A 56559-nucleotide genomic window follows, 5' to 3' on the forward strand; every position below is an offset into this window, starting at 1 on the left:
TTGCGGCTGTGGCGGTATCTCGGGATAGGCCCCGGCCGGAGCCTGTCTTCGGGCGAGAAGCGACCCGGAGGCCGGGGTGACACCGTGGGTGGGGTGGGATTGTGCCAAGCGCCCTGCCCTCACACCACCGGACTGATCAGGGGTTTGCCGGCGAAGTGGGCGTCGAGGTTGGCGACCAAGGTGGCGCCCATGGCGTCGCGGGTCTGGTGGGTGGCGCTGCCCTGGTGGGGCGAGAGCACGACAGTGTCGAGCGCGAAGAGGGCGGCGGGGACCTGGGGTTCGTTTTCGAAGACGTCGAGGGCAGCGCCGCCCAGGCCGCCGTTCAGCAGGAGATCGACCATGGCGGGCTCGTCGACCAGGGTGCCGCGGCCGACATTGACCAGCATGCCCTTGGGACCCAGCGCTTCGAGCACGGCGCGCGAGACGATGCGGTCCGTGCCCTGGCCACCGGGCGCGATCAGGACCAGCCAGTCGCAGTCGCGGGCCATGGCCAGCAGGGTGTCGTAGTAGCTATAGGGTACGTTGTCCTGGCGCTTGCGGCCGTGATAGACGACGCGCATCTTCATGGCCTGGGCGCGAGTGGCGATCTCCTTGCCGATGCGGCCGAGGCCGAGAATACCGACGGTCTTGCCGGTGAGTTCGGAAAACAGGCCCAAGCCGGCGCCGGGCCATTTGCCATCGCGCACGAAACGGTCGCCCTGGGGAATGCGGCGGGCGAGCGCGATCATCATGCCGATGGTGAGTTCGGCGACGGCATCGTTGAGGACATCGGGCGTGTTGGTGACACGCACATTGGCCGCCTTGGCGGCGCCGATGTCGATATTGTCGGTGCCGACGCCAAAGCCGGCGATGATTTCGAGCTTGGGGAGCTTGCCGATCAGATCGGCCTGGACGCCACTGCCGGCATGGGCGCGGATGCGGGAAGCGATCTCGGCGAGGAACGCGTCCTTGTCGGTGGCTTCATGCAGCTTGTGGACGGTGTAGCGTTCGGCAAGGGTAGCCTCGCACGAGGCGTGGAGTTTTCCGGTCTGCAGGATATCAATGGGCATGGAATTTCCTTTTTGGCGGCAGCTTAGCGGCACAAGCCGACACCGCAACCCCTCATCCGCCCTTCGGGCGCCTTCTCAGCTCAAACCGCTCCACTGGAGCGATTTGCCGGCTGCGCCGTCGCTTCGAAGTCCCTCAAGGGGAGAAGGGGACTCAGTGCATGGCCATCTCTGGGCATTTTGGGGACAGGCGCAGCCGGATGTGGCTGGACGCCGCCCCACAAATGTGTAGCAATGGCAAGGCGATGGGATGAGCCGCATATTTTCGGAGCAGAATGGGCGAGATAGTGCCGTTTGACGAAATGCACAATGCGGATGGCACGGTCCGCGAACCTTATAGGGCGCTGGCGCAGTGGCTGGACGAGCAGCCCGACAAGGCGCTGAGCTTGATGCAATCGGATGCGGAAGCGATTTTTCGCAAGCTGGGTATCACGTTCGCCGTATATGGCTCCGAAGAAGGCACCGAAAAGGTCATTCCGTTCGACGTGATCCCGCGCATCATTTCGGCGATGGAATGGCGCAAGCTGTCCAAAGGGATCGAGCAGCGGGTGCGGGCGCTGAACGCGTTCCTCTATGACATCTATCATCGCCAGGAGATCTTGAAGGCGGGGCGGATTCCGGAAAAGCTGATCCTGCAGAACTCGGCATTTTGCCCCGAAATGATGGGGCTGGAGCCCGCGCGCGGGGTTTATGCCCATATCATCGGGGTCGATATCGTGCGGGTGGGGCCGGACGAATTCTATGTTCTGGAAGACAATCTGCGCACGCCATCGGGCGTTTCCTACATGCTGGAAGACCGCGAAGCGATGATGCAGCTGGCGCCGGACCTGTTCCAGCGCATCAAGGTGGCGCCGGTCGAGACGTATCCCGAAAACCTGCGGCGCACGCTGGAAAGCGTCGCGCCAGCGGGCGCCGGTTCATCGCCCAATATCGCGGTGCTGACGCCGGGCATCTACAATTCGGCCTATTTCGAGCACTCGTTCCTGGCCGACCAGATGGGCGCGACGCTGTGCGAAGGACACGATCTGTTCGTGGATGGCGGCAAGGTCTACATGCGCACCACGACCGGGCCGGAGCGGATCGACGTGATTTATCGGCGGATCGACGACGACTATGTCGACCCGCTGACGTTTCGCCCCGATTCGATGCTGGGCGTGCCGGGCCTGTTCAACGCCTATCGGGCAGGCCATGTGACGCTGGTCAATGCGCCGGGCACAGGGATTGCCGATGACAAGGCGGTTTATACCTATGTGCCCGAGATCATCGAATTCTATCTCGGGGAAAAGGCGATCCTCAATAATGTGCCGACCTATAATTGCGTGGATGCCGAGGAACGCAACTGGGTACTGGCCAATATCGGGGACCTGGTGGTCAAGGAAGTGCACGGCTCGGGCGGCTATGGCATGATGGTGGGGCCGACCTCGAGCAAGGCGCAGCATGCCGAGTTTCGCCGCAGGATCGAAGCCCGGCCGGACAATTACATCGTGCAGCCGACGCTGGCGCTCTCCACCTGCCCCACTTACGTCAATGCGGGGATCGCGCCGCGACATGTGGATTTGCGGCCCTATGTGCTGATGGGGGAGGATGTGCGGATCACGCCGGGGGGATTGACGCGGGTGGCGCTGAAGAAGGGCTCGCTGGTGGTCAATTCGAGCCAGGGCGGAGGCACCAAGGATACGTGGGTGCTGGAAGATTGATGATGGATCGTTCGCCCGCATCTTCCACACGTGCCACGCCCTCGTGGTTCGAGGCTCGCGAAGGGCTCGCACCTCACCATGAGAACGACTGGAGCGCCGCACCGAGAGTAGCCCTCATGGTGAGGTGCGCTTGTTCAGCGCCTCGAACCACGAGGGCGTGGCACGCAGCCGCCTGCCGTCGGACAGCATCTGGCAAGATACAACCATGAGCATGCTCGGACGGACGGCGCAGAACCTGTTCTGGCTCTCGCGTTACGTCGAGCGGGCGGAGAATATGGCGCGCCTGCTGGAGGTGGGGTATCGGATGAGCCTGACGTCGCGGCGCGAGGGGGGCGCGAGCGAGCACCTGATATCGATGATGCGGGCAGCCGAGGTGGACGAGGCGTTCGGGGCGACCGGGCGGCAGGCGGACCTCGATACGGTGGCCCATTACATGATGTTCGACGCCGGCAATCCATCGTCGGTCTATTCGTGCCTCATGGCGGCGCGGACCAATGCGCGCTCGGTGCGCACGGCAATCACCATCGACATGTGGGAAAGCCTCAATGCCGGGTGGCTGGAATTTTCCCAGATCAAGCCGCGCGACGTCAGGGGGGCGAAGCTGTTGGGCCTGTTGAGCTGGGTCAAGCAATTGAGTCACGAATTTCGCGGGGCGCTGCTGGGGACGATCCTGCGCGATGACGGGTTTGCGTTTTCGCAGGCAGGCAACTTCGTCGAGCGGGCGGACAATACGGCGCGCATCCTCGACGTCAAATATTACGTGCTGCTGCCGCGGGCCAAGATGGTGGGCGGGGACCTGGATATCCAGCAATGGACGCTGATCCTGCGCGCGGCATCGGCGCATCGCAGCTATCTGCATGTCTATCACGACCGCTACAAGGCGCATAATATCGCAGATTTCTTGATGTTGCGGCCGGAAATGCCGCGGTCGCTGATCTTTTGCGCGCGCTATATCGAGGACACGCTGGACAGCCTGGCCGGCATTTACGGCAAGCGGCAGGAATGCCAGGAGGCGGCGGCGCAATTGTGCGCGATGGTCTCCAATACCAATATGGAAACCATTTTCGCGCATGGCCTGCACGAGTTCCTGACCGAGTTCATTGCGCGCAACAACCGGGTGTCCGAAACGCTGTCGGCCAGCTATAATTTTTATTGAGAGCCATGCGCATCACCATTCGCCACCAGTTGAGCACGACGCCGCCCGAGGGCAGCCCCAATGCCGTACTGCAATTGCTGCTGACGCCCCAGAACGGGCCGACGCAGAGCGTGGAGCGCTGGAGCGTCGACATGGCGGGCATCGAGACCGCCGGAAGGTTTACCGATGCCTTCGGCAATATCGCGCATCTGGTCAACCAGGCGCGGCCCGAGGGCGCGCTGGTGGTGAGCGTCGAGGGCGTGGTGAACACGCTGGACCGGCACGGCGTGTTCGGGCGGGGCGGACCGGGGCCGGTGCCGGCACTGTTCAAGCGGGTGACGCCGCTGACACGGGCGCCGGTGGCGCTGTATGGCCGGTTTCGCGGCAGCAAGGATAGCCGGCTCGATGTGTTGCATGCGCTGATGGCGCGGGTGGGCGAGGTTTTGGGATCACCCGACAAGGTGCAGAGCCAATCGCAATCGCAGGGCGGGCAATCGCAAAGCCAGAGCCAAAGCCAGGGCGGGCCAACAGCGGCGGAGGGGGCACAACTGGCGCCCGAACTGCCCAGGCCCCCGGCAACGGATTATGCGCAGGCCTTTATCGGGGCGGCGCGGGCGCTGAATATTCCGGCGCGCTACATCACCGGGTATCTGGTGGGCGACGAGGACGAGCCGGCGGCATTCCACGCGTGGGCCGAGGGCTATGACGAGGCGTTGGGCTGGGTGGGGTTCGATGCGATGCTGGGGCTGTGCCCGACCGACCGGCATGTGCGGCTGGCGGTGGGGCTGGACGGGCATTCGGCGCAACCGTTGCGGGCGGTGCCGGCGGGGGATGGGCCGGTAGAGATCGGGGTGAGCGTTGAGGCGGTGGCTTAGTTTTCGCGGCGTTTGCGTCGTGGAACGGGCTCGTCAGGTGCGCCGTCCGACCAGGGCTTGCGGCCGGAAGGACCCGCCGCTCAATGCCCCGATGATCCGTGACTCCCAGCCGCCGGTATAGGTCCGAACGTCAGCCACGCCCCTGGCCGTGAGTTGCTGCTGATACTCCGCCTGGTGCGCGATATCTGCCAGCACGATCACACCGCCGGGCTTTAGCACCCGCAACATTTCATCAACAGCGCGGGACCGATCCGCTGCCTCGGCTATGTTGTGAACGACCCAATGGGAGAGCACCACGTCAAAGCTGGCATCGCCAAACGGAAGAACCCGAGCATCGCCGGTTTCCACGCTTACCCGGTCTTGCACTCCCTCGCGGCGGGCGTTTTCAAGGGCGGCATCAGGCGAGTTGTCGGCTTGATCCTCGGCATGCCAAAGATCAACGCCGACGGCCTTGCCGGTTGTTAGACGCCGTGCCGCGCCCACCATCATGAGGCCACGGCCACAACCAACATCAAGGACATTTTCGTCGCCCGTCCAAGGCGCAATTTGGTTCGCGAGATCGAGTAACCGTTCGCGGGTGCGCTGTTTTCCGACGCGGCTGCCATAGGTCATGTAGGCTGCCATGCCGAACCCATACGCACCTGCGACACCGGCAAGCATCGCAATCACCGTCAAACCGGTCGACAACGCTCCAGAAGTATTGCCGGCGGTTGTCAGAGCCACGATCAATATGGCGGCTCCCACAATGCCTGCGCTAAACATGCCGCGGCGAACGCCGGGCGCATCGATACCGTAATCGGGCTTCATCACTTCCCCATCGAGCAAATCGCTTATCTTACGCGGCCTGGCTGAATTCGGACCACTGCCGGACATTGTCACGAACCCAGGATCAGCAGCCATCCCGATATCGTCACGGCCGAGGCTATCGTGGCGATGAGGATGGTGTTGGCGGCGACGCTTTCGCCGCGTTTGTAGTAGGTGGCAAAGACATAGACGTTGACGCCGGCGGGCATGGCGGAGAGCAGGATGCCGTAGCGGGCGATCTCCATGGGCACGCGCAGCACCCAGATCATCAGAATATAGGCCAGAATCGGGTGCAGGATCAGCTTGATCAGCGAGGCGACGAGGGCCTGTTTCCAATTGTCGGAGAGCTTGTATTCGTTGAGCGCGCCGCCGATGCCGAAGAGGGCGGCGGGCACGACGGCCTGGCTCATCATGACGAGGAAGGCTTCGGCGGGCTCGATCAGGGTCACCCCGAGCAGGGCGGCGATGAAGCCGCCGCCGATGCCCCAGATCAGCGGATTGGAAAGGACGCGGCGGGCGGCGACGAGCAGCGTCTTGCCGAGCGGCTGGCCATCGCGGCGGACCAGTTCCATGGTGACCATGCCGACCGTCAACAGGATTGCCCCGTGCAGGCCGATGATGGAGAGGGTGACCGGCAGGGATTCAAGCCCGTAGGCGCGCTGCATGATCGGCAGGCCGACCAGGACCGTATTGGTAAAGGTGCCGGAAAACCCGACCGACACGCCCTCGCCGGGGGTGTTGCCGAACCCCTTGATGGCAATGACGATGCCGATGGCAAAGCAGATCACGGCGCCCAGGTAGAACGGGCCGATGATCGACAGGTTGAAGGCCGAGCGGAAATCGCTGGTCAGGATGGAGTGGAACAGCAGGCAGGGTGTCGCGAAATTGTTAACGAAGGCAATCAGGCTGCGGATGCCATCGGCGGGAAACAGTTTGAAGCGGACGGCACCGAAGCCAAACGCCATCAGCGCGAAAATCGGTGCAATGACGGCAAGGATGGTGAGCATGGGCAGGACCTAACAGACCCCCTGCCCTAGCCCCCGTCTCCGGCGGGGTCAATGGCGCCGGCACGATTAGCGCGGCGCCTGTAGGACAGGCGCGACAAAGCGAAACGGAAATCTTTTGGTTTGGGCGCCATTCGCGTATGAAGCCAAGGCCAGTGGCAAAAAGCGGGAACACGAGCGGATGGCTGACGACAATTTCGTGGACGTTTTCGTCGTCGGTGGCGGCGTCAATGGCGCCAGCGTGGCGCGCGACGCAGTGGGGCGCGGCTATTCGGTGATGCTGGCGGAAATGAACGACCTAGCCTCGGGCACGTCGTCGGCCGCGACCAAGCTGGTGCATGGCGGATTGCGCTATCTGGAGCATTACGAATTCCGGCTGGTGCATGAGGCGCTGGCGGAACGCGAAGTGCTGTGGGCCAATGCGCCCCATATCATCTGGCCGCTGCGGTTCGTGTTGCCGCACCACAAGGGCCTGCGGCCGGCGGCGATCCTGCGGGCCGGGCTGGCAATGTATGATTATATGGGCGGGCGACGCCTGTTGCCGCCGACCAAGACGCTGAACCTGCGCACCCATGAAACCGGCAAGCCGCTCAAGGGCGACTATCGCACGGGGTTCGAATATTCGGACTGCTGGGTGGACGATGCGCGGTTCGTGGTGCTGAACGCGCGCGACGCGGCCAACCGGGGCGCCGACGTGCGCGTGCGCACCAAGGTCACGAGCGTAAGGCGGGATGGCGGGCAATGGGCCATCGAGATGCGTGACGCGGAGGGCGCGGTGAGCCAGGTGCGGGCGGGGCTGATCGTCAACGCGGCGGGACCGTGGGTGGATAGCGTCATCAACGGGGTGATGGGCAAGAACGGCCGGCCCAATGTGCGGCTGGTCAAGGGCAGCCATATCGTGGTGCACAAGCTTTACGAGCACGACCGCTGCTATATCTTCCAGAACGCGGACGGGCGGATCATCTTCGCCATTCCCTATGAGCAGGACTTCACGCTGATCGGGACCACGGACCTGGATTATCACGACGATCCCAAGGACGTGAAAATCAGCGACGCGGAGACGGATTATCTGTGTTCGGCGGCCAGCGAATATTTCGCCAGGCCGGTGACGCGCGAACAGATCGCCTGGACCTATTCGGGCGTGCGGCCGCTGTTCGACGATGGCGCCAGCGCGGCGCAGGAAGCCACGCGCGACTATGTGCTCAAGCTCGATGGCAGCGCGGCGGAAGGCGCCGCGATCAATGTGTTCGGCGGCAAGCTGACGACGTCGCGGCGGCTGGCCGAGGCGGTGGTGGAAAAGATCGAGGACGTGCTGGGCAAGAAGGGCCCGGCCTGGACCAAGATCGCCAAGCTGCCGGGCGGCGAGTTCGAGCCGCTGGCCTTTGCGGCGGAGGTGCGCCGGCTGGCGATGGATTATGGCTGGTTGCCGCAGAAATTCGCGCACCGACTGATGCGATTGTATGGCACGCGGGCCCGGGCGATCCTGGGTCAGGCTGGGTCGCTGCAGGATTTGGGGACCCATTTCGGGGCGGACCTTTATGCCGCCGAGGTGGATTACCTGGTGGCCAATGAATGGGCGCGCACGGCGCAGGATGTGCTGTGGCGGCGCACGAAGCTGGGGCTGCGGGTGGGGCCGGCGGAGGTGGAGCGGCTGGAGGGGTATTTGGCGGAGGTTCGGTTTGCTTAGATCGAGGCCAGACCATCACCCCCTCCTACCTCCCCCATCAAGGGGGAGGTTTCTCTCCGCTCTTGAAGCTCAATTCAGTTCAAGCCACCGGCAGACACCTCCCCCTTGATGGGGGAGGATGGGAGGGGGTGCTTTCGACAGCGTCACGCATAAGATGGCAGGACCCCTCACGCTGCAAATCTGCTGGACGCAGAATTGCTGTCCTTGTTCGGCTCAAGACGTTCCACTGGAACGGCTTGTGGCGTTGCCAAAGCCTTCAAGTCCCGCAAGGGGCGAGGGCAAGAAAGAAGAGGAGAAACAATGACCAACTATATCCTGGCGATCGACCAGGGGACGACGTCGAGCCGGGCAATGGTGTTTGGACCCGATCGCGGGATTGCCGGGGTGGGGCAGAAGGAATTTACCCAGTATTTTCCCCAGGACGGGTGGGTGGAGCACGATCCCGAGGAAATCTGGGAGAGCGTGGTCTGGGCGGTGAAGACGGCGCTGACGCAGGCCAAGCTCGAGGCCAAGGATATTGCGGCAATCGGCATCACCAACCAGCGCGAGACGACGCTGATCTGGGACCGTCAGACCGGCAAGGCCATTCACAATGCCATCGTGTGGCAGGACCGGCGGACCGCCGGCCTGTGCGCCAAACTGCGCAAGGCGGGGCATGAAAAGGCCATAACCAGAAAAACCGGGCTGCTGCTGGACCCGTATTTTTCGGGCACCAAGGTCAAGTGGCTGCTGGACACCGTAACGGGTGCGCGCAAGCGGGCCGAAAAGGGCGAACTGGCGTTTGGGACGATCGACAGCTTTTTGATCTGGCGGCTGACCGGCGGCAAGGTGCACGCGACCGACGCGACCAATGCCAGCCGGACGCTGCTGTTCAATATCGAAAGCCATCGGTGGGACAAGGACCTGCTCAAGCTGCTGGAGGTGCCGGCCGCACTGCTGCCCGAGGTCAAGGACTGCGCCGATGATTTCGGGGTGACGGAGGCGTCGATCTTTGGCGCGGCGATCCCGATTGCCGGGGTGGCGGGCGACCAGCATGCCGCCACGATCGGGCAGGCCTGCTTTGCACCGGGCATGATGAAATCGACCTATGGCACGGGGTGTTTCGCGGTGCTGAATACTGGCGCCGACATGGTGCGCAGCAAGAACCGGCTGCTGACCACGATTGCCTATCGGCTGGACGGCAAGACCACTTACGCGCTGGAGGGCTCGATTTTCGTGGCCGGAGCGGCCGTGCAGTGGATTCGCGACGGGCTGAAGCTCGTCCAGCATGCGCGCGAGACCGGGCCGCTGGCGCTGAGCGCGGACCCGAGCCAGCATGTCTATATGGTCCCCGCATTCGTGGGACTGGGGGCGCCCTGGTGGGATGCCGAGGCGCGGGGGGCGATCTATGGATTGACGCGCAATTCCGGGCCGGCCGAAATCGCCAAGGCGGCGCTGGAGGCGGTATGCTACCAGACGCGCGACCTGCTGGAGGCCATGCGCAAGGACTGGAAGGCCGGCGGAGACACGGTGCTGCGCGTGGATGGCGGCATGGTGGCATCGGACTGGACCATGCAGTGCCTGGCCGACATGCTGGACGCACCGGTCGACCGGCCGGTGATTCTGGAAACCACGGCGCTGGGGGCGGCTTGGCTGGCCGGCTACAAAGCCGGCGTATGGCCGGACCAGGCCGAATTTGCAGCCAGCTGGGAATGCGACAAGCGGTTCGAGCCGGTGATGGCGGCGGGCGAGCGCAAGCGGAAATTGAAGGGCTGGGATTTGGCGGTGCGGCGGACGCTGCTGCGGTAGGTGGGATCGGGGCTCCCGGACCCCCACCCGGCCTCCCCCTGCAAGGGGGAGGAGGGGCTCCACTGGTGGGGCGGAAGCCAGTTTGGTTAGAAGAATGGGTTCCCGCATACGCGGGAATGACGCCGAGTTTTGGAACGGCGCCAGCCCGGCTCTACCGATACACCCGCCAGGCGTCGAAGCTGCCGCCGGCGATCATGGCCCAGTAGGTCTTGCCCTTGGCGGTGCGGGCGGTGGCGAGGCCGAATTCGGTGAATTTGTGCGACAGCAAGGTCGAGCGGTGGCCGGGGGAATTCATCCAGCCCTGGATGGCGCTGTCGAGCGTCTTGTGGCCACCGGCGAGATTTTCGCCCACCGCGCCGGCATAGCCGGCCTTGGTGACACGCTCGCGCAGGGTGACGCCGAGATTGTGGCTAAGCACATTTCGTGCCGCGCACAGGCCGGCCTGCGAGCGGGCCGCGGCTTCGAGCTGGGGGCTGTAGCTCCAGGGTGGTGCGCCATTGGCGGCACGCACCGCGTTGATGGCGGCGATGATCTGCTCGCGACTGAGGCTTTCAGGCGCTGCGCTGGACGATGCCGGCAGCAGGGGCATTGTGGTGGCGCAGGCGCTGAGTGCGGTGGCGGCACCAAGGACGAGAAAGCTGCGGCGAGTCAGATCAAGCATGAAGGCATTCCGATTGCGACGATCCGGAATGCCGGGCGATCTGGTGACAAATCAAGCCGGGGCCGAACATTAGCGAGCCTAGCCGATCCATTGGCGCATTTGAAATCGCAATTGAGTGTGTGATGAATGGCAACACAGCGGCTTCAGGCCTGATCATATGCGCTCAGCAGCAACGGCAGCACGGCCAGATCGGCGATGATGGGATTGCCGGCGGCCAGATCCCAGCAGGCGCTGAGGGCACAATGGGCGGCAGCCCAGCCCAGGACGCGCTTGCGGTTGAAGCCCAGGCGGGCGGCGAAGGCATCGGCCAGGGCCTGGATGCGGCGTGGATCGGAGACCAGGTTTGGCGCGCCATGGGGATTGCGGAAGACATTGGCGACATCGTAGAGCGGATCGCCGAGCAGGCCCTTGGGATCGATGGCCAGCCAGCCGCGATCGGAGGACATGATGTTGTCGTGGTGCAGGTCACCATGCAGCGGGATGCTGGCGGCGGGTTTATCGAACAGGGTCAGGGCGACGCCGGTGGCGCGGGCGTAAAGATCGCGCGCGGTATAGGGCCATTGGCGCACATCGGTATCGAACAGCGCCTGGAAGCGCTGGCGCAGCGGCAGAAGGCCCTCAGGGGCGCCGTCGCGCGCACGGTGCAGACTGGCGGTGAGCGTGCACAGCGCGATGGTGGCATCATCGTCGTGGCCGGCGCGGACGGCGTCGCCCAGGGTGCCGCCATCGAGCCATTCCATGAAGATGGTATCGCCATGCATGTCGAAGATGGTGGCCGCGCCCTCCCCGCCATACCAGTTCATCAACGCAGCGCCGCGTCGTTCCTCCACGGCTGCGACGGGCTTGAGGATCTTGAGCACGGCAAAGTTGCGGCCATTTTGTTCGACGCGAAAAATGGCGCTGGTCGCGGTCTGGGCGATCGGCGTGGACTTGGTCAGCGACCAGCGGATCATGGCGCGATTGAGGGCGGTTTCGGTGGGCGACTGATTCATGATGGCGCCATTACAGCACAATGGCGGCTGCCGTCGACCATTGCGCGGCGTTTGGTGCAAAACTTGATCGGGTGCGGCGCGTTTGCACTTCGGTAAGGTTGATAAGCGGAATGCTGAAAAGGCTTAATGCCGATTAACCTGGCGGGCGCAGTCTCGGGCTTGGCGCGACACAGCCCCGGGGAGGCCAGGTCATGACGCATCAATCGGCGGATGAGCCCGACCGGGAGCGGCCCTACCGCGATATCGTAGCGGCGGACGAGACGGAGATTTCGGCGGTTCGGCATGTGCTAAGCGGGGTTGGCGGATTGCTGGCGCTGTTGGGGCTGGGGCTGGTGGTGCTGCTCATGGTGTTGTGGAAGGCGCCTTAGAACCCCTCACCCATCTCGGCCTGCGGCCGATCCACCCTCTCCCACGAGGGGCGAGGGTTGGCTGCGAGTTCAGCAATGCACGATGCCCCTTTTCCCATCGTGGGAGAAGGTGCCCGAAGGTCGGATGAGGGGACTAGCTGATGCGGTAGGCGTCCTTGGCGGCCTGGTAGCTGAGGTGTTTGGCGAGGTCTTCGGCGGCGGAGCGGGAGAGACGGTGGTCGGCGACCCAGTTGGCGAGGAAGCCACAGATTTCGCGGCGCCAGACGTCGTGGCGAGCCGGAATCGACAGCAAAGCGCGCGTGTCGTCGTTAAAGCCGGCCAGGTTGTAGAAGCCGGCGGTTTCCACCACCTGGTCGAGATAGCGGCGGATGCCCTGAGGGCTATCGTGGAACCACCAGGGCGGGCCGATCATCAGGGAGGGCCAGTAGCCGGCCATGGGGGCGAGTTCGCGCGCATAGGTGGTTTCGTCGAGCACGAACATGATGAGGCGCAGATTGGGCTCGTTGCCGGCGCGGCCGAGCAGCGGGCGCAGGCCATTGACGTAATCGGTGGTGCCGGGGATATCGGCGCCCAGATCGGGGCCGCGCTCGGCCAGCAGGAGCGGATCGGTATTGCGGCGGGAGCCGGCGTGGATCTGCATGACCATGCCGTCCTCGACCGAGAGCAGGGCCATTTCGGTGAGCATCTGGGCGCGAAACAGTTCGGCATCGGCGGCGTCATGCCTGCCGGACAGAATCTTGTCGAGCAGGGCCTGCTTTTCCACCAGCGGCAGATCGGCGGTGGCGGCACTGGGCACGCCATGGTCGGTGGCAACGGCGCCGAAGCGGCGGAAATACTCGCGCCGATTGCGGTGGGCATTGATGAGGCCGGCCCAGGTGGCGATGTTTTCGCCGGTAAGCTCGCCGAAGCGCTGCAGGTTTTGCACGATGGCGGGCCGGGCGGGATCGGTCACGTCATCGGGGCGATAAGTGGTGCGGACGCGGCCGATATAGCCATCGGCCAGCATGGACTGGTGGTGGGTGAGCGGATCGAGCGCAAATTCGGTGGTGGCGATGACCTCGACATTGGCGCGGTCGAGAATGGCGCGCGGCAGCAAGTCGGGCTTGTCCAGGCCGGCGGCGATGGTGTCGTAGATGGCGTCGGCGGTAGCGGGGGTCAGTTCGGTCTCGATGCCGAAAGCGAACTGCAAAGCGTGATCGATCCACAGCTTGGACGGGGTGGCGGCGAAAAGGTGATAATTGGCGGCAAAGAGGCGCCAGGCGCTGCGGCCATCGGCGACCGGCTTGCCGTCCTTGCGGGGCACGCCCAGATCGTCATAGCTGAGGCCCCGGCTGCGCAGCAGGCGCAATACATAATGATCGGGGGTCAGGAACAGGGTCGCTGGATCGGAAAACCGCTGGTTGCGCGCGAACCAGGCGGGGTCGGTGTGACCATGGGGGCTGACCAGCGGCAGGTCCTTGACTGCGGGATAGAGCGCGCGGGCAATGGAGCGGGCGGGCTCGGCGGGCGGAAAGAGGCGATCGGGATGCAGATGGGCTGGAAAGGTCATAGCCCGAGTCTTGCCATGTTATGGCAGCCATATCAACATCTACCATACAAGATTTAGGCCTGTGGTATTTTATGTAAATTAACTGCATTTGCCAAAGCTTGTCCCCGCCCCACCGATGCCGGATTAGCTTGGCCGAACGGGTGAGAAACAGCTTTCAAGGCGGCTGCCCATTGGCGCAATCGGCATCGTGCCGGCGACGGGGGACAGAGCATGGCTCATATCGGGGCAGACGACATGGGCGGCATAAAGGCCGTGCGCGGCAAGGCGCGGTCGATAAACCATCTGCGACATGCGCAGATGATGCTGGTGGTGGCGGGGCTGACCGCCTTCGGCATCGTCGCTGTCGCCGCCGCAGTGATGATCCGGCTGGTTTAGGACCTACGCCACCAGCGGAACGCTACCAGGAGTGGAGCGCCAGCGAATAGGTGAAGCGGCGGTCTTCGGCGCCATCTTCGGGCTGCTTGCCGTTTAGGATCAAGGCATCCAGTTCGGCGGGGGACAGGGCAGCATCGCGGCCGGCAATGGGGTCGGCGGGGGTGAAAAAGCTGGTTTTGTTGGGAGCCTCAGCGGCAGAAACATGCCGGCGGGCGCCAGGCTCGAGAATACCGAAGAAGTGAATCACTGTCCGTTCCTCCACGTTGATCGCTTGAGCCGGACGGCGGACCGTCCCGCAGCTTTAACTTTCCGTTACTATACCAATTTAGTCGAGTTATATTTGTGCATAATCGCCCGACGTATTGGAAGGACATTCCAAAAGGTAGGGGAATTGAGAGCGCGGTGCGAGAACCTGCCCTCACTATTAGCCGAGGGCGGGCCTATAGCTCATGGCCTGGCGCGATACGGCCAAGGTCAAAGGGTGGCTCGTCCACTTGATAGAGTGAGGCTGGGTGGGGTGCGGGACCCGGTTTCGGGGCTAGTAAAACCCCCACCTTGATCCTCCCCCTGGTAGAGGGAGGTGTCGACTGGGGCATTTTGCCAGCAGCCTTGGTGATATGCCATAGCCTGCCCCGACCGGATCGCGGTGGGGGCGTCGTCGGACGGGCCGAGTGGCTATTCGGCCGGCGCAGGGTCGGGCGTGTCCAGTTGGTTGGCGGCGTCGAGTTCGCGGGAAATACGTTGTTGTTCTTCGATGTGGGCCTTGGAAAAGCGGGCCATCAGGAGATAGGCGACGGGCGTAAGATAGAGGGTCGAGATGGCGGCGATGGACAGGCCGCCGACGATGACCCAGCCAAGTGCCTGGCGGGCCTCGGCCCCTGCCCCGCTGGCCAGGACCAGGGGAACGCCGCCCAGGATGGTGGCGATCATGGTCATCAGCACCGGGCGCAGGCGGATATTGGCGGCTTCCTCGATGGCCTCGCGCACGCCAAGGCCGCGGTCGCGGAGCTGATTGGCGAATTCGACGATCAGGATGCCGTTTTTCGCCATGATGCCGACAACCAGCACCAGGCCGATCTCGCTGTAGATGTTGAGACTGCCAGCGGTGAGGAACAGCGCATAGATGGATGCGGCGATGCCAAACGGCACGGTGATCATGACGATGATGCCGCTCCAGACGCTTTCGAACTGGGCAGCCAGCACGAGGAAGATGATCACGATGGCAAAGCCGAAGGTGACCAGAAGGCCATTGTTGGCTTCGCCGATGGTCTTGGCCTCGGCCAAGGGAATGATCGCCATGCCCTCGGGCAGCAAGGGCTGGGCGATCTGGACCGCCTGACTGTAGGCGTCGCCCAGGGCCAGGCCGTCGAGACTGGCGGTAACGGTCACGGCGCGGCGCTGTTCTTCGCGACCCAGATTGGGCGAAATGGGCGCTTCGACGATGCTGGCAATGGTGGACATCGGCACATAGCGCCCATCGGCGGTCTTGATGAAGATGCCTTCGAGATCGTGCGGGTCGTTGATGGGTGACTTGGTCGACACCATACGCACTTCATAGCTGGTGTCGTTGATGAAGACATTGCCGACATCGGCGCCATCGATCATCGCCTGCAGCGTGGTGGCGAGGCCGTCGATATCGATGCCGAGGGCCGCGGCCCGCTCGCGATCGATGGTCAGGGTCAGTTGTGGTTGGGTCGTGTCGTAGTTGACGCTCACATCGCCAAAGGCCGGATTTTGTTCCAGCGTATCGGAGATCGTCTGAGCTGCGGCAGCCAGATCGGTGTAATTGTCGCCAACGACGGCAAATTGCAGGCCATTACCGCCGCCGCGAATGCCAAGGCTGTTGCCCTGCGACAGCGACGCGCGCACGCCAGGCACCAAGGGCAGGAGCCGGTTGATGTCGGCGACGATTTCGGCCTGGCTGCGCTCGCGCTGATCCCATGGGGCCAGGCGCAGGCTGAGGAAGCCGCCATTGCCAAAGCCCGACAGCACGAAGATGGAGCTGATCTCGCCGTTCTTGACGAAGGGCTGCAGCAGATCCTCGAGCCGCTGCATCTGCGAGCGGGTGAAATCCAGGCTGACCGTGGTTGGCGCGGAGACCCGCAGGTTGATCTGCGCGCGATCCTCGGCCGGGGTGATTTCCTGCCGCAACTGGGTGAACACCGCGTAGGAGGCGGCCGCGAAGATCAGCGCGATAAGCAGGATGACCATGGGATTGTTGAGCGCATGATGCAAAGTCATGCGGTACAGGCCGCCGAGCTTGCGGCCGAGCCAGCCGAGCGGGCCACCGGTATGGTGCTTGGTTTCGACGCCGGACTTGAGCAGGCGCGACGCCAGCATCGGCCCCAGCGTCAGCGCGACCACGGCCGAAGCCATGACGGCGATGGCCAGGGTGAAGCCGAATTCACGGAACAGCCGGCCGGTCTGGCCCTGGAGGAACGACAAAGGCACGAAGACGGCGACCAGGGTCAGCGTGGTGGCAATGACGGCAAAGAACACTTCCTGAGTGCCGAGCACGGCGGCGGCGCGGTTGCCGGCCCCCATGGAGCGTCGTCGCACGATGTTTTCGAGCACGACGATGGCGTCATCGACCACGAGGCCGGTCGCCAGGACCAGCGCCAGCAGGGTCAGGATATTGAGCGAAAAGCCGGCCAGGTAGATGCCGGCGACCGCCCCCAGCAGGGCGATCGGCATGGAGAGCGCAGGGATCAGCGTGGCGCGCCAATCGAGCAGGAACAGGAAGATGATCGCCGTCACCACGACCAGGGCTACGCCGAGCGCCACTTCGACCTCGTGCAGGGCGCCTTCGATGAACACGGATTCATCGCTGGAAATCTTGATGTCGACGCCTTCGGGCAGAATTTCGTTGAGGGTGTCGACGGCGGCCTTGACGCCCTCGGAAATCTCGATGGTGTTGGATTGCGCCTGGCGCACGATGCCCAGCCCGATGCCGGGCTTGCCATCGCTGCGCAGGCCCGAGGTGCTGGCCGCGGCATCGAACACCACGCTGGCGACATCCCCCAGGCGGGTGTTGCCGCTGATGATCAGGTTTTCGAACTCGGCGGGCGTGTTGACGTCGGCGACGGCACGCACGGAAATGTTCTGGTTGGCGCCGTTGATCGAGCCGGCCGGAGAGTCAAAGGCGATGGTCGATAGCGCATTGCGAATGTCGGCGACGGTGAGGCCCAGGCTAGCGAGCTTGGCCTGATCCACATCGATCTCGAAGGCGGTGTCGCGCGTCCCGTTGACCTGGACTTCGGCGACGCCGGGGACGGCCGCGAGGCGCTCGGAAATGTCGTTTTCGACCAGTTCGCTCAGGTCGGCTATGCTCATGGTGTCGGAGGTCACGGCAAGCTGGATGGCGGCCTGGGCGTTGCTGTCCGCCTTGGAAATCGTGGGATCCTCGACATCGTCGGGCAGATCGCGGCCGATGCGGCTCAAGGCGTCGCGCACGTCGGAGGTGGCGGTATCCAGATTGGTGCCGTCGTTGAATGCCAGGGTGACGCGGCTTTGGCCGGTGGAGGAGCTGGAGGAAATCGAGGCCACGCCCTGCACGCGGGCGACCGCGCCCTCGACCACCGCGGTGATCTCGCGGTCCACGGTTTCGGCGGCAGCGCCGGTGAAGCTGGTACTGATGGAGAGCACCGGCTGTTCGACGCTGGGCAACTCGCGAATTTCGACCCCGAGCAAGGCCGCAAGGCCACCCACCATGATCAGGGCATTGATCACCAGGGCCAGGACGGGCCGGCGCACGAACAAGGTTGCCAGCATGCCGCCGCGTTCGTTCTGCTGTTGCTGCAACGACATGGCCCGCTCCTAGCTGTTCGGCGCGGCGGGGGCCGCGGCCGACTCGACCGGAGCATCGCCACCCGGACCATCGAGCAGCGTGACCGCAGTGCCTTCGCTCAATTGCAGCACGCCTTCGGAGATGATGGCATCCCCCGGCTTGAGATCGCCGCGCACCAGCACGCCATCGCTGTTGCGCTGCACGATTTCGGCCATGACCTTGTGGGCCTTGCCATCGACATAGGCCCAGACATAGGAGCCTTCGGCCGACCATTGAATGGACAGCGGGCTGACGGCGGGGAACTGTTCGCCGACAAATTGGAGCGCGACGGAGAACGACATGCCGGGACGCACGGCATTGTCGTCGTTGGGAATGCGCGCCTGAATCTGCAGGGTGCGGCTTTCGGGATCGATGCGGTTATCGACGGCGCTGACCAGGCCATCGAAGCTGCGGCCCGGCAAGGCGGTGGCGGTGGCGGTGACCGGCATGCCCACATCGATCGCGGCGGCATAACGCTCGGGCACCCAGAAATCGACCAGCACCGAGGAGGCATCTTCGATGGTGGTGACGACGGTCTGGGCGGACAGGTAATTGCCCGGCGTGACCTGCATCAGCCCAACCGTGCCGGCAATGGGACTGGTAATGGTGCGGCGGCGCAGCGCGACCTCCGCATTGCGCAGCTCGAGCCGGGCATTGTCGGCGGCCAATTGCACGGTGGCAAGGGCGGAGCTGGCGACCAGATTGGAGCGGGCCAGGTCCTGATTGCGGGTCAGCGTGGCATCGGCATCGGCGACCGCTAGCTTGGCGATATCGAAATCGATCTGTTCGGTATCGGCGTCGAGCCGGCCGATGATCTGGCCGGCCGTGACCTTGTCGCCGGGCGCAACCAGCAGGTCTTGGAGCGTTCCACCCGAAAGCGCGCCGACCGTGACGGAGCGAACGGCATTGCCCTGCCCGATGGCGGCCAGACTATCGTTGATGGTGGCCATGGTGACGGCGCTGGTGACGACCGAGGACATGCGGCCACGACCGCCGCCGAACCCGCCTGCCCCACCGGGCCGACCGCCACCTGGAGCGGCGCCCGGACGCTGACCGGCGGGGGCCTGGGGGTCAATGCTGGCCACCTGCTGGCCGGCCGGCCGGCCCGCCACGGCCGGCAAGGTAATGCCGAAGCCGGCAAGGGTCTGCTCGGCGCCGGGAACGAACAGCATCCAGCCCGCGCCGGCGAGCACCAGAATAACCAGACAAATCAGCAATTGCCGTATCAATGCGGGAATACCCCTGTGCGGTTGCGCATGCGGGATGGGGCCCCGCTCATGTCCGCAATGATGCCTGAAACGGGGCGGATTGGATATTAATTTGCTGTAACGTTATGGTGCAACGACCAATTATCTGATTTTCACGCCAGGATATGGGCGGTGCCGACAATCTGAATCTGGACCGTCGCGCCGATCTCGAGCGGGGTGAGGCTGGGCGTTTCGAGCGTAAAAATGCTCGAGGTTTCGAGCGCCAGGCTGGGAAAGCGCAGGCCGACGCTGCTGGCCGGCAGGTGCTCGATCAGCAGGCGCCAGGTGGAGCCGCGAAAACTGCGCCCGACGATGCGGCCAAGACTGGTGGTGGCGGACGGGCCAGGCGCGACCGGCACCAGTTCAAGCTGTTCGGGGCGCAGCATGATGGTAGCATTGCCGCGCCGGGCCACGGCGTCGGCGGGGACGCTGCCCAGGATGGTATGGGCAAAGCCATCCTCCAGGCTGGCCTGAAGGATAATGGCATCCCCCAGGAAACGGGCGGTCTGTGCGTCGGTGGGGCGCAAATAGAGGTCCTGCGGCGGGCCGGCCTGGACCACGACGCCATCGCGCAGCACGGCCAGGTGGTCGGCAAAGGACAGCGCTTCGGCCTGGTCGTGGGTGACGAGAATGGTGGTGATGCCGGCAGTGCTCAGCACATCGCCCACCATGTCGCGCATGGCTTCGCGCAGGCCCGCATCGAGCGCGGAAAACGGCTCGTCGAGCAGCATCAGCCGGGGCTGGCGGGCCATGGCGCGGGCCAGGGCAACGCGCTGCTGCTGGCCGCCGGACAGCTGGTGAGGGCGGCGGTCACGCATGGCGGGGGCAAGGCCCACCTGCTGCATCAGCTCGAGGATGCGGGCCTGGCGATTGGGGCTGTTGCGATCGATGCCGAAGCCGATATTGGCGGCCAGGGTAAGATGGGGAAACAATGCCCCCTCCTGGGCGACATAGCCGATGCCGCGACGATGGGCGGGAACAGCGGTGACACCGTCGGCGAGCACCTTGTCGCCCAGCGCGATGCGGCCCTGGTCGGGGGCTTCAAAGCCGGCGATGAGGCGCAGCAGCGTGGTTTTGCCGGAGCCGGAGGGGCCGACAATGGCGGTGCGGCTGCCGGCGGGCACGGCCAGGTTCAGGCCGGTGAGCGCGGCAGACCTGCCGTAGCGCTTGGTTATATTGTCCAGTTTGAGGAGGCTCATCACTTGGATTCTCGATCGGCTTCCAGCCTGAGCAACAGGACCAGCGGCAGGGATAGAACGACCATCAGCAGCGCGTAGGGCGCGGCGGCGGCGAAGTTCAGCTCGCTGGTATAGGACCAGAAGCGCATCGCCAAGGTTCTCGTGCCATTGGGCGCGAGCATCAGCGTGCCGGTCAGCTCGTTGGCAATGCCCAGGGCAACCAGGGCCGCACTGGCGGCGGCGCCAGGCGCGGCCAGGCGCATGGTGGTGGTCCAGACGGCCACCAGCGGCCGCTTGCCCAGGCTCGAGGCTGCGCGCTCGAGCTCGATGGGCGCCTGGGCGATGCTGGCGCGCAGGCCAACCAGTGCGCGCGGCAAAAACATCAGAAGGTAGGCCAAAAGGAGCGTGGCCATGGTCTGGTAGAGCGGCAGGGCAACGCGGACGGTGATGGTCACCAGCGCCAGGGCGACGATGACCCCAGGAAGCGCGCCGACATAATAGTGGCAGGCTTCAAGCAGGCGCTGCAGGCGGCTGGGGGCACGGATGCTGAGCCAGGCGATGGGCAAGGCCGCAAGGGTGGTGAGACCGGCGCCGCCAAGCGCCAGCAGTGCGGTTTGCCAGAGCGCTGGCAGAATGCCGTCCGCGCGCCAGACCGCCGCGCCGCCGCTGACCAGCCAGCGGGTCAGCGTCAGGATGGGAACGCCGACGGCGAGCACGGTCACCAGCAGCGGCAGCAGCATGGCGATCCACCCGAAGGGCCCGAGACGCCATTTGGGTGCGCGGCGCGCAGCGCCGGAGCCGACACGGGCATAGCGCTCATCGCCGCGGGCGAACACTTCGAGGCGCAAGAGCCCGAGGCACAGCAGCACCAGAACGCCGCCCAGGAGATTGGCGGCGGGGCCGTTATAGACCGATTGGAACTGATCAACGATGGCGGTGGCGAAGGTATCAAAGCGCATCAGCACGAACAGCCCGTATTCGGCCAGCAGATGCAAGCCGATCAGTAAGGCGCCGCCGCAGATGGCCAGCCGGAGCTGGGGCAAGACCACAATGATGAAGATGGTGGCGGGGGCGTGGCCGAGAGAGGCGGCGGTTTCCTCCAGGGTCGGATCGAGGCGGCGCAATTGGGCGGCGACGGGCAGGTAGAGAAAGGGAAAATAGGCCAGGACCGAGACCAGGACCGCGCCGGCAAGGCCATGCAGGCTGGGCATGACGCTGGCCCAGGCATAGCTGTGCACAAAGGCGGGTATGGCAAGGGGGGCCACCAGGAGCCAGGACCAGAGCCGGGCGCCGGGAATTTCGGCGCGCTCGATCAGCCAGGCCAGGCTCACGGTCAGCACGATGGCGATGGGCAGACTGAGGGCGATCAGGATGAGGGTGTTGAACAGCAGTTCGCCCACTTTGGGCCGCAATACCAGCGCCTGGACGGTATCCCAGCCGCTGGTGACGGCAATCGCGACAATGAAGCCGAGCGGGATCAAGCTGAACAGCGCGACGAGGACGGCGGGCACGATCACGGGCAGGCGCAGCCAGTTACCCGGCTGGCGGGCCGATGACAGCTGCGATGACACTGCTAGGCTCAATGCGGCCCGCCTTCCAAAGACAGTGCCGCCGGGGCCAAAGCCACCGGCGGCGATTCAATGCACATTTCCCGCCCCGCTTACAGCAAGCCGGCCGCCGTCATCAACTCGGAGGCCTTGACGTTGTCAAGCTGGGTGGGATCGATGGCGGGCGCATCCAGATCGGCCAGCGGGGTCAGGGCCGCATTGGCCGCCTGATCGACACCGATGGCGTATTCGAACGAGGTACCTTCGCGCAAGACGGCCTGGCCTTCGGGACCGGTGACGAATTTGAGGAACTGCAGGGCCTCGGCCTTGTGCGGGCTGGAGGCCAGGACGCCACCGCCGGAAATCGAGACGAACGCGCCGGGATCCTGGTTCTTGAAATAATGCAGCGCGACATTGGCGCTGTTTTCCTTGGTGCCGGCCTGATCGCCGAACCAGTAATAGTGGTAGATCAGCGCGCCTTCCACTTCGCCATTGTTGGCGGCCGCCATGGCGGCGCGGTTGCCGCGCACGATCACTGCGTTCTGCTTCATGCCGTCGAGCCAGGCGGTGGTGGCCGCTTCGCCCTTGAGCGACAGATAGGCGGCGACGATGGCCTGGAAATCGGCGCCCGAAGGGGAGCCGGCCCAGCGGCCCTTCCAGGCGGGGTCGGCCAGCTCGTCCATGGTCTTGGGCAGGGTGTCCGCCGTCAACTTGCGCGTGTCGTAGGCAAAGACGGTGGAGCGGGCGGCGATGCCGGTCCAATGGGCATTTGGGGGACGGTACTGGGCGGGTATCTGGTCGGTGATATCGGCCGGCAGCGGCTCGAACAGGCCGGCATTGTCGACCAGCACCATGGCCGGCGAATTTTCGGTCAGGAACACGTCGGCGGGCGAATTGGCGCCTTCCTGGATCAGCTGGTTGCCAACCTCGAGGTCGCTGCCCTGGCGGATGGTGACGGGGATGCCGGTTTGCCTGGTGAACGCATCGGCCCATCCCTGGGTCAGCGATTCGTGCTGGGCATTGTAGATGGTGATGCCGGTATCCTGCGCCATTGCCGAGCCGGACAGCGCCGCAAAAGCAACGGCAATGGCGAGCGTGCTGACGATAGGTGAGAAATTGAGCTGCAAAATTGCCTCCTTCTGTCCCGACGCAGGACGTGGGGGCAGGTAAGAAATTATGATCGATGCTGTCAACTTATATCAGCCCATGCGACTGCGGCACTTTGTGCGGATTGGCGGGAACAACGTTCACGTGCCCACATTAAAGGATCATGGCTGCGCATCGGCGTCGGCGCCAAATGTCCATCGAGCACAAAACCCTGACAGGCCAACAGCATGAAAACCTTTGCACTGCCCGGAACCGGGCGCGATGTCTCCAGCGTCATCCTGGGCCTGATGCGGATCGCCGCGATGAGCGACGCCGAAATCCAGCGCCTGGTTGGCGCCGCTCGCGATGCCGGCATCGACGTGTTCGACCATGCCGATATCTACGGCGGCGAGCGTCATCGCTGCGAGTCCCGCTTCGGCGAAGCGGTGCGCCTGACGGCAAAGGACCGCGAGCAGATCGTTATTCAAAGCAAGGTGGGCATTCGCCAGGGCTTTTTCGATTTTTCCGCCGAGCACATCCTGCGTTCGGTCGATGAATCGCTTGCGGCCCTGCGCACCGATTATCTCGATGTCCTGCTGCTGCACCGGCCCGATACGCTGGTCGAGCCCGAGGATGTCGCCAAGGCGTTCGAGACGCTCGAAAAATCCGGCAAGGTGCGCCATTTCGGGGTGTCCAACCAGACGCCCGGCCAGATCGAGCTGCTCAAAACCGCGGTCAAGCAGCCCTTGATCGTCAACCAGGTGCAATTGAGCATTACTCATGCACCGCTGATCGCTGCCGGTGTCGCGGTCAACATGGCGGGCCTGGACCAATCGGTCAGCCGCGACAATGGCCTTCTGGAATATTCGCGCATCAACGACATGATGCTGCAGGCCTGGTCGCCCTTCCAGAAGGGGTTCTTCGATGGCGTGTTTCTGGGCGATAACGAGAATTTTGCCGAACTGAATACCGCGATCGACGCGCTGGCGGACCAGTATGGCGTCACGCCCACCGGCATTGCCGTGGCCTGGATCACCCGCCACCCGGCCAATATCCAGGTGGTGCTGGGCACGACCAAACCGGAGCGCGTCACGGAAGCTGCTGCCGGCTCGGCCGTGCCGCTGACGCGGCAGGAATGGTACAGGCTGTTCACTGCCGCCGGGCATATACTGCCCTGAGGCGATAGGGGTTTCCGCAAGATCGACCGGGAAGAAGCAAGGCCGCAGGAACTTTCGAGTCCGCAGGTCGTTGCCGTTGCGAATGGCGACCAGGAGGTCACGATGCCACGGTTTTTCTTCAATCTACGCAGCCCGCAAGGGCACCAGATGGACATTGACGGGCTCAAGCTGGGGTCGCTGAACGAGGCATTGGACGAAGCCAGTTTCGCGGCTCAGGCCGCCGTTGCCATGGCCGACGCGGATGGTGTTCAGGGCGTGTTCGAGATCGAGGACGAGGGACGGATGCTGCTCGCTCGCGTGCCCTACTCCGCCGAGGCGCGTCCGAAGCAGACCGCGACCGAAAGCGACATCAGCGTTGCTGCAGCGGCCTCCGGACCCAGCAAGCTTTAACGCAGGTTGACTGCTCGCAACCGCGGGCGGACTGACGAATTCCTCAAGGCCATCCGTATGCGAGGTATAACTATGTCCAAGGAAGTCATGCGTGACCAGTTCGAGGTGACCGGGGAAAATTCCATTACCCACAATCCTTCGGGCATGAGGCTCACCAAGTTGCCGGGCACCGATCTCGGCCAGTTGCACGTGGAATACCTTGGGGGCGCCGGGGACACCGTGCGGTCCAATGGGGACGAGTATGACGGCGACACGGTCAAGGCACTAGCAGAACAAATCCTGCGCGAGGCGAAAACGGTCAAACACTAGCCATTCGCAGCCATGAACGCGGATTGCGCCGTCACAGCGCAATCCGGATCGAAGCAGTCGACGCGCGCGCTAAGCGGCGATCACGTCGGTGACCGGGCACCGGGCAATACCGAAGCGCCAGCGATGGTTGGTGGTCTCGATGCGGCTTTGGTAAAACAGGAGCAGTTCCTGGCCGGCGATCATCACGGTGGAGTGCCCGTTCTCGCCGGGACGCATCGGATCAAGAACCGGACCGAGCGAACGATAGGGTCCACTTACATTACCGGCAACGGCAAAGAACACGCGTTGCCGCGTGCCGCGTTTGCCCGTGGGAAGAAAGCAGGTCGCGTTCATCAAAACGCGGCCGTCCGGCAATTCTACCAGTTGCGCCCCCTCGATGCCCCATTCGTAATCGGGATCGTCGCGATGGTTGTGGTGGGGAACGTCGGCATGATCGAGAATTTTGCCCACGCGTTCCCAAGGCCCGAACCAGGTGCCCGACGTGCTGCGCGCCAGATAGACGTCGGGCTGCGGCACCCGGGTGAAGCTCGGCATTGCCGAATAGACCAGATACTTGATGCCGCCGATCACCGCCGGGTGTGGATCGTATACGCCGTGCTCGGACGTTTCCGAAATCGCCATGATGGCGGGCGGCAGCACGACCCAGTTGAAGCCGTCATTGGATACCGCGTGCTCGACCCTGCCCCCGGACTTCATGAATTCGGTCTGGACGAACATATGGAAGATGCCATCATCGAAGATCACGCCCGGCGCCGCAATGCCTGAGCCGCTGATCGGCAGCGTCACGGGCGGATGCTCGACCCATGGTCCTTCGATGCTGGCCGAGGTGGCGTGAAAAAGAATCCAGGTCTCGGTCGTCACTGTTCCGCCGGAGCCGAACATGTGCCAGAGGTGCCCATCGAATACCGGGCATGGGTCCTTGACGTCATCCAGATTGGTCGGATGAAACAGAGGAAACACGTTTTGGGTAAAATTGAGCGTCATATTCGTTCTCAAGATGAGGGCGGTCTTGCCACTGCCCTGCAGTTGTGTGGATTAAAACCGAGAATCATTAACGGGTACTAACCATGTCCGGTGCGTACGCTAGCGCACAAATATCGTGTGCAACCGGCGGTACAAGGGGGATATCGGCCACGATTTGGTGTAGCGCGAGCAGCTTGTGCTATCCTGGGAACGGCTTTGCGGTTCTGCAGGTTGAGCAGTCATGCTGCCCCGCGAGGTCCCGATGTTCGGCGCGCCGACACTTTTCAACTCCAAGTCTTGGCTTTCTCTTGGTTTTTCCAGTCCTGGAAAGACCGTTGTCCATCACCGACCGCAACATCTCATAAGGCACAGCGCCTCTGATGGCAGGATTGTCGATGGCAGGCCGGCAGAAATCGGGGCGGATCAGCAAGCCGTGATCGGACCTGCCCAGGCGTCACACCGGGTCTCCTCCCTGTCGGAGGCGGCCCAGACCAATGCCTAAGTCGAACGAAGGCTTTCCGCAGCCGGCATCGGCGCGCCTTCAGGTTTGGGGCGGGGTTGAATGCAGCATCGTGCGGATCAATGACGGGGTGCGCGATCAGGTCCGCGAAACCGGGCACTACGAGCGCCACTCCGATCTCGACCTTCTGGCCCAGCTTGGCATCCAGACCGTCCGCTACCCAGTCCTGTGGGAGGCCATCGCGCCCGATGCACCAGACCGTCAGGATTGGGCATGGCACGACAAGCGTCTCAACCGGCTGCGCGCGCTCGGCATAAGGCCGATTCTGGGGCTGATGCATCATGGCAGCGGTCCGCATTATGCCAATTTCCACGACGGCGGCTTCGCCTTGGGGCTGGCGCGAATGGCAGAAGCGGTGGCGCGCCGTTACCCCTGGGCCGACATGTTTACGCCGGTCAACGAACCGCTGACCACGGCACGCTTTTCCGGCATGTACGGCCATTGGTACCCACATACTTGCAGCGAGCAGGACTGCCTGCGAATCCTGGTGGAGGAATGTTTGGGGGTGGTGCTGGCCATGCAGGCCATCCGAAAGGTCACCCCCCATGCGCAACTGCTGCAAACTGAGGATTTGGGCCGCGTCTTCAGCACGTCGCGGATGCAGGCCCAGGCGGACTATGAAAATACCCGGCGCTGGCTTAGCCTCGACCTGGTATCGGGCCTGGTCGATCGCGAACATCCCATGTTCCGGGCGCTACTGGATGCGGGGGTCGATGCCGACGAACTGGCGCTGATCCAGCGTACTGCCAGGCCGATCGACATCATCGGCATCAACCATTACCTGACCAGCGACCGCTATCTGGACGAACGGCTCGACCTGTTTCCGCCCCAGTCCCATGGCGGCAATGGCCGCGAGCGCTATGCCGATGTGGAAGCTTTCCGCACCGACCTGTCCGACGCCGAGCTTGGGCCAGGGCCGCGACTGCGCGAGGCCTGGAGGCGCTACCAGCGTCCGCTGATCATCAGCGAAGTGCACAATGGCTCGACCGAGGACGAGCAAGCGCGTTGGCTGATGGAATGCTGGAACGCCGCTTCCCAGCTACGATCCGAGGGTGCCGACGTCAGGGCCATCACCCCTTGGGCGCTGTTCGGCATGGTCGACTGGCGCAGTCTGCTGGTACGCCGAGACGGCCACCACGAATATGGCGCGTTTGTTTTCAACGGCAAGCAAGTGCGGCCGACACTGCTGGCATCGGCCATCGGGGCATTGTGCGAGCAGGGAGCCTGGAACCATCCCCTGCTGCAAACCCCCGGTTGGTGGCGACATTCCAGTCGATCCTATACGCCCCAGATTGCCGCCGAATAACGGTCGGGATACTCCGTGGCCAAGGGTTTTTCGTCCGGTGGCGGTCATCGTTGACCAAAGGTTCGCAGCTAAAAAGGCAACTGACCACCCCGACGTGGATTGCGTTGCCTAATAAGGCAAGACGCAAAGATAACAAACGGAGTTTGAGCTTGAGTGTAGCGTTTACCAAGGAAGACAGTGCCGAAACTGCCTCAGAGGTACTGCTGCCTGACCGCCCGATTTCCGCCGAGCTCAATTTGGTGACGGCTGCGGGATTTAAGGCTCTGCAATCTCAGCTCGACCAAGCGCGACGAGCCTACGATGCTGCGAGTTCCATCGCGGACGTCAATGAACGGCGTCGGCAGGCCGCGCAGCCTTTTCGTGATTTGCGCTACTTTTCGGATCGGGTCCGCACCGCTCAGGTGGTGCATCGGCCAGCTTCTGCAAGCACCGTCGCGTTCGGTAACACGGTCACCTTGGGTCGAGACGACGGGCGAGTACTGACCTACAAAATTGTCGGGGAGGATGAGGCCGACCCTCAAGCCGGGTCGATTTCGTACGTCTCCCCGATGGCACGCAGCCTCATGGGTAAAGAGATTGGAGACGTTGTGATCGTGGCTGACCTGGAAATCGAGATCATCAACATCTTGATTTGAGCGGCGTTGTTTAGACGGCTTGGCCCCGCTATCGCTTCCATAAGACCAATGCGCAACGGGTGCCGTCCAGTCGTGATCAACACAACGATCGCGAGCGGCTCGCCGGAAGCGGAGCCGCCCGCCTGTTGTCTACCGTGAGGCCTGGTAGAGCTTGGCCGCGATTTCATACATTTCTTCGGGTGCATAGTCCGGCGTGAAGGCCGATGGAACGCCTTCGAGCTGGTGTATTTTGCCACCGTCGGGCATGCCTTCAACGACCTCCAGCTCTCCTGGCGGGTCACCGGGCAGGGCGACTTCGTCGTTCGACCAGATGCCGGAGATTTCCTTGTAGTCCGCATCGCTCCAGGTATAGAGCCGGCGATGAGAACCCTCATCGAGATATTTCTGGCACTCCGGGATATTGGCCAGGGGGATGTTGGGCGTCGGCAACATTTTCTCGATCTCGACGCCGGTGAGCTTCTTGAGCGCCAGCGCATAAGAATGAGCATGCACCGAGCCACGAACCAGAAGATAACCACACACTTCCCGGCCCGTCGGATCGCTCAGCGTTTCATAGACCCGCAGCTTGTGAAGGCGCGCACCACATTCGAGGTGAAAGTTGTGCAGCAAATCGAAGATGACATTGCCTGTCGTGGTGACGAAATCATTGGTCCAGGACACGCCATTGGCATTGACCGGCGTAGCGCCGCCGCCATTGGACAAAAAGGCCGAGGCCAAGCGAATATCCTTCATGGCCTCAAAGGGTGTCATGGAGATATCCGGCGTCTCACTCTTTTTGCCCTTGGGCTTGTCAGGGCCATTGTTGAGCATGGCCACGCCATTGCTGACGAGTTCCACATGGGCGAGCTCTTCGGCGGTGATCGACGCGACAAGGCTGTAGAACGGACGCAGCTTGTCCTTGCTGCGGAAGTTGAAGCTCTGGAACATATAGTTTCCCAGCGTCGACATCTCGCCATACTTGCCACCAAGAAGCTCCTGTAGAGCGGCAGCAGCGTTGGGATCCTGCCGTTCCGGCGGGGGCAGTTCGGTTATCAGTCGATCAACGCGCATGAACATGGTTGGCTCTCCTTGGTTCGCCGCCCCACCAACGAGCCGTTGCTCGAACTTGTTCCTTGCCGGCAGGGCGAGGGCGAAGCTGTAAACCAGGATATGTCTTGCCGGCGCCGAGACCTGTGATCGGCAATAGGTCTGTTCCGCTGCGGCTGGGCAGCTTTCAGTACTTCCGCATGGCCGCCGTGGTTGCCTCGAGGCCACGCTGCGCGTCGGGATATCCGGTGGCCGCGACGGCGGCAAAGATCTGCTTGGCTTCGCGCAGGCGGCTAAGATGGAAATACGACCAGGCGCGGATGGTCAGCAGGTCGTTTTGCTCGGGCGACAGCGTTGCCCGCTGGTCCAGCAGTTGCAGGACTTCGTCATACCGACCCATGGCGTAATAGGTGGTAGCGGAGTTGGTGAGGATGGCGACTTGCAGGTCGCGCACGCGTTCGGGGGTCTGCGGCATTGCCGAGGCGCTGACCGCCGCATCGTCGATCAGGCCCAGCCGGAGCAGGGCCAGAGTCTGACCATAATAAGCGTCGGTGCGGACCGAAACGCTGGGCGACGTGGTGGCCTGCCGGAAGGTACTTTCCGCTTCGGCATCCCGTCCCAGATCCATCAGGCACCATGCACGCGGCAGGGCAGTATTCGGCGACAGGCTTTCGGGAGGCAGGAAGCTGCCGCACCGCGCCATCGCCTGTCGCTGCTGCTGCGTCAGCTCCGCCACAAGCATGAATGCCGGCGGGGCATCGGGCTGGAAACGGAACATGGCGTTCTGCAAGGTCGCGCCCGGCAGGCCGTAATTGAACCGCGCCGGCGCCGTCGTTGGCGCGTTCGGCCGGCCGAACAGGCGAATGCGGGGTGACACCGGGCCCCATTTCTCGATGAGCTCGCGCACCCGCTGCCGGTCACGCAATTTCTGGCTGGCGACGACCAGGCCATAAGCTGCCGGCTCAAAGGTCGGCTCATAGCCAAGCGATTGTTCGAACCACTGCACGGCAGTCTGCGTCTGCTCGAAGCCATAGGCGTACCAACCCAGATCTTGGGCAACGCGGGCGTCGCGCGTATCGGTCACGGCCTCGATAATGCGCTGCAGCACCGTCGCATCGACTTGGCGCGGCGGATCGCCCGCCAGTACGGCCGAGGCTGCCGCGAGATACTGGGTTTCCAGTTCCGGCGTCTCGGTGCGGAAGTTCGCCAGCAAGGCTTCGGCGCCGATGCCATCGCCCAGCCGCAGCATGGCAATGGCCAGGCCCTCGGCAGAAGCGGCTGAACTATCGGCGGCGTAGGCCTGCTCGAACCAGTCACGCGCCTGGCGGTCGCGGTTGCCCTTGAGCTCGTAGTAGCCCAGCAGTCGCAGGTCGTCGGGAACCATGTCGGTTTTTGCCGTGGCCGCGACCATTGCCAGCGCGGCGGGATCGGCGCGGGTGACGACGCCATTGAGCACATCGGCGACGCGCCGGCGCGCCAGGTCGATTTCGATTGCCGCAAATTCGCCGGTGCCATCGGGCGCGATCCGCTCGAGCGCCAGCAGTTTGGACAGCGTCGTCTCGTCAAACAGCACCTCGGCCTTCTGCATGGTGGCGAGGCGATCGTTGTCGCAGTTTTCAAGGACATAGCTGAAAGCATCAAGGGCGCGCGGCTCGCGCCTGGTTTCGGCGAACGCCTCGCCCACGCCCCAGAGCAGGTCGATATTCTGGCAGGTCAGCAGTTCGGGATGCGTGGCGGCCAGCGCGACGACGTCGGCATTGTCGCCGGCGGTGATCGCCCGGCGAAGACCGTCGGCGGCTTCCGCGCCGACCAGTGCGTCGGCCAGTTCGGCCGGTGGGCGCCAACCCGGCTCAGTGGTGGTGCGCGCGGCAATCAACGCCTGGGCACCGGCCAGATCGCCCTTGCCATAAAGGTCCCATATTTGCTGGACCAGCGGATCGACGGCAGTATCGGACGACAGCGGGTCGTCGGGCGGAACCCAGCCGGGATAGATGGCGGACAGGCGGGCAATCTCGGCCCGCAACCGGCGCTCGTCGCCCTGCCGGGCAAAGTATCGCAGCGCGGTTTCATCAACGACGGGGGCCGCATTGGTTGCCGGCACGGCCGCTATCGCCTGGGCCTGGGTCGGCGCGGTTGATGCCACGAGGCCAAGCAGCAGCATTAGAGGCAGCAGGCGCGACAAGGGAAACGACATGACGGACCTCATAGGCAAGCTTGGGCGTTTTCACGAAGGAAGGACAGGGTCAGCAAATGCAGCGTCGATCCGAAATAGCTTTGGGGCTGGAACTGCAGCAGCGGCGCCGGAATGGCCTCGCCGCCCAGCACGCAGGCAACGGCGGCGCCGATGATCGCGTAGCCGGGCTCGGTCAGCGGGTCGATCACCTGATTGGTGGCAACAAGCCGCGTCCCCGGATCGGCCCGGCCATCGAGCGGGGCGACGAAGTTGTCGAGCAGCGCGGGCTCGGTGCTGCCGCCCCGAAGCAGGTAAAGCGGAATGCGGATGCTGTTATAGCTGAACTCGGGCGGAAAACTTGCTGCGGGGGCCGGGGCAGCACCGGCCAGCGAAATCCAGTCGCTGGGCAAGCCGGACTCGCCGAACTTGGCCTCCGACACCAGCCGGCGTCCATCGATGGCAAGAGCGAGCCAGTCGGTTTCGGGCGCGATTTTTGCGAGAACCGGAAAAGCCTCGAAGATCCAGTAGGAAAGATTGACGACTGGACCATCGTCCAGGTCTTCCGGACGGAAGCCGAACGCGCCCGGCAGCAGCACATGCCGGCCGTGCCAGGACATGGTGGCGGTGCGGCCAACGGCATTGGCAAGGTCGCGCGAAGCGGTCTGATAGGGCTGCTCGTCCCAGCCAAGGCCCGCAAGGCCCAGGCTATAGGCCAACAGGATATCGCCATCGGTGGCATTGTTGGGGTCGGTGACGTGCGGGGAGGCGGTCGGGTCCCATTTCCAGGCGGCCAGGCCATCGTCGCGGATCATCAGCTCGCGCTTGGTAAACCCCCAGATCGTGGCAAAGCTCTCGCGGTCCTGCGCCAGGTAGGACAGCAGCAATCCATAACCCTGGCTTTCGCTATGAGAGATACCGCCATTGGCATTGTCGACGACGCGGCCGTCCTCGGTCATGAAGGCGGCCTTGTAGGCATCCCATTCGGCGGCGTCGATCGATGGCTCGACGGCGGCGGCGGTACCGCCCAGCCCCAGCACCATCACGGCCAGCAGCCCGAGCAGCCGCATCACGTCCGCCTGCCGAAGTTGCGCAGCATCCCGGCCGTTCCCGCAGTCAGTCCAAGTACCGCCAGGCCAAGCAGCAGGGCATAGGCCAGCACATGGCTGGACAGCCAGTTGGCGGCGATAAAGCGGATGTTCTGCGGTGTCCAGGGTGTGGTTTCAAAAAATGTCACTTCATTGGGCTCGATCGTCGTCACGGCCGTGGCGCTCACCGGCAAGACGCTGACCCGACCCGAGATTTCGGTCCAAAAGCCATCGGCGGTGACGGCATCGACACTCGCCGCCATCGCGGCCTGATCGGGCACGGTCAGCATGGTCCACAAGCCGCCTTCGGGCTGCAGGCGCTGCAGCACGAGCGCCTGGTCGGTCTGGCGGGGGGCATAGGGGCTGTCGCTGGGCGGAAACACGCCCAAGCTGTTGGGACCGAGGTTGAGCAGGTCCGCCACCCAGTGCTGGGCGCGCCTGACAAAGCTGCCGGAGCCCGAGGGACTGGTCGACCGCCAGCGTTGCAGGATGGAATTGACATTGGTCGACTGTTCGTCCGGGCTGTCCTCGGCACTGGCATAGGGCTGCAGAATACCGATGCGATCGTTGGCGTCGGGGGGCAGTCGATTGTAGGCACCCACGAAAATGGCATCGGCCGCGGGCGACGGGCTGGCCAGACTGACCGAGGCGACCTTGATGGTGGCGTTGGTCTGGGCGGCCATGCGGGCCAACAGGGTCAAGCCGGACGAAATGGTATCGTCCCCCGAACCCAGGACGAGCTGGGTGCCGTCCTGGTCGCCGTAGGGAAAGGTGGTGCCGGCGAATGCCGCCAAGTTCGGCACCTGGGCGATACGGGCGAAGTCGGGCAGCGCGAATTCGCTCTGGCCTGACACCAGCAGGCGCTGTTCGGTCCCAACGGTCACGGTGCCCGGGGCACAGATGTCGTCGGCCTGGGTGCGCAGCGACGCCACCAGTTCGACCGTGTTGACGCCGGGGCGGAACCCAACCATCGGGACCTTGATCAGCAGATCGCGCAGGGCGTCGTCGGTGCGCAGGATCGGCGTCACCGAGGCGATCTGGCCATTGACGAAGACCTCGATCTGGCTGCCCGGCTCCACTTCGCCCGAATAGGCGGCATTGAGCCGGATTTCGGCCTGGCCATAGCGGTTGGCATAGAAATCGGAGGGCAAGGCGATGTTGAAGCTGGTGCGATAGCGGCGACCGTTGAAGCTGAAGGCATCAACGCCAAGGGACTCCAGCGTTACCACGCTGTTCCCCTCGAGGATCGGCACGGGCAGCATGCGGTCGGCGCGCGGCGGCAGCGCATTCTCGACGCGCGGATATTGCTGGGAGATGACCCGCACCGATTCGACAGCCTCGGCGATGTTGTTCCAATCCGGGCCGGACAGGATCAGCGTATTGGCGGCGTCCTGCGCAAAAGCCGCGACCGGACCATTGACGGCTTCGGCAGCCAGCGGGCCGGCTACTTCGGGCAATGCGGCGGCGGTGGCGACAACAACGTTGAGCACCCCGGGCCCCGCCTGCTGCCCGAGGCCGGAGGCAAATTCGACGCGGGGATTGGGGACGCGCAGATTGTGGGCCAAGGCCTGCACCAGGTCGGCGGCGACGATGCCGCCGGCAATACCGTTGCGCTCGGGCATGGTCAGGCGAATGGTCGTGATGCCCGATGCGTCGACACCCACGGCGGCCATGTCGTCGAGACGCGACAGGGTCCCGACGCGGGCGCCGGTAAACGCCAGGTAGGTTCCGGCCGTATCGATATCGCTCCACAATTCATAGGTGGAACTGATGTCGCAGTCGGTGCGATGGCGCTGCTCGGCACGGATGACGACCGTGTTGAAGCCGGGCTTCAGGACGGCTTCGGGAACGTCGGCGACCACCTCGTTCGATTGGGCCGACGAAGCAATTGGGGTGCTCAGCACGGTGGTGCCGTTGATCTCGACCCGCAGGCGGGACGATTCGGGCGCCACCACGAGGGCATTGAGATATCCCAGATGAAGGCTCGCCGGAGCCGCAGCCTGCGCGGCGGTCAGGTAAACTTCGTAGCCGCGGCGGTCGTTCTCGCCGGTCAGGCGCAAATCTCGCTCGGGCACGACATAGCGCAGGAGGTCGGGAACCACGGGTGCGGCGATGATGGTGCCGGCCACCGGATCGGCGGGAGTTTCCGTCACGATCCGCAGGCCTGCCTCGGGCGACATATCGAAGGGCGCGGGCTGGGCATGGGCAGAGCCCAGCATCAGCAGCGATGCGAGGAGCGTCAGGCGGGCCTTCATGCTGCGGCCCTCCCGCGGCGTGATGACCTGACCTTGGGCGTGCGTCCGAACCGCACCAGATAGGCCAGGCCGCGGGTCGTCTGGTAGAAGGCCAGGATCAGGAACCGCACGGTTCCGACGACGATACCGACATTCACCCGGCGCGATTCAAGCCGGTTGGTCCACTGCGCCGAGTTGGCATAAAGCAGGTCGGCCATCAGGCGATAGTCGTTGCTGGAGCGCAGGGCAAACTGGCAGCCGAGGATGACGCCGTTGTCGCTGGTCGACGTGTTGCGGATGTCGACGCCCAATTCGCGATGCTCGATATCGGAATAGGTCTGGAAACGCACGGTTCCCGGCACTTCATGGGACGGCGACAATCTTTTGTTGCGCATGCGCACGCTGATACCGCTGGAGGACACATCCTCGATCACGCCCTCGATCCATTCGCCATTTTCGGCACGGACTTCGCACGGGCGATCGACCGGCACACGGCGATTGCCGCGGGCTTCGCGGCGTTCGGACACGACGCCCAGAGCGCAGCCGGCGATGATCAGGTTGAACAGGTTCCAGCCGCCCACCACCAGGGTAATTTCCGCCTTGTAAGGCTCGGTGATGAAGCGGAATACGGTAAAGCCGACGCCGGCCAGGAGGATGAAGAAGATGATATAGAACGGGATGCCGATTTCGGACACGCGATTACGCTGCGTGGTTTCGTCCTTGGACGTCACGTTGAAGGTGGGCTTATTGGGATTGGCCAGCACGGCGAACAGCGCCGGGAACAGGTGCACGGACTGGATGTATTCGTAGAGTTCGGAAATCCACGGCCAGCGCCAGCGGCCGAACAGAGAATTCTGGATCACCACGTTGGCCAGCATGTAAGTGACCGTATAGGCCACGAAGTCACCGCTCGAGGCGGTGAAGATCTGCAGGTCGAAGAACAGATAGAAGAACGGCGCGAACAGGAAGATCATGCGCGTCAGCGGAAACAGCCAGAACATGGTGCTGGACATGTAGGCGAGCCGCTGGCTGATGCTCAGGCCGCCCTTGAACAGCGGAAACTTCATCAGCATGATCTGCAGCATGCCCTGGGCCCAGCGCGTGCGCTGGCCGATGAAGCTGGCGAACGTGGCCGGCTGCAGGCCCGCGATCAAGGGCTTGTCGACATAGATGCTGTTCCAGCCGCGCGAATGCAGGTCGATTGCGGTTTCGCAGTCTTCGGTGATGGATCGCCCGGAAAAGCCGTTCACGTCTTCCAGCGCCTTGCGGCGCAATACGGCGGCCGAGCCACAGAAGAACGAGGCATTCCATTTGTCGAGCCCGCGCTGGATCACGCCATAAAACATCTCGCTCTCGGACGGCATGGTCTCGAAGGTCTGCAGGTTCCGCTCCAACGGATCGGGATTGAGAAAGAAATGCGGGGTCTGCACCAGGAAAAGCCGCGCGTCCTTGCCGAAATAGGTCACGGTCTCCTGCAGGAAATCGCGTGCCGGGGCGTGGTCGGCGTCAAATACGGCGACCAGTTCGGCCGATGAGTTCTTGAGCCCGTTATTGAGATTGCCGGCCTTGGCGTGTTCGTTGCGCTCGCGCGTCAGGTAGCGGACATCAAGATCGCGGCAGAGTTGCTGCAAGTCTTCGTGGCGACGATTGGCGGCCGTCGCCGCATCGACATTGGCGCTGGTCCGCTTCTGTGTGGTCGAGCCATCGTCGAGCAGCCACACGGTGAACTTGTCGGCGGGATAGTCCATGGCCTTCGCCGCGGCCAAAGTGCCGGCCAGCAAGGCACGGTCTTCATTGAAGCTGGGGACGAACACATCGACGGTCGGGACGTGATCATCGGCGCCGAGCCGCTGCGAGGGCCGCGGCGGCAGCGGGGAAGACACGACGAACAGGCTGAGCCCCAGCATCATCACGCTGTACATTTCCGCGATGTAAAGCAGAAATCCGGGGATGAAGTCGGCGATCTGGTCGATCGGGGGTAGCGTACTGGTGGTGCGCCAGTAGGCGTAACGCAGCACGATCGTGGTGCCAAAGCCGAGCAGCAGCAGCCGCCAGGTTCCGCTCAGCCGGAACATCTTGATCACCAGCATCAGCGCCAGCAGCACCACGGCCGTCACCAGGTGCGCCTGGATGCTGACCGGCATGGTGATGATGAACAGCACCATCGCGCTAAAAGCCATCCAGGAAACCGTCGAGATTATTTTTGGCATTGACTGGCTCTATTGGGTTCAATTCAAACGGTGGTCGACAAGCCGGCCGAGGCCGGCTGGGGGCTCAGCTGGGTGGCGGCACGATCGGCACCGCGGTGCCGGAAGGTCCGGGAACCGATATAGCGCCCGGCGGTGCGGGAATGGTTATGCCCGGCGGACTTGGCACCGGGCCGGGGGCATCGGGCAGCAACACTATTGGCGTCGCAACAGTGGACGTGCGGGAAGGGGCCGGAGCACGATCCTCGATCGGCGGCAGCACATTTCCCAGTCCCGCGGCAAACGGCGATACAACCGCGCCATAGGCGCCAATCCCCGCCGCCACACCGCGCGCCTGCCCGGTGAGACCCTTGATATGGAGTTGCAACATGACGTCGAGCAGCTCCTGCTCGGTTCGGCCATAGTCGCAGATCAAGGCGCGGATATTGATAGCGCCACGCGCCACGCCGCCACCGGGTTTCAGATCCGGTGGAACGCGCTGCCAGGCATACATGCAGATATCGCCAGTCGCCGTGCGGCCCATCGAGTAGCCGAATGGCCCATAGGCGTTCTGCACGAAAAAGGGCGAGAGCTTCATATCCGCCTGGGAAACCTTGCCGCGCGCTTCGCCGGCCAGGTCCATGTTCGCCAGCGGCACATCCTGCAATCCGCCCAGCGTATTGCTTTCGGCCTTGGTGGCGAAGAGCTGAACCGTGATATAATTCTGTCCCGGGCCTTTGGCGCCGCTGTCGAGCGAGATGGTCTGCTCCGTGGCGTTCACATAAACCGTCTGCACCACGCTCAGGAGTGCTCCGGCCCCCGGCCAAAGCGTCACGAGGCTTTCAGCGCCGTCAACCTGACGCGGGGCAACGCTCACCAGAGGTGCCGTTGTCGAACACGCACAGAGCGCAAGTGAGCAAAAGGTCACCGCTATAAGTGCACATCCCTTGGCGAGCATGTCTCTCAAAATACTGGCCCTATCAAGATAGCTACAGCTGGACGCCTGCGTTGCAGTCCGTAGTTCGTCTATCGCGACAGAATTGCGAAAAGGTAACCAGCCCAAGATGGAGGACGCGGGCGACAAGCATTTACGATGCCAACGTGATTCAATATTAACAAAACGGGAATAACGGACGCAATTGTCCTGAATTCTTTCACGATCAGGGAAACATCATTCTATCAACGATGGCGACCTGTCGGATTTTACGCTTGACCTGAGTTTTCCAGGTCAACGCGGGCACACCCATAACGAAGTCCAAAGACGTCACTGCCCAGGATGCAGAAGTACCCGGATTTGGGGAAAAGGCGACGCCGGCGGGCAACGAAGCGACTTCGTTTGCGACCGCACCGTATCCGGGCGGCATATAGGCGCAACTTTGGACGCCACAGAGGACGCTCAACTTTCAGCCGCGGCGGCGTGGTGCGCTTGGTCGCAGAACAATGTGGGAAGGCCCATTTCGGCTATGAGGCCCAGGAATAGGCGTGGCGGGAGTTGTTCCACGTTGACCATCCGGTGAACGTTCCAATCGCCTCGGGCAACGAGCAGGGCGGCGGCGGCGGCTGGCACGCCAGCCGTGTAGGAGATGGCCTGGCTGCCGATTTCGGCAAAACATGCCGCGTGGTCGCAAGTGTTGTAGAGCAATATCTCGCCGACCCTGCCGTCTTTAATGCCGGTGATCAGCGCGCCGATGAAGGTCTTGCCCGTGTAGCCAGGCGCCAGCGACATTGGATCTGGCAGCACGGCCTTGACCAGTTGGAGCGGGACCACATTGGCGCCATCCGCCATTGTCACCGGCTTTTCCGAAAGCAGGCCAAGGTTCTTGAGTACATCGAAGACGGCGATGTAGCGGTCGTTGAACCCCATCCAGAACCGGATATCGGCCTGCGGAAACCGGGATGACAACGAATGGATTTCATCATGCCCGGTCAGGTAGGTCTTCTGTCGCCCCACAATGGGCAGTTCATCGGTCCGGCTAATCTCGAACATCTCATGCGATGTCCATTGTCCCTTCTGCCAGGTCCAGACCTTTCCAATGAACTCGCGCAAATTGATTTCCGCATTGAAATTTGTGGCAAAATACTTGTCGTGTGATCCGCAGTTGACATCGATGATATCAACGGTTTGCAGCGTGTCGAAATGGTCCTGCGCTGCCAGGGCCACATAGGCGTTCACCACACCGGGATCGAACCCGGCCCCCAATATGGCCGTGATGCCGCGGCGTTCGCACTCCGCGCGGTGTGTCCATTCATGGTTGGCGTACCAGGGGGGCTGCTCGCAGACTTTGTCAGGATCCTCATGAACGGCAGTATCAATATAGGCCGCACCGGTTTCGATGCAGGCGCGCAAGACCGCCATGTTGAGGAAAGACGGTCCGACATTGACGACGATGCTAGCCCGTGTCCGTACGATCAGGTCCATGGTGGCCGCAATGTCAAAGGCATCGAGCAAGTGCGTCTGTACCTGTCCGGCCATTTGCACACCCGACCTGGCCCGGATGCTTGCGACGATGGCATCGCATTTGCCGATCGTTCGAGAGGCGATGTGAAGATTGCCAAGCATGTGGGGCGCGCTGGCCAGTTTGTGTGCGACGACATGCGCCACCCCGCCCGCGCCGATGATGAAGATGTTGTTTTTCACGAAGCCCCGGTGTCCTTTGCGGCGACTTGCCCCTTCAGGACAGACTGTTGCAATAGTCCGCGTAGCTGAAGCTGCGGATCAGGCCAACCTTGCCGTGCAGGTCGCGAACGGCGATCGAGGGCATTTTAAGGCCGTTGAACCAGTTCTTCTTGACCATGCTGTAGCCGCCCGCGTCCTGTATGGAGAGACGGTCACCAACCTGCAAGGGTGCCTCGAACCTGAATTCACCAAATTCATCCCCGGCCAAGCACGATTGCCCACATACCACATACCGGTGCGGCCCTTCATCGGGATGCAGCCTGGCACTCAGCCGGTAGGTCAGCAGGTCGAGCATATGGGCCTCCGTTGAGGCATCCACGATGGCCAGGTGCTTGCCGTTTTCCACAATGTCGAGCACCGTGACCTCGAGCGTCGTGCTGTTGGTGACCACCGCCTCCCCCGGCTCAAGATAGACCTGTACGCCCCAACGGGACGCAAAGGCCTTGAGCCGATCAGCAAATTCCTCGAGCGGGTAGTTCTCCCCGGTGAAATGGATGCCGCCGCCGAGGCTGACCCATGCAAGGTGCGTGAGTACGGGCCCGAACCGCTCGTCGATGCTGTCGAGAATGGCGCAAAAACTGGGAAAGCTGTCATTGTCGCAGTGGCAATGGATCATGATGCCGGAGATTGCGGGCAAAGCTGAGCGGATGCGATCGATGTCCCATTCTCCGAGCCGGCTGTGGGCTCGTGCGGGATCGGCCAATTCGAAACGCGAGGAACTGACCTGCGGGTTGATGCGAAGCCCGATCTTCCGGCCCTCGGCCCGACCTGCGAAACGCTCGAGCTGGCTGAGCGAATTGAAGATGATAGTGTCACAAAGGGCAGCGACCTCATCGATTTCGCCGTCGCTGAAGGCAACGCAATAGGCATGGGTATCGCCGCCGAACTTTTCGCGGCCCAACCTGACTTCGTTCAGCGATGACGACGTCGTGCCATCCATGTGTTGCGCCATGAGGTCGAACACAGCGTGTGCAGCAAAACACTTCAGGGCCAGAAGACATTGGGCTCCCGACAGCTGACGAAGCCTAGAAACCTTCGTCAAATTGCCCAAAAGCGCAGTCTTGTCGATAAGATAATAGGGCGTCGCCAACGTCAAACCTTCGGCCTTTCTCGTCCTCGGCAGCAACAGCTTGGCAGGCGTCGGACCGGCCTGCCAAGCCGGACTGCCTCAGGTAAGACGCTTTGTCGGCGAGGGCAGTGCGCCCTGATCGGGGCTTGAAGCGGGGGACATCAACTGGGCCAAGATGTCGTCGGCCGATTGGCTTGAGCCACCAATGCCCGCTTCGCGCAACTGGCGATCAAGGTCGGTGCCGTCTTCGATGGCGGCAAGTTCGGCGCCTGCCGCAATGCGGTTCGCCGTGTCTTCCTGCCGCTTCTTGATGCGGCCCAGGCTGTCCATTGCCGTGCCCAGGCGGCTGTTGACACCAGCCTGGTTGTGCGCAATCGCCGACTGCGCCCGCAGCAAAGCCTCATTGGCGCGAACGTTGTCGACCTCACGCTTCATCTGTGTGATCCGGGACTCCGTGTCCTGGATTGTCCGCAACATCTGCTGCTGGCGAGGGATCAGGCCATCCAGTTCGCTCTGATCGCGCTGCAGTTCACTTCGCACCAAAGCGATGCGCTGGGCCAGACCCTGCGCCAGGTCCGTCCGCCCGGCCGTGATGGCTGCACGGGCGCTGTCGCTGTCCTTTGTCTCCTTGGCGCGGTTTTCCTCGATACGCCGCATCAGGCTCTTGTTTGATGCCATGATGCCCGCAAGATCGGAGCGTGCCTGCCGCAGCGCCTGTTCGGCATCGCGGGTTTCCTGATCCAGGATTCGCATCGACTGATTGTCGACGGCCGCTTCTGCCGCTTCGTTGACCCCGCCCCGGATGGCGGTAAAAATCTTACCCCAAGCGCTCATGCCGAATACTCCCCGTTGCGCCATTCTTCGATCAGGCTGGCTGCATCCACCGCATTGGCGGCAAGGATAGCAACCTCTTCGACGACGACCGCCGCCGCGGAACGCGCGGACAACGAGCCGAACAGTTCGTACCACTCCTCGCCATCCATCATCGTAATCCCAAAGCTGGAAAGGGGCACGAATTTATGGGTCTTGAGCACCATGCGCTCAAAGGCCTCCCGGTTGGGAACGCTCGAACATTTGGCCAGAACGACGCTGGCCAGAATGTCTCGCTCCCCGCTTACCGCGACGAACACATCCAGCGCACCCTTTTCCTTGAGCGTGACGCACAGGACTTCGCCCCCTGGCGGGACATTGACATCCACATCGCCCAGCATTTCGGGGTCAGCCGCGAAAAGCCGCGTCAGCGTTGTCAGGTTCCAGTTCTCCAAGGCAAGCCTCCATTGTGTCGGATCAAAATTCAGTATCGATTGCATCGGACCGGCACGCTGTAATGACAACACCCCACGGTCGCAAAAGTAGCGGCGCACCGGAAAGAGTTATCGACGAGCTATTGAATTTCCCGGTTCCGGCGAGCCTTAGCCTCTCCTCTGTGTTCCTGGCCGTTGCAAGGCAAAACGAGCAATCAGGCAACCCTGCCGATCTCATGTAGTTCTACATGGTAACGGCCACCATGGTCGGCTATGAAGTTTATTCGCCGCAGTCAAGCGCGGGCAGGCTGTTGGCCATGGCTCTCGTAATGTCGGGGAAGCCCAATGATCAACTGGTTTGGCAAAAAGCTGGAAAGCGTCAAGCGCACGCCCCTCGAGCGTGGCCCGCTCGGCGTTGCGCTTGGCGGTGCGATCGAGCTGGATTTCCTTTCGCTTGAGGCGGATGCCATCGGCGGGCAGCCATCGATGCCGCTGCCCCAGTCGGGCCCGTTGATCGTTTCCGCCTATGGCGAAGTGCGCCTCGACGCTGCCTCGACACTGTCGCGCTATTACGATGACCAGCATCATATGCTCCAGGTGCTCTCGGCCTCCGGCTCTCCGGGAGATCAGGTGCAGGATGTCAGTTACTACCAGCCATGGGATAGCGTGGTTCCGGCCGGTCCGGGCGAGTGGGACCGCTGGCGCGGCCGCAATGGCCTGCTCGGCCAACCCCGGTATGACGCCGACGGCATCATGTTCGAGCGCTTCTGGGGTGAAGGCCCCGATCGCGCCGAGCCCGTGCAATTTGTCGAACAGGTAGAGGACGGGGAAAGCCGGCGCACAATCCAGCAAACCTGCATGCTGTACTTCCGCCCGCTGGGCAATGGACGGGAAATGCTGCTGATCAACATCGAACAGGATGCCGACAATCATCGCGCCGGAGGGTCGGTCGAGTTTCTGCTCGGCTATGGTCTCGGCCCCGCCGATGTGCGCCGCGTCTAGACGACCCCTTCAACCAAGCGAGGAACGCTGCGATGCTAGACTATTTGGCCGGAATTCCGGCCTTTCTGGGATATTTTGCGATCGGCATGCTCGCCTATGCCGCTTTTTTCGGCGTCTACACCACCATGACGCCCCAAAAGGAGGTCGAACTTATCCGCGCCGGCAATCTGGCTGCGGTAACTGCCTTTTTGGGTGCCCTGCTCGGCTTCAGCCTGCCCCTGGCGTCAGCCGCCGCCAACTCCGTCAGCATCATCGACTACGTCATCTGGGCGATCATCGGTATCCTGGCTCAAATCCTGGCCTTCTTCATAGCCAATTTTACCATGCAGCGCCTGCACGAGAAGATCAGCAGCGGCGACATGGCGGCCGGCCTTTGGGGCGGCGGGATCGCCTTGGCCGTTGGCATTCTCAATGCTGCCTGCATGACCTATTAAGGAAGCTATTATGCGCAGACGCTTTACCGGCCGCCGATCTCCCCTGCTTGCCCTTGGCACCATAGCGGCCTCTAGCCTGGCCCTGGCGAGTTGCGCCGGCGACCCGCCGGCGGAAGTCATGTTCACCTCGGCGCAACAATGCATAGAGGCCGGGATGGACCAGCAGGTTTGCCAAACCGGCTACCAGGACGCAATGCAGGCGCATTTGGCCTCGGCGCCACGCTTCGATGGGCTTGCTGCCTGCGAAGCGGAATATGGCGCCGGTCAGTGCGCCCCTGCTCCTGCTGCGGCAAACACCGGTGGCGGCGGCAGTTTCTTCATACCGTTCCTTGCGGGCTACATGATGTCTTCCGCCATCAACAATCTCACCGATTACGGCGCCTACCGCCGCCAGCGCGAACTCAACGGCTATGCTTATGGCTCAAGCCCGATCTATCGCAACCGCTCAGGCCAGACCCTGACGCCGGGAACCGGCGGTGGCGCCAATGGCACGACCTTGGCACCTTCCCGGCAGAACATGCAGCCGGTCAACGTCAATACCCAGACGGTGGCCCGGCAGGGTTTCGGCGGACGCCCCAGCGGCCTCGGTTTTGGGGGATAGCATGAAGCGGATAGCTGTCCCGGAACGGCCAGACTGGCGCGAGAAAGCACGCTCTGTCGGTTTCGGCTTTCACGAGATGTACGGCGAGCCCTATTGGCTCGATGATGTGGCCTATGTCTTTTCCATCCGCCAGATCGAAGAGGAGATTGAAGCCCCCTCTTCCGAATTGCATGAGATGTGCATGGACTTGGTCGGTGACATCGTGGGCAACGAGGAATATCTCGATCGCCTCGCCATACCGCACGAACTGCGCGATGTGATAACCCGTTCCTGGCAGCGCAGCGACAAGCACCTTTATGGCCGGTTTGATCTCGCCTATGACGGCACGGCCCCAGCCAAGCTGCTGGAATACAATGCCGATACGCCCACTTCGGTCTTTGAAACCGGTTATTTCCAGTTCAACTGGCTGACCGACCAGATTGATCTGGGCGTGCTGCCCAAGGAAGCCGATCAGTTCAATTCACTGCAGGAGAACCTGATCGAGGCCTTTGGGGCATTCTCCAAGGCATCCATCTTCCACTTCGCCGCCATGCTCGACAACGAAGAGGACCGGGGCACCACGGTCTATCTCATGGACTGCGCCGTGCAGGCCGGGCACCGGGTCGATCTGCTTGATATGAGCGAGATCGGCATCGATGCTCAAGGCCGTTTCACCGACCTCAAGGACCGCGTCATCGATCGCTGCTTCAAGCTTTACCCTTGGGAATTCATGCTGCGGGAGCCCTTTGCCCGACAGCTCATTCCCTCGGGCGATGTTTTTGTCGAACCTGCCTGGAAGGCCGTGCTCTCCAACAAGGGCTTGCTGCCGCTTTTGTGGCAGCGACACGCCGGCCATCCAAACCTGCTCGCCGCCTATTTTCCCGACGACCCCAAGGCCGGTGAATTAAGCGAGTTCGTGCGCAAGCCCTTACTGTCGCGCGAGGGAGAGAACGTCACCATCACCCGCAATGGTGAAGTCATGGCCGAAGCGCCTGGACACTACGGCGAGGAAGGTTTCATCATCCAGGCCTATACGCCCCTGTTCGAGAGCGCAGGCGGGTTTGCGGTACTCGGGAGTTGGATTGTCGGTGACCGCGCCTGCGGGCTGGCTGTCCGGGAAGACAAATCTCCCATCACGGCCAACTTGTCGCGGTTCGTTCCGCATTTCATTCAAGATTGAGGGGACCGGCCCGCTATCGCAGCCGCCGGTGTCGAAGCCGCCATCGCGGGCCCACGGCCACGGCTTGGCGCGATGGCCGCTGCCGGGCACAGGCCAAAAATCAAACGTCATGGCTGGCTTTTGCTCGTATCGACGCCAGCATGGACTGATAGGTCAGGTGACTGCCCGATCACGTCAAGATTGGGGCGTGACGACAATGTCTGGCGATTATGGGATCGATAGCCACTCACACGCGTTCCTGTCGGCGATCGCAGAGACGCATTGGAGCAGCGCACGGCCGACCGAGCCGAGGCATTACGCGTTCAGCGCCAGCGATGCGTCCGGCCCTGGCGCGCTGGTCGCAAATCCAAAGGCCACGCGGATGTGTGCCAGCAATGACCAAATGCTGGTGAGCCGGCTGCTGGGCTGCACCACCACTTTTCCACAACAACCCGAGAGAACTCTCATGATGCTACCCAAAGGGACGACAGTTGCCGTTGCAGATGGCGAAAAGCTGAACCTGTTTCACAATTCGGGGGATGAGGCCGGGCTCAAGCTTGCCCCGGCCAAGCATGCGGACGTTGACGATGCTATTCAGGGCAGCGGCTCGCGGCAGAACAGCTCGGGCAATCCCGATGCGAGCCAGTCCAGCGAGGATGGTTTTTCGGCCGGCATCGTGGCCATGCTCAACAAGGGCGTGCTGGATGGCAATATCGACGGTCTGGTGGTGATTGCAGCCCCGCGCGCACTTGGCGAAATGCGCAAGCACTACCACAAGGCGCTCAGCGCCAAGCTGCTCGGCGAGGTGGCCAAGGACCTGACTGGCCATTCCATCAGCGACATTGAAGCCGCCATTGAAGCGGCTTGAATTCGCGTTCGAGTGGTGATGCCGATGACGAAACGAAACGCGGCCTATCTCTCACCGGCCGCGTTTCTGTTGTTTGATACTGATTATTGTACGAACCGAGTGGTTCGTGGTTGCCTCTTCTCTCAAGGTGGCGGCGTTTTGAGCCTATTCTGAAAGTTCACGTGCCGCGCGGGGTCTTCGACTAACTGCTGAATCATGATAGCCCTTTCAAGCAGCTACAGTTTTCGGTGACTTTTTGAAACCTTCGTCCGCCTCTGCCCGCGTTAAACTGATGCTGGGCGCCACCGGCGTCGTTTTCGGGGACATCGGCACCAGCCCGCTCTATGCCTTCCGGGAGAGCTTTGTCGGACACCATCGCCTGCCGCTCGATCAGTTCCATGTGCTGGGCGTCCTCTCGATGCTGATCTGGGCCTTGATCCTGGTGGTCACGGTTAAATACGTGTTCGTCACCATGCGCGCCGACAATGGCGGCGAAGGTGGCAGCTTCGCCCTGTTGGCACTGATCCAGCGGGTTGCTCGTCGATCGCCCCAACTGCCCTATATCGCCGTCGCCGCCATGCTGGCCACCGCGCTGTTTTATGGCGATGCGGTGATTACCCCTGCCATTTCGATTCTTTCGGCGGTGGAGGGCATGACCTTGCTGAACGCCGATCTGGCCAGCTATGTCATACCGGTGACGCTGGTCATCATTGTGGGCCTTTTTGCCATCCAGCGCTTCGGCACCGGGCTCGTGGGCAAGGTATTCGGCCCTGTCATGGTGGTCTGGTTTGTCACCATCGGAATTCTGGGCGCCATCCAGGTCATCGCCAATCCGGTCGTGCTGCAGGCCTTCAGCCCTCATCACGCCTTGGGTTTCGTCGCCACCGACCCGATACGAGCCTTCTTTACCCTGGGCACCGTGGTTCTTGCCGTGACCGGTGCCGAAGCCCTTTATGCCGACATGGGGCATTTTGGGCGACCGGCCATCGCCCGGGCCTGGCTCTGGCTCGCCTTGCCGGCACTCATGCTTTGCTATGCCGGCCAGTCCGCCCTGGTCCTGGCCAATCCACAGGCCATTGAGTCTCCCTTTTACCTGATGGCTCCGCCGCAACTGCTGGTTCCCTTGCTCCTGCTGGCTGCCGCCGCGACCATTATTGCCAGCCAATCCATCATCAGCGGCGCTTTTTCAGTTACCCAACAGGCGGTCCACCTGGGCTATCTCCCCCGGGTCCGGTTCCGGCACACATCATCGGAAACCCGTGGCCAGGTCTTTGCGCCGTCGGTCAATCTGCTGCTGTTGGTTGCCGTCATTGCCCTGGTCCTGGGTTTTCGCAGTTCCAGTGCGCTGGCGGCCGCATTCGGGCTGGCGGTGACCGCGACCATGGTATTGACCACCCTGATGATCGGGTTCGTCATCTTTCGCGTGTGGCGCTGGAACCCGCTCTGGGCTGTTCCGCTCTACGTGGTCTTATTGGCACTTGACCTGGGCCTGTTCGCCGCATCGGCCACCAAGTTCATGGATGGCGGTTGGCTGCCCGTCGTGATCGCCACCGGGCTGGTCGTGCTTTTTGCCACGTGGCGCCGCGGTCGGCTGCTGCTCAATCGACGCATGAGCACGCACTCATTGCCGGTGGACATGTTCCTCAAGTCCACCGCCAAGGTCCACCGCGTCCCCGCCAGTGCCATTTACCTGACCACGGACACCCAAACCATTCCGCCAGCCCTGCTACACAACCTCAAGTACAATCAGGTTGTCCATGAGCATGTCTTGCTGGTGACGGTGGAAACTGCACTATCGCCGCGGATCAACGACGAGGACAGGCTAACTGTGAGCGATCTGGGCCAAGGTTTTGTTCGCGTCATCATCCATTATGGTTTCGCCGAAAGCCCGGATGTGCCCCAGGCGCTTGCACCGCTTTTTGAGGCCAGTCCCAACTTCAATCCCATGACCGCCGCTTACTTTCTCAGCCGCCAGACCCTGATCCCTTCGCGCCGTCCCGGCATGGCGCTGTGGCGCGAGAAACTTTTTGCGGCCATGGTCCGCAATTCGGAATCGCCGATGACCTTCTTCAAACTGCCGGTCAACCAGGTCGTGGAACTGGGCAGCCAAGTCGAGATCTAGTGCGATCCCTTGTCCCCGCCGACTGCGTCAGCCACCGGTGTTTGTCGACGGAAGTCGGCCAACCTAGGGCCGCGCATCAGCACACGGCTTGGCGTCCATAGCCGAACTGAACCTTCTCGAACATTCGAGCCGAACACCTGGCCTATTGTGAGCGCGCACTTGCAGTACCGGAGTTCCTCCTTTTGTCAATGCAGACATTCGGTGTGTGGAAGCTAGACCTACGGTCAAGCAGCTTACGCTTTCGCGAGTTTCCGACGGTTGATGTTGTGGCGTTACCAAGCACCCGACCAAAAGGCTAAGCCCACAACGTCAATGACTTGCCAGGTCGAGATCGGCGTAGATGGCGTCGCGCACCTGCCGAGGGAATGGCCCGCTGCAGCCTTCGTTGGCGGTATTGCTCATCACGACAACTGAAAGCTTGTTAAGGGGATCGACAAACCAGCGATGACCATAGATGCCGCCCCATTCATACGTTCCAACCGGCTGCGGGGTGGCGGCGGCAACGGGATCCGTGACGAGCGCGCCGAGAAAACAGAAAGCCGAACCGGGCTCGCGAATGATTGTACCGATTTGGTTCTGCACGGCTGTGGCCATTGTCTGCCGCGACAGGATCTCGCCGCCACCAGTGCGCAGTGCTTCCAAAAACGTCATGAAATCGGCAGCGGTGCCAACTCCTCCCGAGCCGCCGGACTGGAAGGCGCGCGGGTTGAACACACGGTCGGGGAAAAATGTCACGCCCCCGCTGCCGCCCCGCCCAGGCACGAAGGTCGGCCCCGCCATGCGCGTCGGCGCGCCACCCGGGTTATCGGCATAGACCGGCCCGAGCCGGGTAGCGTCTGACACGAAGAACCCGGTGTCCTTCAAGCGGAGCGGGCCGGTCACGTAATGCCGGACGGCTTCGTCGAGAGAGCCGCCCTGGATCGTCGCCAGCACGCCGCCCATAACGTCCATGCCCTTGCCATAGACCCAGCCCGCACCGGGCGCATGCACCAGCGGGACAGTGGCGAGACGGCGGAGGTTGTCGTCCAGCGACAGGTCGGTATCGCTCATGCCGCCGGAAACGCCAACCTTGTCAAAGGCCGGGCCACCAGCGCCGATCCCGCCGGTATGGGTCAGCAAATGGGCCATGGTGATGGGCGCAGGCGAACCGTCGGGCAAGGCCGGAGTGAAATAGTCGAGAACGGTCGCGACCGGTTGATCGAGCTGCAGCAGGCCCTGTTCGATCATGGCCAAAGCCGCCGCTGCCACAAGAGGCTTGGTGAAGGACGCCAGCCTAAAGATGGCATCCTCCCTCATCGGTAAACTGGCCTCTCGGTCATGCAGGCCCGTCGCCCGGCGAAAGACCGGCTGTCCGTACTGGGAAATCATTATGACACTGCCAACGATACGCTGTTCGGCAATTGCCGTGGCAATCACCCCATTCAGTGCAGACCAGTCCATCATGGCAAGATCCCTTCAACGCTAAGCTACCAGGCGACGACTTGTCCGTCGTAGCCGCGGTGCAGTCCGCTCATTTCAGACGTCGCACTGTCGATGACTTGCCGCATGCCGGTGACCGACTGTTCGGGGCTGAGATCGCCCTCGAACTCGCTCATGCGGGTCTTAACCCGACCCGGACGTAGCGGCAGGCAGATGCAGCCCCAGTCCTTCCAGTCGACCGAAAGATTACGCAGCATCTGGTTGAGCGCGGCCTTGGATGCGCGATAGGCGTATTGGCGCGGCACCTGGTACAGGCTCATCGAGGCGGCCAGGCTGGAAATGGCGACCAGCACCTTTTTTTCCGCCAGGCGCAGGTTCGGTTCGAGCAGACCAGCCAGATGTAGCGGGGCAAACGTATTGGTAAGCATTACCTTTTCCCAGTGCTCCGCGGTTAGTTCCTCTGCGGGCACATCGGCGCCGCTACCGACTCCGGCATTGAGAACGACGACGTCGATGGGACGGCCCTTGAGCCGATTGGCCAGCATGGCGGCGCTGGCATCGTCCATGGCGTCATAACGCAGTTCGGTCACATCATAGCCGAGCTGGGCAAAATCCTTGGGGGCCAGGGCGTGCGGTTGGCGGCGATGACATGCCAGCCCTCGGCGGCATATTGACGGGCAAATTCTAGGCCGATGCCGCGATTGGCGCCGGTGATCAGAACGGTTGGCATAGATCGATCTCCAGCGATTACCAGGGCACGTCGGTGCCGTCATAGCCAATGATGCGACCCGCATCGGCCGTGGTAAAATTTTCAACGACCGTCTTGAGGCCGGCCACGCTGGTTTGCACCGGGATGCCATTGTAGTTGGTCATCTGTGTTGCCACCATGCCGGGACGGATCAGTCCGCAGGCAATGCCCAGCGGCTTCCACTCCAGTGTCAGTGCGGTCATTACGGCGTTGAGGCCGGTCTTGGACGCACGATAGGTATACTGCGTGGCCCAGGTGTTCGCCCCGATCGAGCTCATCAGGCTCGACATTGCCAGGGCGACCTTGCGCTCTCCAGCCAACAAGTTTGGCTTCAACGCAGCGACCAGCGCCAGCGGGGCGAAGGTGTTGGTACGCACGACCTTGAGGAAATCCGCGCGGGTAACTTCGACCGGCTTGGCCTCGAGATTGATGGCAATGCCGGCATTGGCAATGACCACGTCGACCGGCCTGCCATCAAGCGACTTGACCAACGCGGCGATGGCTTCAGGGTCGGTGGCCTCGAGCGGCAGTACCGTCGTGTTGGGCAGGGCAGCGAGCTCGGTCGCGGCGGAGACGTCGCGTGACGTGCCGAGCACGGTCCAGCCGTCGCCGGAGAATTGCCGTGCCAGTTCGAGGCCGATGCCTCGGTTGGCGCCAGAGATCAGGATCGTTGGCATTGCTCATATCGCAGCGGAATGGATTGGTACATCATTGGTATACCATTAACGTGGATGGCATCAAGCGATTTGTAGACCTGGTGCCCATAAATTGGGGATGCATATGCATGTCGCGCCGAATGGCAATCATCTCTGTTTCAGTCTCGCGCAATGGTCCAGAACCGTGTCTATGCCAGCCCGCATGTCTCACAGTTTGGGCTTGCTGACCAAAAAGCAAGCGATAATCGGCTCCGCCCCTATGACAGGCACTAGACGACACGCCTACGGTATTCTACTGGTATTCCAGTTGCAGATGTGCAGTGGCGTTAGGAAGGAAATCGGTATGAAGTCGATGACGGAGTCAGCGGGTGCGGTGGCCGCAGTCGCCCTCATTCTGCAGAGCGGCGCTGCCTATGCGGCCGACAACGTGGCGTTCCACCTCGACTGGACCGCGGGCGGCATTTCGGCTGTCCACTATCTAGATGTGGTAGAAGGCTGCTTGACCAAACAGGACATCGACATCACTATTTTGCGCGGTCATGGCGCCGCTGATGCAATAACCAAGGTTGCCAAGGGCGTTGCCGATTTCTCGGTTACCGATCTCGGTGTGATCATCGGCGCGATTTCGGAGACCCAGGCCCCGGCCAAGGCGATCATGCCGATCGTTTCCATGTCGCCGCTGGCTATTGCGGTGGCTGAAGACAGCCCGATCAAGACGCTGAAGGACCTCGAAGGCCGCAAGCTCGGCTCCTCCGTCGGCAATGCCGCACTTGAATACGTGCCGCTGGGCATGAAGCTGGTCGGCGCCGACCATGCCAAGGTCGAAGACGTGCTGGCCGACGGTTCGGCCCTCAACAGACTGCTACTCGGCGGCCAGGTCGACGCGCTCGCCAGCTCCATTACGCCGCCGTCGACGCCATCACCGCCCAAGTGGAAGGCATGATCCGCGAAACGCAGGTGGACGCCGGGCCTTTCGCCATGAACTTCTCCTTTTTGGATAATACGATCTTTAAAGCCAATGGCTTCAACTTTGATCTCGCACGCGTCTCCCATAACATCGATATCGTCGGCAAGGTGAAGGGCAAGACGCTCATCTTGACAACGGACGAGGTGGTCTACGCCCCTGCCGAGTGAGCCTTCAGTGCCGCCGGTTGTCGGACCGGCGGCGCACTTTTCTCATGTTCAAACGGATCCGCCATGCCCCACATCACTTCTGCCAGCAAGGGCGTGTTCGTCATTGCCGTCACGCCTTTTACCGATACGGGCGCCATCGACATGGCCAGCATCGACAGTGTGACCGATTTTTATCTCGAGACAGGCGCGGAAGGCCTGACCATTCTGGGCATGATGGGTGAGGCACCCAAGCTGACCCAGAGCGAAGCGCTTGCCATTACCAAGCAGACCCTGACCCGCACAGGCGACAAGCCGGTCATCGTGGGCGTATCCGGCCCGGGCCTTGCCGCCTTGGGCGAGTTGACCAAGGCCGTGATGGGCATGGGCGCCGCCGGCGTCATGGTCGCGCCGCCCATGGGCCTACGCACCAATGAACAGATCACGGGTTACTATTCGCAAGTCATCCAGACCATCGGCACCGAAGTGCCCGTAGTGCTGCAGGATTTCCCACTCGCCACCGATGTGCGGCTGAGCATCGGCGCGCTGGGCCAAATCATCGAGGCGCATCCCTCCATCGTTATGCTCAAGCATGAGGATTGGCCGGGCCTGAGCAAAATCAGCGACCTGCGCAAGGCAGAAGCCGATGGACGCCGCCGGATTTCGATCCTGTGCGGCAATGGTGGCATCTTCCTGCCCGAGGAAATGTTCCGCGGCGCCGATGGCGCAATGACCGGCTTCGGGTACCCCGAAATGATGGTGGAAGTCTGCCGCCTGTGCGATGCCGGCGATCAGGATCGCGCGCAAGACATTTTTGACGCCTATCTACCGCTGGTGCGCTACGAGCAGCAGCCGGGCGTGGGCTTGGGCGTGCGCAAATATGTGCTGGCCAAACGCGGCGTCATCGCCAGTGCCGCGCAGCGGAATCCCGGCACGCCGCTGCCACCGGCTGCTGTCGCCGAAGTCGAGCGCCTGTTGGCCCGCCAGACCAAGCGCCTGCACGAACTGAGCTAGCAGACGCCCTAAACTAACGCTTTGGGGCAAAGCCCTCGAGCGCCCTGGGCGGTAGCGCCGACAGGGCAATGACGCAGACAGCGAGCAGGCCCGCAGCGACCAGCGAAATGGTCCACATCGGCACCCCGGCCGGCGCAGTCGAGCTACCCACCGTCTCCGTCAGCCCTGAAGCCACGGCCACCGCGCCCACCGTCGCCACACCGATCGTCCCACCCATGGCTCGCATGAAACCCAGCACGCCGATAGCCGCGCCCATGCGCGCGCTGCCGGCGGCATTCTGCGTCGCCAGGGTAAAGACCGGATAAGCGCAGCCAATACCCAGTCCCAGGGCGATGGTGGCGATTTCAACGCCCACCAGCACCGGCATCAGCGCCAGCACGGCGGTAAGCAGCAGCGCGCCGGCCAAGGCCACGGACGCCGCGCCGAGCACCATAGGCTTGTAATGCGGATTGAGCAGCAGCAGCCGCGGCGGCAGGTAGGCGCCCAACATGATGCCGCCGAGGAGGCCGAGAATGGCAAAGCCGGCCTCGCTGGCCGAAAAGGCGAACTGGTGCTGGTAATAGAGCGGCAGATAGACCGCCATGCCGATATTGCTGCCCTGGCAGCAGAGCAAGCCCACAGCGCAGAGCAGGATTGTCTTTTCGGTCAGGATCTGCAGCGGCACCAGCGGCGACTTTGCCGTCACCATGCGCCAGCCGAACCCGGCCCATAACAGGATCGCGTCGCTCAGCCACAGGACCGGGTGCAAGGGTGTGACGGAGGCACCGGTGAAACTATTGAGCGCCATGACGCTAGTGGTGGTGCCGCTCACAAGCAGACCCGCACCGATGAAGTCGATGGCGCGCGTCCTAATGCCGGCCTCATACTTGAACAGCATGGCGATGGAGAAAAGCACAACGAGGCTGATCGGCACGTTGATCCAGAAAATTGCGCTCCAATGCATATAGTCGGAGGAACCCGCCGGCAACCGGACCAAAGATGCTAGCCGCAGCATAGATGGTGGAAATATAGGCGCTGTAGGCGGCGCGGCGCGCCATGGGCACGCGGTCGGCGATCACCACGAAGGGCAGCAAGGTCAGGCCACCGGCGCCAATGCCCTGGATGACACGGCCAGCGATCAGCATTGGCAGACTCGTGGACAGCGCGCCAACGACCGAGCCAGCGAGGAAGGCGCCGATGCAGACAAACAGTGCTAGCTGCCGGCCGCGCAGATCGGCAATGGCGCCCAGGATGGGTGAGGAGGCGGTGGCGGCCAGGAGATATACTGTGGGCACCCACGCCAGCAGCGCGCCGCCGCCGAGATCGGCAGTAATATCGCCCATGGCCGGGCCAACAATGGTCTGCTCAAGAGCCGCCATGAACAGCGCGGCCATCACCGCCCCGATGATCAGACGCTCCTGACGCAAGCTGGCAGGGGCGTCCAGAACCGGCGTGGTGGTCATAAGGGCCTCATAATGGCCCGCTCAGGACCCGGAAATTCAAGACCGGCGACGGCCCAAGATGAAATCGATGATGGCGTCACGCACATTGTTGAGGTGCCGCCCCATTAACCGGCGCGAACGCTCGGGGTTATTGCCCATCACCGCATGCAGGAGGTCGAGATGTTCGGAGGCGCCGACCAGCAGTCGATGTGGGATGCGCGAGGTGTTGAAGATGTGAGTGCGGCGGCGCAGGTCTCGAATGGCGTTGGCGATCAGCGGGTTGCCGGCCGCCTCGGCGATGGCGCCATGCACTAGGTCGTCGACGGCCCAATGGTGCGCCGGGGTGATCTCCACCACTTTGGTGAGTTCAGCAATGTCATCCGCGATGGCCTGGCCCTGCTGGGGATCAAACCGGCCGGTGGCGCGGGCGGCGCATTCCATTTCGAGCACGCAACGCATGTCGAGCAGGTTGATGTAGCTTTCGACGCTGACATCGGTGACCACCAGCATGCGGCCATGACGACGCGTCACCAGGGATTCCGATTCCAGCCGACCGAGGGCCTCACGCACCGGGGTTCGGGAGATGGACAACATTTCAGCCAATCGCCGCTCCTGCAGCACGGCGCCGGAGACCAGTCGTCCGGACAGCAGCAGGTCCAGAATCTGGGTATAGGCGAAATCGCTGCGGCTGATATCGGCGCCGCCGGGAGCAGCGCGATAAAGCAGCGCAGTCTCGGTCGATTCGATCACAGCCATTGGAGTTCCTCACGTCCATCACTGGTAGCCCGACGGTATACCTATGTCAACGCGTTGCGCAAAATCATGATAAAGCTGCTATTATTGTTAGTCAGGACAGACTTGCCAGTTTCGTGTGCCATCGGTATTCCAATGGCACTTAATCTCGAGCAATCATTCGGAGACCGGAATGGCCATCACACCTTGGCGCGCCACATGCATCCAGATCGACAGCAAGGTGGCCAGCAATGCCGCGACCAAGGCTGAGACCTGGGCTATCATCGACACCAATATGGCTGTAGCCATTGCCAAGATCCAGGAAGCCTGCAACGGCCTGAACCCGCCTAAACTGGTCGTGCTGCCCGAATTCGCTTTCCAGGGTCCGCCGCGCGCCACCCCCGTGAGCGAATGGATCGAGCGCGCCTGCGCCGCCATTCCTGGGCCCATCACCGAAACGCTGGCTGACGTCGCCCGCAAGTTCAACATTTACATTGCCGGCAACCACTTCGAAGTAGACCCGAAGTGGCCGGACCGTTATTTCAACTCGTCCTTCCTGCTAGACCCCAAGGGCGAAGTGATCCTGCGCTATCGCCGTATCAACACGGCGAGCTGGACCTCGCCGCACGACATTCTGGAAGAATATCGCGAAGTGTATGGCGAAGATGGCATCTTCCCGGTGGCCGATACCGAACTCGGGCGCATGGCCATCTTCCCCTGCGGCGAAGTCGCCTCCCCCGAGCTGTCACGCGTCTTCATGCTGCGTGGCGCCGAAATCCTGCTGCACCCGTCCAACGAGCCGGCCAATGCTCGCGCCGATGCCGCCAAGATCTGCCGCGCTGCCGAAAACATGTGCTACCTGATCAGCACCAACATCTCGGGCAGCATTGGCTTCTCGGACACCGAGCGCGGTGGTCACTCCCAGATCGTCGACTTCAACGGCAATCACATTGCCTTCGAAAAGAGCGACCTCGAGAGCATCGACTGCTCCGCCATAATCGATGTCGACGCCCTGCAGAAGGCGCGCCGCGACACCAACATGGGCAACGCCCTGCTACGCACGCGCTTTGAAATGTATCGCCAGTATTATGCCGAGGCCGACATCTATCCGGCCAACCAACTTGGCGCCAAGGCCTTCGAGACTTATGCCGAGCTGACGCCGTTGCATGAGCGGGCAATCGCCAACGCGGAAAAGGCAGGCATCTTGCGTTAAGCCCGGGCAATTACCAAAATGAACCAAGCCCGGGGCGCATGCCCCGGGCTTTTTGCTGCACGGGACACAGTGCTGTGTGCGGCAGGCCCCGCGGCACGCGGCTTGCTAGACTTCATCCTGCATTGGTCACTCGGTGCTGCACATGGGCAAAAGCCGGGATTTGCCCGGAGTTTTGCCTTTAGCAGCGGCTCGTTGCCTATTATTTAGCCAACAACCCGCGCTGCTCAAAGTGACGACAACAT

General features: G+C 62.7%; 52 protein-coding genes and 1 pseudogene. 23 read left to right on the top strand and 30 right to left on the bottom strand.

All coding sequences use genetic code 11. The features are described from left to right. Nucleotides 1–119: 119 nt before the first annotated feature. Entirely contained in the window at nt 120–1049 is a 930-nt protein-coding gene (locus tag ACFE8X_RS02475) for a 2-hydroxyacid dehydrogenase (RefSeq protein ID WP_375449869.1), read from the bottom strand. A 272-nt stretch (nt 1050–1321) separates the two neighbouring features. On the opposite strand from ACFE8X_RS02475, the gene ACFE8X_RS02480 reads away from it, so the two are divergent. The 3 genes from ACFE8X_RS02480 to ACFE8X_RS02490 all read left to right on the top strand — a co-directional run bounded on the left by ACFE8X_RS02480 (nt 1322) and on the right by ACFE8X_RS02490 (nt 4753). Then, nucleotides 1322–2743, top strand: a complete 1422-nt coding sequence (locus ACFE8X_RS02480; RefSeq protein WP_375449870.1) for a circularly permuted type 2 ATP-grasp protein — start codon at nt 1322–1324, stop codon at nt 2741–2743. 205 nt (nt 2744–2948) lie between these two features. Next, nucleotides 2949–3899, top strand: coding sequence for an alpha-E domain-containing protein (locus ACFE8X_RS02485; protein WP_375449871.1), 951 nt, complete (start codon nt 2949–2951; stop codon nt 3897–3899). A 5-nt stretch (nt 3900–3904) separates the two neighbouring features. Continuing rightward, nucleotides 3905–4753, top strand: coding sequence for a transglutaminase domain-containing protein (locus ACFE8X_RS02490; RefSeq protein ID WP_375449872.1), 849 nt, complete (start codon nt 3905–3907; stop codon nt 4751–4753). Nucleotides 4754–4786: 33 nt separating this feature from the next. Here the strand turns inward: ACFE8X_RS02490 and ACFE8X_RS02495 are convergent, their stop codons facing one another. Beyond that, on the bottom strand, nt 4787–5560 hold the full coding sequence (locus ACFE8X_RS02495) for a class I SAM-dependent methyltransferase (protein WP_375449873.1): 774 nt from the start codon (nt 5558–5560) through the stop codon (nt 4787–4789). Nucleotides 5561–5628: 68 nt separating this feature from the next. Beyond that, entirely contained in the window at nt 5629–6564 is a 936-nt protein-coding gene (locus ACFE8X_RS02500; protein WP_375449874.1) for an AEC family transporter, read from the bottom strand. Nucleotides 6565–6742: 178 nt separating this feature from the next. Here ACFE8X_RS02500 and glpD point away from each other — a divergent pair, with 178 nt between their 5' ends. Both glpD and glpK read left to right on the top strand, forming a co-directional pair. Next, entirely contained in the window at nt 6743–8248 is a 1506-nt protein-coding gene (gene glpD, locus ACFE8X_RS02505; RefSeq protein ID WP_375449875.1) for a glycerol-3-phosphate dehydrogenase, read from the top strand. A gap of 300 nt (nt 8249–8548) precedes the next feature. Further along, a complete protein-coding gene (gene glpK / locus ACFE8X_RS02510) occupies nt 8549–10036 on the top strand; it encodes a glycerol kinase GlpK (protein WP_375449876.1) in 1488 nt (495 codons plus the stop codon). Nucleotides 10037–10187: 151 nt separating this feature from the next. Here the strand turns inward: glpK and ACFE8X_RS02515 are convergent, their stop codons facing one another. Further along, a complete protein-coding gene (locus ACFE8X_RS02515) occupies nt 10188–10697 on the bottom strand; it encodes a CAP domain-containing protein (protein WP_375449877.1) in 510 nt (169 codons plus the stop codon). A gap of 143 nt (nt 10698–10840) precedes the next feature. Further along, on the bottom strand, nt 10841–11689 hold the full coding sequence (locus tag ACFE8X_RS02520) for an aminoglycoside phosphotransferase family protein (protein ID WP_375449878.1): 849 nt from the start codon (nt 11687–11689) through the stop codon (nt 10841–10843). Nucleotides 11690–11880: 191 nt separating this feature from the next. Between ACFE8X_RS02520 and ACFE8X_RS02525 the strand changes: the two genes are divergently transcribed. Further along, nucleotides 11881–12057: a hypothetical protein gene (locus ACFE8X_RS02525; protein ID WP_375449879.1), complete on the top strand. Its 177-nt coding sequence runs from the start codon at nt 11881–11883 to the stop codon at nt 12055–12057. Between the two features lie 133 nt (nt 12058–12190). On the opposite strand, the gene uxaC is transcribed toward ACFE8X_RS02525, so the two are convergent. Beyond that, on the bottom strand, nt 12191–13606 hold the full coding sequence (uxaC, locus tag ACFE8X_RS02530) for a glucuronate isomerase (protein ID WP_375449880.1): 1416 nt from the start codon (nt 13604–13606) through the stop codon (nt 12191–12193). Between the two features lie 210 nt (nt 13607–13816). Here uxaC and ACFE8X_RS02535 point away from each other — a divergent pair, with 210 nt between their 5' ends. Next, on the top strand, nt 13817–13981 hold the full coding sequence (locus ACFE8X_RS02535) for a hypothetical protein (protein WP_375449881.1): 165 nt from the start codon (nt 13817–13819) through the stop codon (nt 13979–13981). Nucleotides 13982–14003: 22 nt separating this feature from the next. Here ACFE8X_RS02535 and ACFE8X_RS02540 read toward each other — a convergent pair whose 3' ends face one another. From ACFE8X_RS02540 to ACFE8X_RS02565, 6 genes are all read right to left on the bottom strand, one after another. After that, nucleotides 14004–14228 carry a hypothetical protein gene (locus ACFE8X_RS02540; RefSeq protein WP_375449882.1) on the bottom strand — a complete coding sequence of 75 codons (225 nt, stop codon included), beginning with the start codon at nt 14226–14228 and terminating at the stop codon, nt 14004–14006. A gap of 428 nt (nt 14229–14656) precedes the next feature. Beyond that, on the bottom strand, nt 14657–17788 hold the full coding sequence (locus ACFE8X_RS02545) for an efflux RND transporter permease subunit (RefSeq protein ID WP_375449883.1): 3132 nt from the start codon (nt 17786–17788) through the stop codon (nt 14657–14659). 9 nt (nt 17789–17797) lie between these two features. Next, on the bottom strand, nt 17798–19024 hold the full coding sequence (locus ACFE8X_RS02550; RefSeq protein WP_375449884.1) for an efflux RND transporter periplasmic adaptor subunit: 1227 nt from the start codon (nt 19022–19024) through the stop codon (nt 17798–17800). Between the two features lie 143 nt (nt 19025–19167). Further along, nucleotides 19168–20253 carry an ABC transporter ATP-binding protein gene (locus tag ACFE8X_RS02555; protein ID WP_375449885.1) on the bottom strand — a complete coding sequence of 362 codons (1086 nt, stop codon included), beginning with the start codon at nt 20251–20253 and terminating at the stop codon, nt 19168–19170. Further along, a complete protein-coding gene (locus ACFE8X_RS02560) occupies nt 20253–21791 on the bottom strand; it encodes an ABC transporter permease (RefSeq protein WP_375450291.1) in 1539 nt (512 codons plus the stop codon). The genes ACFE8X_RS02555 and ACFE8X_RS02560 overlap by 1 nt, the downstream gene beginning before the upstream one ends. Before the next feature lie 101 nt (nt 21792–21892). Then, nucleotides 21893–22906, bottom strand: coding sequence for an iron ABC transporter substrate-binding protein (locus ACFE8X_RS02565; RefSeq protein WP_375449886.1), 1014 nt, complete (start codon nt 22904–22906; stop codon nt 21893–21895). A 207-nt stretch (nt 22907–23113) separates the two neighbouring features. Between ACFE8X_RS02565 and ACFE8X_RS02570 the strand changes: the two genes are divergently transcribed. The 3 genes from ACFE8X_RS02570 (at nt 23114) to ACFE8X_RS02580 (ending at nt 24742) form a co-directional block, all read left to right on the top strand. Continuing rightward, nucleotides 23114–24043, top strand: coding sequence for an aldo/keto reductase family oxidoreductase (locus ACFE8X_RS02570; RefSeq protein WP_375449887.1), 930 nt, complete (start codon nt 23114–23116; stop codon nt 24041–24043). A gap of 102 nt (nt 24044–24145) precedes the next feature. Further along, on the top strand, nt 24146–24433 hold the full coding sequence (locus ACFE8X_RS02575) for a DUF6894 family protein (protein ID WP_375449888.1): 288 nt from the start codon (nt 24146–24148) through the stop codon (nt 24431–24433). Between the two features lie 72 nt (nt 24434–24505). Beyond that, complete coding sequence (locus ACFE8X_RS02580; RefSeq protein WP_375449889.1) at nt 24506–24742, top strand: hypothetical protein; 237 nt, start codon at nt 24506–24508, stop codon at nt 24740–24742. A gap of 69 nt (nt 24743–24811) precedes the next feature. On the opposite strand, the gene ACFE8X_RS02585 is transcribed toward ACFE8X_RS02580, so the two are convergent. Next, nucleotides 24812–25726: a hypothetical protein gene (locus ACFE8X_RS02585; protein ID WP_375449890.1), complete on the bottom strand. Its 915-nt coding sequence runs from the start codon at nt 25724–25726 to the stop codon at nt 24812–24814. 473 nt (nt 25727–26199) lie between these two features. On the opposite strand from ACFE8X_RS02585, the gene ACFE8X_RS02590 reads away from it, so the two are divergent. Both ACFE8X_RS02590 and greA read left to right on the top strand, forming a co-directional pair. After that, nucleotides 26200–27531, top strand: a complete 1332-nt coding sequence (locus ACFE8X_RS02590) for a family 1 glycosylhydrolase (protein WP_375449891.1) — start codon at nt 26200–26202, stop codon at nt 27529–27531. A gap of 149 nt (nt 27532–27680) precedes the next feature. Continuing rightward, entirely contained in the window at nt 27681–28166 is a 486-nt protein-coding gene (greA, locus tag ACFE8X_RS02595) for a transcription elongation factor GreA (protein WP_375449892.1), read from the top strand. 129 nt (nt 28167–28295) lie between these two features. Here greA and ACFE8X_RS02600 read toward each other — a convergent pair whose 3' ends face one another. The 10 genes from ACFE8X_RS02600 to ACFE8X_RS02645 all read right to left on the bottom strand — a co-directional run bounded on the left by ACFE8X_RS02600 (nt 28296) and on the right by ACFE8X_RS02645 (nt 41926). Then, nucleotides 28296–29222, bottom strand: coding sequence for a manganese catalase family protein (locus ACFE8X_RS02600; RefSeq protein ID WP_375449893.1), 927 nt, complete (start codon nt 29220–29222; stop codon nt 28296–28298). A gap of 157 nt (nt 29223–29379) precedes the next feature. Next, the gene (locus ACFE8X_RS02605; protein ID WP_375449894.1) at nt 29380–31386 is read right to left on the bottom strand and encodes a tetratricopeptide repeat protein; all 2007 of its coding nucleotides are present in this window, start codon (nt 31384–31386) and stop codon (nt 29380–29382) included. Nucleotides 31387–31394: 8 nt separating this feature from the next. After that, nucleotides 31395–32432, bottom strand: coding sequence for a glycosyl hydrolase family 8 (locus ACFE8X_RS02610; RefSeq protein ID WP_375449895.1), 1038 nt, complete (start codon nt 32430–32432; stop codon nt 31395–31397). Next, the gene (locus tag ACFE8X_RS02615) at nt 32432–34705 is read right to left on the bottom strand and encodes a cellulose biosynthesis cyclic di-GMP-binding regulatory protein BcsB (protein ID WP_375449896.1); all 2274 of its coding nucleotides are present in this window, start codon (nt 34703–34705) and stop codon (nt 32432–32434) included. The genes ACFE8X_RS02610 and ACFE8X_RS02615 overlap by 1 nt, the downstream gene beginning before the upstream one ends. Further along, nucleotides 34702–36894, bottom strand: coding sequence for a UDP-forming cellulose synthase catalytic subunit (gene bcsA / locus ACFE8X_RS02620; protein ID WP_375449897.1), 2193 nt, complete (start codon nt 36892–36894; stop codon nt 34702–34704). Before bcsA ends, ACFE8X_RS02615 begins: the two co-directional genes overlap by 4 nt. A gap of 64 nt (nt 36895–36958) precedes the next feature. Beyond that, nucleotides 36959–37747, bottom strand: coding sequence for a cellulose biosynthesis protein BcsN (gene bcsN, locus ACFE8X_RS02625; protein ID WP_375449898.1), 789 nt, complete (start codon nt 37745–37747; stop codon nt 36959–36961). A 519-nt stretch (nt 37748–38266) separates the two neighbouring features. Further along, nucleotides 38267–39508, bottom strand: a complete 1242-nt coding sequence (locus ACFE8X_RS02630) for a saccharopine dehydrogenase family protein (protein WP_375449899.1) — start codon at nt 39506–39508, stop codon at nt 38267–38269. A gap of 34 nt (nt 39509–39542) precedes the next feature. After that, complete coding sequence (locus ACFE8X_RS02635; RefSeq protein ID WP_375449900.1) at nt 39543–40487, bottom strand: carboxynorspermidine decarboxylase; 945 nt, start codon at nt 40485–40487, stop codon at nt 39543–39545. 228 nt (nt 40488–40715) lie between these two features. Next, nucleotides 40716–41450 carry a PspA/IM30 family protein gene (locus ACFE8X_RS02640; protein WP_375449901.1) on the bottom strand — a complete coding sequence of 245 codons (735 nt, stop codon included), beginning with the start codon at nt 41448–41450 and terminating at the stop codon, nt 40716–40718. Continuing rightward, nucleotides 41447–41926 (bottom strand): YjfI family protein, encoded by a 480-nt coding sequence (locus ACFE8X_RS02645; RefSeq protein ID WP_375449902.1) that lies wholly within the window; start codon nt 41924–41926, stop codon nt 41447–41449. Before ACFE8X_RS02645 ends, ACFE8X_RS02640 begins: the two co-directional genes overlap by 4 nt. Before the next feature lie 182 nt (nt 41927–42108). Here ACFE8X_RS02645 and ACFE8X_RS02650 point away from each other — a divergent pair. The 7 genes and pseudogenes from ACFE8X_RS02650 to ACFE8X_RS02680 form a co-directional block, all read left to right on the top strand. Next, a pseudogene (locus ACFE8X_RS02650) lies at nt 42109–42186 on the top strand (hypothetical protein); the annotation flags it as partial. A 19-nt stretch (nt 42187–42205) separates the two neighbouring features. Beyond that, complete coding sequence (locus ACFE8X_RS02655) at nt 42206–42862, top strand: DUF2491 family protein (RefSeq protein WP_375449903.1); 657 nt, start codon at nt 42206–42208, stop codon at nt 42860–42862. Between the two features lie 32 nt (nt 42863–42894). After that, complete coding sequence (locus ACFE8X_RS02660) at nt 42895–43296, top strand: DUF350 domain-containing protein (protein WP_375449904.1); 402 nt, start codon at nt 42895–42897, stop codon at nt 43294–43296. Nucleotides 43297–43306: 10 nt separating this feature from the next. Next, the gene (locus ACFE8X_RS02665; RefSeq protein WP_375449905.1) at nt 43307–43897 is read left to right on the top strand and encodes a DUF1190 domain-containing protein; all 591 of its coding nucleotides are present in this window, start codon (nt 43307–43309) and stop codon (nt 43895–43897) included. A 1-nt stretch (nt 43898) separates the two neighbouring features. Then, a complete protein-coding gene (locus tag ACFE8X_RS02670) occupies nt 43899–45056 on the top strand; it encodes a glutathionylspermidine synthase family protein (protein WP_375449906.1) in 1158 nt (385 codons plus the stop codon). Between the two features lie 445 nt (nt 45057–45501). Then, complete coding sequence (locus ACFE8X_RS02675; RefSeq protein WP_375449907.1) at nt 45502–45903, top strand: host attachment family protein; 402 nt, start codon at nt 45502–45504, stop codon at nt 45901–45903. 271 nt (nt 45904–46174) lie between these two features. Beyond that, on the top strand, nt 46175–48004 hold the full coding sequence (locus ACFE8X_RS02680) for a potassium transporter Kup (RefSeq protein WP_375449908.1): 1830 nt from the start codon (nt 46175–46177) through the stop codon (nt 48002–48004). 309 nt (nt 48005–48313) lie between these two features. Here ACFE8X_RS02680 and ACFE8X_RS02685 read toward each other — a convergent pair whose 3' ends face one another. The 4 genes from ACFE8X_RS02685 to ACFE8X_RS02700 are packed head-to-tail and all read right to left on the bottom strand — an operon-like array spanning nt 48314 to nt 50848. Further along, nucleotides 48314–49447: a serine hydrolase domain-containing protein gene (locus ACFE8X_RS02685; RefSeq protein ID WP_375449909.1), complete on the bottom strand. Its 1134-nt coding sequence runs from the start codon at nt 49445–49447 to the stop codon at nt 48314–48316. A 23-nt stretch (nt 49448–49470) separates the two neighbouring features. After that, a complete protein-coding gene (locus tag ACFE8X_RS02690) occupies nt 49471–50013 on the bottom strand; it encodes an SDR family NAD(P)-dependent oxidoreductase (RefSeq protein ID WP_375449910.1) in 543 nt (180 codons plus the stop codon). Next, on the bottom strand, nt 50010–50153 hold the full coding sequence (locus ACFE8X_RS02695; RefSeq protein ID WP_375449911.1) for an SDR family NAD(P)-dependent oxidoreductase: 144 nt from the start codon (nt 50151–50153) through the stop codon (nt 50010–50012). Before ACFE8X_RS02695 ends, ACFE8X_RS02690 begins: the two co-directional genes overlap by 4 nt. A 17-nt stretch (nt 50154–50170) precedes the next feature. After that, a complete protein-coding gene (locus tag ACFE8X_RS02700; protein ID WP_375449912.1) occupies nt 50171–50848 on the bottom strand; it encodes an SDR family oxidoreductase in 678 nt (225 codons plus the stop codon). Between the two features lie 322 nt (nt 50849–51170). On the opposite strand from ACFE8X_RS02700, the gene ACFE8X_RS02705 reads away from it, so the two are divergent. From ACFE8X_RS02705 to ACFE8X_RS02715, 3 genes are all read left to right on the top strand, one after another. Beyond that, a complete protein-coding gene (locus tag ACFE8X_RS02705; RefSeq protein ID WP_375449913.1) occupies nt 51171–51770 on the top strand; it encodes an ABC transporter substrate-binding protein in 600 nt (199 codons plus the stop codon). Next, nucleotides 51767–51961, top strand: coding sequence for a hypothetical protein (locus tag ACFE8X_RS02710; protein ID WP_375449914.1), 195 nt, complete (start codon nt 51767–51769; stop codon nt 51959–51961). The genes ACFE8X_RS02705 and ACFE8X_RS02710 overlap by 4 nt, the downstream gene beginning before the upstream one ends. 63 nt (nt 51962–52024) lie before the next feature. After that, nucleotides 52025–52951, top strand: a complete 927-nt coding sequence (locus ACFE8X_RS02715) for a dihydrodipicolinate synthase family protein (protein ID WP_375449915.1) — start codon at nt 52025–52027, stop codon at nt 52949–52951. A gap of 13 nt (nt 52952–52964) precedes the next feature. On the opposite strand, the gene ACFE8X_RS02720 is transcribed toward ACFE8X_RS02715, so the two are convergent. Genes ACFE8X_RS02720 through ACFE8X_RS02730 form a run of 3 tightly spaced genes read right to left on the bottom strand, consistent with a single transcriptional unit; the run spans nt 52965 to nt 55128 of the window. Further along, nucleotides 52965–53864, bottom strand: coding sequence for an MFS transporter (locus tag ACFE8X_RS02720; protein WP_375449916.1), 900 nt, complete (start codon nt 53862–53864; stop codon nt 52965–52967). After that, nucleotides 53812–54393 carry an MFS transporter gene (locus ACFE8X_RS02725; protein WP_375449917.1) on the bottom strand — a complete coding sequence of 194 codons (582 nt, stop codon included), beginning with the start codon at nt 54391–54393 and terminating at the stop codon, nt 53812–53814. Before ACFE8X_RS02725 ends, ACFE8X_RS02720 begins: the two co-directional genes overlap by 53 nt. A gap of 36 nt (nt 54394–54429) precedes the next feature. Then, nucleotides 54430–55128 carry a GntR family transcriptional regulator gene (locus ACFE8X_RS02730; RefSeq protein ID WP_375449918.1) on the bottom strand — a complete coding sequence of 233 codons (699 nt, stop codon included), beginning with the start codon at nt 55126–55128 and terminating at the stop codon, nt 54430–54432. Nucleotides 55129–55297: 169 nt separating this feature from the next. Between ACFE8X_RS02730 and ACFE8X_RS02735 the strand changes: the two genes are divergently transcribed. Next, nucleotides 55298–56317 carry a nitrilase-related carbon-nitrogen hydrolase gene (locus ACFE8X_RS02735; RefSeq protein ID WP_375449919.1) on the top strand — a complete coding sequence of 340 codons (1020 nt, stop codon included), beginning with the start codon at nt 55298–55300 and terminating at the stop codon, nt 56315–56317. The last annotated feature ends 242 nt before the right edge of the window (nt 56318–56559 follow it).

Origin of the sequence: uncultured Devosia sp. (assembly GCF_964244875.1) — a bacterium.
Classification (GTDB): Bacteria; Pseudomonadota; Alphaproteobacteria; order Rhizobiales; family Devosiaceae; genus Devosia.

What these genes read in the sequence shown, in the direction of transcription:
- ACFE8X_RS02660 (WP_375449904.1), top strand. Translation starts at nt 42,895, where the DNA reads ATGCTAGACTATTTGGCCGGAATTCCGGCCTTTCTGGGATATTTTGCG.
- ACFE8X_RS02580 (WP_375449889.1), top strand. Translation starts at nt 24,506, where the DNA reads ATGTCCAAGGAAGTCATGCGTGACCAGTTCGAGGTGACCGGGGAAAAT.
- ACFE8X_RS02495 (WP_375449873.1), bottom strand. Translation starts at nt 5,560, where the DNA reads ATGAAGCCCGATTACGGTATCGATGCGCCCGGCGTTCGCCGCGGCATG.
- ACFE8X_RS02545 (WP_375449883.1), bottom strand. Translation starts at nt 17,788, where the DNA reads ATGTCGTTGCAGCAACAGCAGAACGAACGCGGCGGCATGCTGGCAACC.
- ACFE8X_RS02655 (WP_375449903.1), top strand. Translation starts at nt 42,206, where the DNA reads ATGATCAACTGGTTTGGCAAAAAGCTGGAAAGCGTCAAGCGCACGCCC.
- ACFE8X_RS02485 (WP_375449871.1), top strand. Translation starts at nt 2,949, where the DNA reads ATGAGCATGCTCGGACGGACGGCGCAGAACCTGTTCTGGCTCTCGCGT.
- ACFE8X_RS02680 (WP_375449908.1), top strand. Translation starts at nt 46,175, where the DNA reads ATGCTGGGCGCCACCGGCGTCGTTTTCGGGGACATCGGCACCAGCCCG.
- ACFE8X_RS02700 (WP_375449912.1), bottom strand. Translation starts at nt 50,848, where the DNA reads ATGCCAACGATCCTGATCTCTGGCGCCAACCGAGGCATCGGCCTCGAA.
- glpD (WP_375449875.1), top strand. Translation starts at nt 6,743, where the DNA reads ATGGCTGACGACAATTTCGTGGACGTTTTCGTCGTCGGTGGCGGCGTC.
- ACFE8X_RS02490 (WP_375449872.1), top strand. Translation starts at nt 3,905, where the DNA reads ATGCGCATCACCATTCGCCACCAGTTGAGCACGACGCCGCCCGAGGGC.
- ACFE8X_RS02635 (WP_375449900.1), bottom strand. Translation starts at nt 40,487, where the DNA reads ATGGATGGCACGACGTCGTCATCGCTGAACGAAGTCAGGTTGGGCCGC.
- ACFE8X_RS02725 (WP_375449917.1), bottom strand. Translation starts at nt 54,393, where the DNA reads ATGACCACCACGCCGGTTCTGGACGCCCCTGCCAGCTTGCGTCAGGAG.
- ACFE8X_RS02600 (WP_375449893.1), bottom strand. Translation starts at nt 29,222, where the DNA reads ATGTTCATGCGCGTTGATCGACTGATAACCGAACTGCCCCCGCCGGAA.
- ACFE8X_RS02480 (WP_375449870.1), top strand. Translation starts at nt 1,322, where the DNA reads ATGGGCGAGATAGTGCCGTTTGACGAAATGCACAATGCGGATGGCACG.
- ACFE8X_RS02570 (WP_375449887.1), top strand. Translation starts at nt 23,114, where the DNA reads ATGAAAACCTTTGCACTGCCCGGAACCGGGCGCGATGTCTCCAGCGTC.
- ACFE8X_RS02605 (WP_375449894.1), bottom strand. Translation starts at nt 31,386, where the DNA reads ATGTCGTTTCCCTTGTCGCGCCTGCTGCCTCTAATGCTGCTGCTTGGC.
- ACFE8X_RS02500 (WP_375449874.1), bottom strand. Translation starts at nt 6,564, where the DNA reads ATGCTCACCATCCTTGCCGTCATTGCACCGATTTTCGCGCTGATGGCG.
- ACFE8X_RS02695 (WP_375449911.1), bottom strand. Translation starts at nt 50,153, where the DNA reads ATGCCAACCGTTCTGATCACCGGCGCCAATCGCGGCATCGGCCTAGAA.
- ACFE8X_RS02535 (WP_375449881.1), top strand. Translation starts at nt 13,817, where the DNA reads ATGGCTCATATCGGGGCAGACGACATGGGCGGCATAAAGGCCGTGCGC.
- ACFE8X_RS02525 (WP_375449879.1), top strand. Translation starts at nt 11,881, where the DNA reads ATGACGCATCAATCGGCGGATGAGCCCGACCGGGAGCGGCCCTACCGC.
- ACFE8X_RS02685 (WP_375449909.1), bottom strand. Translation starts at nt 49,447, where the DNA reads ATGATGGACTGGTCTGCACTGAATGGGGTGATTGCCACGGCAATTGCC.
- ACFE8X_RS02555 (WP_375449885.1), bottom strand. Translation starts at nt 20,253, where the DNA reads ATGAGCCTCCTCAAACTGGACAATATAACCAAGCGCTACGGCAGGTCT.
- ACFE8X_RS02645 (WP_375449902.1), bottom strand. Translation starts at nt 41,926, where the DNA reads ATGCAATCGATACTGAATTTTGATCCGACACAATGGAGGCTTGCCTTG.
- ACFE8X_RS02710 (WP_375449914.1), top strand. Translation starts at nt 51,767, where the DNA reads ATGATCCGCGAAACGCAGGTGGACGCCGGGCCTTTCGCCATGAACTTC.
- ACFE8X_RS02715 (WP_375449915.1), top strand. Translation starts at nt 52,025, where the DNA reads ATGCCCCACATCACTTCTGCCAGCAAGGGCGTGTTCGTCATTGCCGTC.
- ACFE8X_RS02610 (WP_375449895.1), bottom strand. Translation starts at nt 32,432, where the DNA reads ATGCGGCTGCTCGGGCTGCTGGCCGTGATGGTGCTGGGGCTGGGCGGT.
- ACFE8X_RS02735 (WP_375449919.1), top strand. Translation starts at nt 55,298, where the DNA reads ATGGCCATCACACCTTGGCGCGCCACATGCATCCAGATCGACAGCAAG.
- ACFE8X_RS02615 (WP_375449896.1), bottom strand. Translation starts at nt 34,705, where the DNA reads ATGAAGGCCCGCCTGACGCTCCTCGCATCGCTGCTGATGCTGGGCTCT.
- ACFE8X_RS02670 (WP_375449906.1), top strand. Translation starts at nt 43,899, where the DNA reads ATGAAGCGGATAGCTGTCCCGGAACGGCCAGACTGGCGCGAGAAAGCA.
- ACFE8X_RS02640 (WP_375449901.1), bottom strand. Translation starts at nt 41,450, where the DNA reads ATGAGCGCTTGGGGTAAGATTTTTACCGCCATCCGGGGCGGGGTCAAC.
- bcsA (WP_375449897.1), bottom strand. Translation starts at nt 36,894, where the DNA reads ATGCCAAAAATAATCTCGACGGTTTCCTGGATGGCTTTTAGCGCGATG.
- ACFE8X_RS02520 (WP_375449878.1), bottom strand. Translation starts at nt 11,689, where the DNA reads ATGAATCAGTCGCCCACCGAAACCGCCCTCAATCGCGCCATGATCCGC.
- ACFE8X_RS02665 (WP_375449905.1), top strand. Translation starts at nt 43,307, where the DNA reads ATGCGCAGACGCTTTACCGGCCGCCGATCTCCCCTGCTTGCCCTTGGC.
- ACFE8X_RS02730 (WP_375449918.1), bottom strand. Translation starts at nt 55,128, where the DNA reads ATGGCTGTGATCGAATCGACCGAGACTGCGCTGCTTTATCGCGCTGCT.
- uxaC (WP_375449880.1), bottom strand. Translation starts at nt 13,606, where the DNA reads ATGACCTTTCCAGCCCATCTGCATCCCGATCGCCTCTTTCCGCCCGCC.
- ACFE8X_RS02705 (WP_375449913.1), top strand. Translation starts at nt 51,171, where the DNA reads ATGAAGTCGATGACGGAGTCAGCGGGTGCGGTGGCCGCAGTCGCCCTC.
- ACFE8X_RS02590 (WP_375449891.1), top strand. Translation starts at nt 26,200, where the DNA reads ATGCCTAAGTCGAACGAAGGCTTTCCGCAGCCGGCATCGGCGCGCCTT.
- ACFE8X_RS02475 (WP_375449869.1), bottom strand. Translation starts at nt 1,049, where the DNA reads ATGCCCATTGATATCCTGCAGACCGGAAAACTCCACGCCTCGTGCGAG.
- glpK (WP_375449876.1), top strand. Translation starts at nt 8,549, where the DNA reads ATGACCAACTATATCCTGGCGATCGACCAGGGGACGACGTCGAGCCGG.
- ACFE8X_RS02575 (WP_375449888.1), top strand. Translation starts at nt 24,146, where the DNA reads ATGCCACGGTTTTTCTTCAATCTACGCAGCCCGCAAGGGCACCAGATG.
- ACFE8X_RS02585 (WP_375449890.1), bottom strand. Translation starts at nt 25,726, where the DNA reads ATGACGCTCAATTTTACCCAAAACGTGTTTCCTCTGTTTCATCCGACC.
- ACFE8X_RS02675 (WP_375449907.1), top strand. Translation starts at nt 45,502, where the DNA reads ATGATGCTACCCAAAGGGACGACAGTTGCCGTTGCAGATGGCGAAAAG.
- ACFE8X_RS02515 (WP_375449877.1), bottom strand. Translation starts at nt 10,697, where the DNA reads ATGCTTGATCTGACTCGCCGCAGCTTTCTCGTCCTTGGTGCCGCCACC.